The following is a 57671-nucleotide window of genomic DNA, read 5'->3' as shown; positions in this document are numbered from 1 at the left end:
TCTAGACAGAAAACAAACCCTGGCGATCTGTCTTTGCATTTTGCTAATCGTAAAGATTAACTGAACAGTTAATTTATAGTTTGACATTCACCCACGATGTTTGTGCTGCACCTGTGCATCAATCATTTGCTATATTGTTCCGGTCAAACAATATGAAACAGTTCATAAATCCCATAGCTGAAATGTCGGCAAAAGGGCAACTGACCGGCCTGCTGCTGATCGTTGCCACTTTACTTTCATTATTCATCAGTAATTCTCCCTACCGGGAAAGTTATCTGCATTTCTGGCACCTTGAAGTGGGCAGTTCCTTTTTTCAACTATCGGTTTCTCATTGGATCAACGATGGACTGATGGTGATTTTTTTCTTTATGGTCGGGTTGGAAATCCGCCGCGAAATTGTGCATGGCGAACTCTCAGATATCCGGCAATCGTTGTTGCCGGTTTTGGCCGCTGTTGGCGGCATGATCATGCCTGCATTATTCTTTGTACTCTTCAATCAGCACACGGATTTTCTGCAGGGCTGGGCAGTTCCAACTGCAACAGATATTGCCTTTTCTCTTGGTATCTTGTCACTCATGGGTAACAAAGTACCGTTTGCCCTCAAAGTTTTTCTGACCGCGTTGGCCATCATCGACGATTTAGGAGCTGTGCTGGTGATCGCCATTTTTTACACCAGTGAAATCAATCTCGGACAATTACTATATGCTGCGTTGATCATTGCTTTTTTATACACGCTTCAAAAATTCAGGGTGCGTCCTGTTATCTTTTATCTCCTACCGGGAATTATAGTGTGGTGGTTCATTCTGCATTCCGGCGTTCATGCCACAGTTGCCGGTGTGCTGCTTGCTTTTTGTGTACCCATGAATGCCGTAGAATCAATGGAACATGCATTGCAGAAGCCGGTGAACTATCTCATACTGCCATTTTTTGCCCTGGCGAATACCGCCATTGTTTTTCCTGACGGAGGAGCTGCTTTGTTACTCCATCCGCTGAGCCTGGGAATTATTGCCGGATTACTGCTCGGAAAACCTCTGGGAATTATGCTGTTCTCCTGGATCGCCATTAAAGCCGGATGGGCGCAATTACCGCTTCAGGTTACCTGGAGAAAACTGCTGGCAGCAGGATTTGCAGCAGGTATTGGCTTTACCATGTCGATCTTTATTGCAACACTCGCATTTTCTGATGCTGCTGTTTTAGACACTGCGAAACTCGCGATACTCGTTGGGTCGCTATTGTCGGGATTGGCGGGGGTGATGCTGCTGGCGAGCGAAAGGTCAATTGGGAATTAGTCATTGAGTCATTAGTCATTGAAATAAATTGGACTCAAAGAAATCAATTTGATCAGTATGTACCTGGGAGTTCAACAACCTAAACAATATCAACCCTTAAACATTTCAAACACTTAAAAGACAATTCCTAATTCTCAATTCCCTCCAACAAAAACTTCCCCTCACCCAGCTTCTTCACCTTCGCCATAGGCATGCTTGCAGAATGAAAGAAAAGACAGGTGTAATTATTTTCAGCAGCACGGTTTCCGTATTCAATGCGCTTTTCAGCAGACACCTTTCCATCGAAATCATACTTGGCGCTGAATTTCATTTGCAATTGTTTTGGTTGCGGCAATACATCACCACCATAAAAGCACGAGCCGGTTTCAGTTTTTATAGTAAACACCTGGTGATATGGCGTATGTCCGCCGCTGATTTCATACGCAATGTCGTCACTGATTTTTCCATCACCATCCAATAAAATAAGTTTTGATGAATGGCTCAGAAACTCAAGTTTGGCAAGTACAAAAGAAGGAGACTCTTTTTTCGTGAATGCATATTCAAGTTCTCTTTTCTGGCAATAATAAGTGGCATTTGGAAACATCAGATCATACACCGGCTCCTTTCCGTAACAGATGCCGCTTGCGTGATCTTTGTGTAAGTGACTCAGCAAAACAACAGCTACATCATCTGCATTGAAACCTGCACGCTGAATGTTTTCATGAATCATAAAATCCCCTTCCGCAGAAGGCAAACCCAGGCCGGGATCAATTACAATCAGTTCATTTTTTGTCCTTACCAGGAAAGGAACAATGTCAACGATTAAAGAAGCAGGCCGATCGTGAAGGTGATCTGTTAATGGATCAAAAGGGATGAATAGTTTGCTTTCATCTACTGAATAGGTGCCTTCGGAGAGCGGGAAATACATTGTTTAATTGCTAAATTGTTTAATTGTTGCTGTACTTTAATCAAGCCTAAACAGTTAAAAAACAATTAAACAATGTAACAGTTTAACCATTTAAAGAACTCACCAACTCTTTTTCCCAATCACAAAATTGCGTGCAATGTTAAACCCAATCCGGAATTCGCCATCGAGCCAGTTGGAACGGGTGAATGGCAAATACATATTTTCAAGAATACCCATAGAGTTCGAGAAATTAATGGTAAAAACGTGACCACCGGTTTCTATTTCAACACCTATACTTAAAGGATCATAAAATTCTTTGTTGCCGTTCGCATCTTTAGCATTGGTGCGATAGGATGAGAAGTTGTGATAGTAATCCGCAATCAGGGCAAAACGTTTGGTCAGTTTAACACGCGCACCTATTCCTAAAGAAAACATATCATTTTTATCTTCATAGGAAACATAGTTGCGGTGCAGCCACGTAGGTAATACTTCCAGTGAAAATCCGGGTGTGAATTTTCTTGCAATAACCGCCTGTGATACATACGACATTCTCTGTGCTGTATTTTGAAAAGAAGCATCTGATGTGCTGTCACTGGTGGCCGGTCGTCCGGTAATGCCGCCAATTCCGTATAAGGTTACACTCACCGGCATCTTATTGTCGGTAGTTTGGCGCAGCAACCTGTACTTGATATTCACATCATAAAATTGGGCGTAAGCATCAACGCCTTTGGATCTTCCGATGCCCACCTGAAGACGGTCCGTAATACCATAATCAAAGGAGAAACGAATATCTGCTGCATTGTCAAAACCATAGAAGGTGCTTATGCCGCCGGCTTCCCCTGCAATGTCGCCAAAACGATGCGCAATGTTAAAATGCAGGTTGTTCTTTTTTGCCGTTTCATTGGTTTGCGCATTTACAATACGAAATGCTTTAAAAGTAGCGCTGACAAATTCTTTGGCGGCGGGTGCTGAATTTTCATCAACGATAGCTGACAAATCGGGATCCTGTTGGGCAAATAACAGAGATGAATAGAAAAAAGTAATCAGGATGAAAATGACAGTGGAGATTTTTTTCATAAGCAACTAACTTAATGGAAGATTAAAATTTTTTCGATACAAGAGCAGGAAAATCAACCGGTGAAAATTGAAATGAGTTAAAGAAAATCCGGTGTGCGGTTCAGGCGAATACTATTTTTCAGATTTAACAGGTAACAATGATGCCTGCACTTTCACCTTCACAGTTTCGGAAATATTCTTAACTACTACTGTTGGAATAGTAATGTTGTGATCGGACAATTTAACATCAAATTCAGCCGACACATCAATGGTACCTGATTTTACGGTAATGCTTCCGGGAATAGTTCGTTTCTGGTCAACTCCGTGCAGATTAAAATTTCCGGTTACTGTAACAGCATATGTTCCATCTTTGGTAAGGTCAACCGATTCGTTGATGATGCCATTGAAAGTTGCATTCGGATATTTTTCACTCTCTATATAATTTTCATTAAAGTGCTCCTGCATCAGTGCTTTCTTAAATTCAAACGTTGACATCTTTGCTTTGAAGTAAACCGATTTGGCCTTCACATTTACAGCACCTACTACCTGTTTGCTGGTAGCATCAATGTTTTCAACAGGCGTTTCAGAGAAAAACGAAACGGTGCTGGTGGAAGAAAGAAAAACATCCTGTGCCCGGGCTGTAAACAGGCAACAAAGTGCAATTGCGAGAAGCAAATTTTTTTTCATTGTAAACTTATTCTGTGATTTACTGAAGCGGAAATATTTTTAAAAGTATGCTGAATTTCAATTACCATACCACTTCGCTAATTCTCCACCGCTCCATCTTCAACCCACGCCTGGATTTTTACAAAATCACAATCGGATAATTTTTGTGGCCCCGTTGTCAAAATAGAAGGCATCGGACTTGCCGGATCATTGACTACCCTCTCGATAAGCTTTCCATCATCCGCTTTTTCTTTAATTCCTGCATAAGAGGTAAAATCAAGTCCGGGTGTACCGCCATCTGCCTCCGATTGGTGGCAGATTCCAAAATGTTCCTGACTGGTTCCGGTGCAGTAGGTTTCCATTATTCTCTTCACGTCACCGGTATAAGTGATGGTGTCACCGATTTTTATGCAGCCAATGGTATCAAGTGCTTTCGGCCCCAGGCTTGCTTTGTCTTTCGCGCAACTGCCCATTAAAACAAGACAGGTAATTATGGAAAAGGCAAAGGTGTAGCTGATAATAAATTTCATGCTTCACAAAGGATTTAGTCGATGATGATTTTTTCAGTGTGCAAGATAGCTCCAGACTTCAATTGAAGGAGATACAATCCTGCAGACAAGTTTTCGAGGTTGAAGGAATGTGTATGCATTCCGGGGCCTTCAACAATATTTAAGAGCCTTTGCTTCATCTGGCCGTTAATGCTGTAAAGTAGCATCGTTGTGTTCGCGGATCCCGGCGTTTCATAGTGAATACTTACATTTTTAGAAGTAAGGAATTGAACAACAGGAGCACCGGTGCCGGTCAATTCTTCAATGCCGATATTGTTGTCGGCAAGAATTTGCAAAGAACTGGTATAAATGTGATCGCCTGTGCTCTCATCATTATTATTGGCTGCATTACCACCGGCATAAAATGTTACAGGACCAACATCAGTAATAGGAGCTGTCCAGCTTATGTTCCAGACCTTCGTTGAACTCGCATTGTGATGCGAAGTGTACAACCTTCCATTGGTGCTTATCGGAAAAGAAAGATCAGAGCCGCCACTTATTTCTGCAAAGGTACCGGCCTGGGCATTGGTGCCATTCAGGGAAGTAAGCTCGAATCCGAAACGCGTTTGCGTCTCGTCGTTCACTACTACCGTTAGCGTATAAGTATTACCCGGAACATACACCATTTCAGGATCACTGAAGGCAATGCTAACGGATCCTATGCCGGAGTTGGGCGTATTATTATGACAGTCGCTGGTGCCGCATGTTAATTCACCGGGCGCACCTGTTCTTGCTGAAGGTGGTTGTATAATGTTTGTTTTCACCTCAGAAAACCTGAATATCAGGCCTGCTGTAATTGTAAAAGTTATGAGAGCTATGGTAGATTTTCGCATGTAGTAAGAGTTTTTTTAGGAGGTCAAAAATAATTGATAATCCAGCCTCCTCCAAATCGACAGATTAACGAATGCTATTTTCTTTTGGTTATCAACCTGCTGATGCTGTCCGGCCTTAACACTTTTGTGTGCAGGACTATGCTAAAAAATACCATGCAAATGTCCGGTCCTGATTTCTTACCAGGAAAACTGTATGTCAGCCTTACTTCTTTTTATCATAGCTGTCGAGAATCTGCTGCGTATGTTTTTTTGAAAACACTTTTCTGAAAATCCTTTCAATGTTTCCTTTTTCGTCAATAATATAAGTGTGCCTGAAAACACCCATGTAATGATGACCGAACATTTGCTTTTCGCCCCACGTGCCGTAGGCTTCAATGATTTTCTTATCAGGATCAGCTAATAACGGAAAAGGCAGCGTGAATTTGGCTTCAAATTTTTTATGTGATTTCACATCATCCGGACTGATACCTACGATTGCAAATCCTCTTTTCTTTAGTAATGAATAGTTATCACGAAGGTTGCAGGCTTGTTCGGTACAGGTTGGCGTGTCATCTTCAGGGTAGAAGTAAACCACTACCTTTTTCCCTTTAAAATCAGCAAGCGAAACAACGTTGCCGTTTTGATCTTTTGCTTTAAATGCCGGAGCTTTATCACCAGGTGCTAACATGTATTTATTTTTTAAATTTTAAAAGATAAACCGATTCATTTTTCACATCATCAGCAACGGTAATTTTCAAAGAATGTTCGCCTGGCGCTAATTGTTTGTCAAGCGTGCATTGCAACCGTTTGTTTTTCGGATCATATTCCATCAGTATCCATTTTCCGTCAAGCAGCCCTTTGTAAGCTACAATTCCCGACAGGTTATCGCTGATGGTAAATTTAATGTTGTTGGTAGTGAGTAGCGAGTTTTGTTTCACATTCACCGGTGTAATTTTCGGAGCGGTGGTGTCAAGCATCACATAAAAATAACCGAATTCGCGCGCGCGCGCCACCAGCCATTTTCCATCCCAATGAGAAGTTTTTGTACCGCTCACTCCTTTGCCTTCGTCATAAGCAATCACCGCTTTCGGTTGCAATGTTGTTGAAATGTTGCGTGGGAGAATCCTGATTTCATAACTATCGTGAACAGGTATATTCGCATTCTGAACAACATGTGTTGCAGAATATCTTTTTGCAGCACTTGGAATCTCAACATAGCTGAAGGTTAAATCTTCGTAAAGAATGTTGGCAGGAAGATTCAGTTGGATACTATCGGAAGTAAATGTATTAGGTTGATTGTAATGAAAGACGCGTCCTTCTTCAGTGGTTGCAGGAACAGCTTTTGTTACGTGGTTACCTTTCACATGAAAGGAAAGTGTGGTTGTGTTTTGATAAGCATCAGCAGCCATCACTTCCACCAAATGAAACAAGCTATCGGTAAATGAAATTTTTCCATCATTCACCAGGTCGTGATAAATGGTATTGTGATCGCCCGGCAACCTGAACAAACGTTGAATGGTTTTATCTGATGTCTTTATCGCCTTGTAATCTGTGAATGCATTTACATAGCGGCCGTTTGCAAAATCGAACTTGTCAAATTTTACATTGTAAATCTGCTTGCCGTCCAGCTTCACTGTAAATTCAAATACACCGTAATCATTCGATGCGCGATTCATGTAATCAGCGGCTTCTACTGCTACGCCAACCATTGCATTGTTTACTACAACAGAATCTTTTGCAAGCGTGTAACCTGATTTTATTTTTTTAACAGCATACTTAACAGGAATGCCCGTAGTTTTTTCGATACCATATATATAAGCCGCAGTAATTTTTGGTGCAATGGTATCTTCCAGTTTGTAAAATGCTGCCGGATTCAGCGGATACGTTTCTCCCGATGCATCGCGTATTTCAAAATGCAGGTGCGGTCCGCCCGATGCGCCGGAATTGCCCGAATATGCAATCAGGTCGCTTTTCCTGACAGGAAATTTTGAAGCTTCCGGAAACAATTCCACCTCAAACGATTGCTTCGCATATTGTTGCTGTTTTACATAAGCGGCAATAGCATCATTGAAATGGTCAAGGTGCGCATACACTGTCATGTAACCATTCGGATGCGTGATGTACAACACATTACCGAAACCACCTGCTGAAACCTTGATGCGGGAAATCACGCCATCTGCAGCAGCATAAACTTTATAGCCAATCTCTGCATTGGTGCGGATATCGAAACCGGTATGAAAATGATTGGAACGGATCTCTCCGAAATTTGCGGCGAGTGTGATGGGAATATCTAATGGATTGCGGAAATAATCGGGTGACTGTGCAACAATACTGTTATTAAACATTGCCAAAGCAATGCAAACAATACAAAAGGAAGTAAGCGTTTTTTTAAATCTGTTCATGGTTGTCAACCCCAAAATTGTCACTTACAAAATAATGTCGCCCTGAAATTTTTTGCCGTTGAATTTATTCAACGGCAAACCTTAATCAAAGACATTTTAAAATTGACGCATTGAATCAATCCGCTAACCTCGTTTCCGGGTTTTTATTTTGCTTACGCGAAATCAACACCAGTCCTAAGAATGTGAGCAGCCCATTCAACACCAGCACTTCAAAACCCAATTGATATCCATTGAACCATTGAGTTGAATGAAGATTTACATAGTAACAAATGATGGGCGAAACGATGCACACCAAAGGCGACCATGTATCACGAATGGCTTTTTGCGTAAACATTCCGAAAGCATAAAGACCCAGCAATGGACCGTAGGTGTAACCGGCAATCGTAAGAATGGTGCTGATAACGGAGCTGTTGTTATGCGCTTTGAAATAGAGAATGCACAATAAAAAAATTACTGCGAAGGAGAGATGCACAGCATAGCGCACATTGGTTTTCTTTTTATCATCCCACTCCTTTCTTTCGCGCAAACCTAAAATGTCGATACAGAAGGCGCTGGTTAATGCCGTGAGCGCACCATCAGCACTTGGATACAAAGCTGAAATTAAACCGACAAGAAAAATTAATCCTGCCAATTCACCTAGATGACTGAGTGCAATAGCCGGAAAGAGCTGATCTGTTTGTGGAGGAATCGCAAGGCCGGTTTTTTCTGCAAATACAAACAGCACAGCTCCCAACGTCAGAAAGAGCAGGTTGACCAACACGAGAATAAAGCTGAAGGTGAACATGTTTTTCTGTGCCTCTTTCAACGAACGGCAACTGAGATTTTTCTGCATCATCTCCTGGTCGAGACCCGTCATGGCAATGGTGATGAACATACCGCTGAGAAATTGCTTGCCGAAAAAAGTTTTGTCTTTCCAGTCCCAGAAAAATACCTGCGTCATCTTCTTTTCGCGGATCGCTGCCAGCATCTCTGTTGGTGAATAGTGAAGATTTTGCATGATGAGCACCACAGACAATATCAGCGCCAGTAACATGCAGGTGGTTTGAATCATGTCCGTCCACACAATCGTTTTCACGCCACCTTTAAAAGTATAGACCAGTATCAGAAAAATAATGACAGCGCCGGTAACTGCAAACGGAATGTGCATCGCATCGAGCACAAAAACCTGCAACACATTCACGACCAGAAAAACACGGATGGAAGCACCGAGCGTTCGCGAGAGAATAAAAAATGAAGAACCTGTTTTATACGTTACGTTGCCGAATCGTTGCTGCAGGTAACTGTAAATGGAAGTAAGATTAAGCCGGTAATACAAAGGAAGCAACACCAAAGCAATCACAAAATAACCGAACAGGTAACCCAGCACAATCTGCATGTAGGCAAACTGTTTAACGCCAACTTCGCCGGGCACGCTCATAAAAGTTACGCCACTTAGCGACGTCCCGATCATCCCATACGCCACGATGTACCAGGTGGATTTTTTATTGCCGATAAAAAATGAATGGGCATCCGCACCGCGCGAAGTGTACCAGGCGATCACCATCAGCAACAGAAAATAAACAAATGCAACTCCCAGAATTAACCCCGCAGACATAACTTTAAATTTTTGTGCGGCAATTTAGGAAGGATGAGAGGAAATGAGAAAGAAACTTAGGAACAGTATTGGAAGGCCGTTGTTTAGCATTTGTTTTTTGTGATAACAGAGTCATTTCTTCCGGACAAGCCAGCACCAAAATAAATATTGAACACCGGTTAACGATTTTTGAATGACGAAGTGTGATTGCCTCTCCTATTGAAAATAACCTGGGATAGGAATTACTCTTCTCTTACGATTAACGTTACTCCATCAAACATTTCCGTCAAACACGTTTTTATTTTGTCGCCAATCGAATATTCAGTTTTAAATGTTAAAATTTCAACCCTGTTGAAAGTAATGTCATCAAGTGCTTTGGTTTTAATGTCTTCAAATTTTAATTCCGGTATGCTGACAATTTCTAAAATCTCCTCTGTCAGCATTTTCGCGCTTGCTGGCCGCCAGGCATTGGTGGATGCACCTTTCAGCGGAAGATAAACGAGGTAATGAAAGTTCTCATCAGCATACCCGGGTATAATTTCGTCAAGAAATATCCTCAATACTTCATCCAGCTTTGAAGGGTCGCAGTAGCATTCAAATACACTGTCAATAACTTTGATAGTCAACCAATCAAATCTTCCGTTTGCAATATTTCTTTCAAACTGCAAATTCTCCAGTGATGTTTCAGCTAAGTCTATTTTAATAACCCAGCCGGGATTGTCAAGGGTGCTGATAGTAAAACCATAGCGATGTTCCCAGTCATTGTTGCAGTTGGTCTGATACCATTTTTGAATTCTTGTCAAAAAGATGTCTTTCACAATTTTCTTTTGTAATGACTGATAACATTTTGATTATGGAACGTAAAACCCTGCTATAATTATTAAGCGTCCGCGTATTTTCACCACATACATTTATTTTTCCAAACCATACAATCTCAGCCATTTCTTCTTATTACCAAAGAGATCAATTAGTATAGTAAAAAATAAGAGAAATCCCGAAATCACCATCCCAATATTTCCACTCCTTGTTTTTAATCCAATGTCTTCAATGTAATTTACTTGTGGAAAAAGCGTATTGAATGAGATTTGCAGTTGGTTTATGTTTTTTGGAAGTTTTGTTTCAACTATTTCATTACTAACATCCCTCCAATTATAATGTGTCTTTCCGTTGTATTTAAATTCGTAAGTTATCCTGGTTATGTTTCGTTCACGCTTATTAATTGCTGTTTTTTCAGAAGTTACCTGTTTGAACTCAAATATATTTATCCATGCATTCAGCAACATTAATTCTGTGATGGAATATAGGAGCATTCCGCCATAAACGAGGTAACTTATTATAAAGATCATCCGTAGGAATTTCATTTTGTGCTATGAATAAAGGTTGACGCCTAATGTCATTAAAATCCATGAGCATTTTTCCAGGCAATTTAATTCGGGTAGCCACTTATTCCAAACTATGATAATGCTTGCAGTATTTATTATCTAAATATCCTCTGTCTCAGGATTGCGTGATTTCAAGTTGCAACAAGCCGCGATAAAAGGAAACCGTTTCTGCATAACGGTTGGTAGCATAGTAATACCGGAATTCGTGTAACGCATGTATGTTGCTCATTCGCTTTCAATTTGCCTCCGTATATTTTTTGAAGTTGTCCAAAATTGCCTGCCAGCCGCCACGTTGCAATTCAAGCGTATTCTCCTCTTCAGGCACAAATGTTTCCGTTACTTCAGTTGCATTGCCTTTAGCAGTGAATGTAATGTGTACTTCCCGGCCATCAATGATTTTGTAAGCAATCCGCTCCTTCACTTTCACTTCATTATACGTTCCTTCAAAGTCAAAACCCATGCTGCCATCTTTCGCTTCCATGCGAAAATTAAATTTGCCGCCAACGCGTAAATCGTTTACCGCGATGGGCGAATACCAGTCATCGGAAGCATTGTTCCATTGCATTATGTGTTTGGGTGTTGTCCAATAGTCCCAGGTTTTTTCAATGGGCGCATTCACGGTAGTTTGTACTGTGATAGTTGTTTTATCTTTTGTTTCCATGTATTAATGTTTTTGAAAAACAGGTTAAGGATTATTGAGCGATTAATTCATCAAAGTTAATATAAACTGCAGCAGACTCTTAAGGTTGTACGAAGCAAAACACGATGCTATTTACTGTGCTGATAAAGTCCGAAGATGTTTCCTGCAGGATCACTGAACCATGCCGTCTTTTCATTTCCTTCAACATCAACCTTCATTATTTTTCCGCCATTGCCAGCAATCAAATCAATGGTGGCAGCCCCCCCCCCCCCCCCCCCCCCCCCCCCCCCCCCCCCCCCCGGGGTTTTCCGTGGTTGTCATTCCTGATCAGCCAGCCGAAGCATTTTTGACAAAAGTCTGCTGAGGTATTTATATCAATAGCAGGAATTTCGAGGTAACAAATTTTTCCATTGCCGTAAGTGTGATGATCCATGATTATCGATTTTATTTTTGAAAACTCAATTTTAAGAAACCAAATCAAATTACCCATTAACATTTACTAAGGTAATTGTTCAAATAACAACTGCGAACATTGCCTGCACCATCAAATGATAAAGTGAAACACTAATTTATTTTGCCAAATATCCGTGTACCTTAGTTTAATTCCGCTTAAAATTTCAAATCAATCTCATCATGGCAAAAAGAACAGTAGTGTTTGTTCACGGATTATGGATGCATAACAGTTCATGGCAGCCCTGGATGGATTTCTTCCGGGAAAATGGCTATGTAACCATTAATCCTCCGTGGCCCGGTGATTCAGCAACTGTAGAAGCATCGCGGGCACATCCCGAAGATATAGCCAACCGTGGTGTGAAGGAGATCACCGATAATTATGCAAAAGTTATTGCAACACTTCCTGAACCACCGATAGTAATCGGACATTCTTTCGGCGGACTCATCACACAAATACTTTTAAGCAGTGGCATTGCCGCTGCAGGAGTGGCTATTGATCCGGCGCCGATAAAAGGTGTATGGCAATTACCATTCTCAGCGCTCAGAGCATCCTTACCTGTTTTGTGGAATCCATTTCATCTGAAGAAAGCCATCTCATTAACATTCGATCAGTTCAGGTATGGTTTCGCTAACGCAATACCAATTGTTGAAGCAAAAGAACTGTATGATCGCTGGACGATTCCTGCTCCTGCCAGGCCACTCTTCCAGGCAGCTATCGCTACTTTTGCCGGATCAGAAACAAGAGCAGATACCGCAAACAAAACACGCGGACCGTTGCTTATCACAGGCGGTTCGAAAGATAATATCGCTCCACCGATATTGGGTAAAGCATCGCTGGAGAAATACAATAAATCTGTTGTAACTGACTTCCTATTATTTGAAGGCCGCGGTCACTCATTGATTGTAGATCATGGATGGAAAGAAGTAGCAGCATATTCACTCTCGTGGTTGAATAAGAACGGCCTTTAATAATAATCCCGCTTCAAAATTATTCAGACTTGTGCGCCTCCATATCTATTTCAATCAGTTGTCCATCAACGGCGAGACCTTTTACCTCCAGCCATGTTCCGCTGGGAAACTGTTTTTTATAAATAGCATTGCGGAAACCTGACACTTTGATAAATTCAGCCATATCGGTGGTATAAATATTTTCAGCTACCACATCGTCGTAAGTGTAACCGTAATGCTGTAATATTTTTTCCAGGTCGCTGTAGCAGTTTTTCATCTGCTGTTCCATGTTACCGGGAGCAACGATCACTCCCGAATCATTCATGCTGACTGCTCCGGAGATTTTAAGGTCATCACCGATTTTAACTGCATGTGAATACCCATATTCTTTTTCAAGCTGAGGTCGCAGGTTAAAATATTCGGCGGTATCTGGCCGCATTTTCATTACCTGATGCGCTGACATCTCTGTTGCATGTTCATTGTGATTACAACTGCTTACTATAAAAGTTGCAATGATGATCCCTGGTAATAAAAGTGACATTTTTCTCATTTTATGATGTTTGCTTTTGTTATTAATTATGAATGGTCAAATACAAAATTCATCCTGAGGATTAAGAGCACATTCTTTCTGAAGTCAAAGTCCGGGTTCCGTTGTAATGAAATCTTTTACACCATCAACACCCGTCAACTCGTCCAGCATTTTATCTGCTCAAACAGAGGGTGAATTTGCATTTTCTATTATTTTCATGAATACTTTCCTGGTAAGTTATCGATGTTTTTTAAATGGAACACTCATGCAACGATTGTAAACAAATTTTGAATCGTCTTCACCGGGAAGAAATAGGCTTACTTTAATAATCCGGTCATGCGACAAAGAGCAACAATAAATGCTGATTTACTATAGTCAGGTAAATGGAAACCGGTTTCAATCACTGTGTTGTTCGTTCCAGGTTTTTCTATTTTACTTGCAGACAAAAGCAAATGAATGGAGGAGCAAATGAATGGTTTGGGATAGCGAAATAATTTTGTCTATTTTTAATTAAAATAAAAATTCATCCTGATGGCAAAGAAAAAAAGCAGCTCCAAAAAATCTGCACCGGAAAAATCGACTATGATAAAAATAGCCGGAAAAGTTGGCGAACTGGCGGGTAAGCTAGTCAATGAAAAGAATCACTTAATGGAAGTGGCCGGAGGTGCAATTGATAAAGTGAAAACGGCAGTGCACGATATCACTGCGCGCAAAGTACCCGAGGTCAATAAAAATGCAGCTAAGAAAACTGCGAAAAAAGCCGTAAAAAAAACCAGTAAGCCAGCAGCAAAAAAAGCAAGCAAAGCTGCTGTGGTAAAAAAAGCTCCGCCTGTAAAGAAAGGAGGTAAGAAGATTGAGAAAAAAGGTGCAACGAAAAGTAATGCGGCGGGAAAAAGGTAGCTGTGTTATTTTATGGAGAGTTTCCAGAGCGTTCGCATGACCGATCATTTTATTTCATATTCGTATGCTCTGACTTAACTCTCCATACTAAATAAAAAAGAATAAATCCTGCACAGGCATAAACAAAAATATCACCGGTTATTCCATAAAGAGTAGTCACACCAGCATGGTGAAGCACTTCACGTCTTTGTTGTTAGTTTATCGGGAACTGTGTTGAAAATTTTTTCTGTTAAGACCAATGCTTCCGAATTCCATATAGACATAAGTGATCTGCCATCCGGATTTTATTTGTTGAAAGTAAGTGACGGTATTGGTCTGCATGTTTGCGAGCTTGTAAAAGACTAACTCACGGAAGGAGTAAATGGCACTTATTCCTTAATTCACGGATGAAATTTTTCTCCTTTTTTTAACTTCTCAAGAATCACCTTCATTTTCCTCTCTCTTGTTTCAGGTTTTTTGGCGGTTTGCAGTCGCCATACAATAGCGTAGGTATTTGTTTTGTTAAGTGTTTTGAAAAAGGCTTCCGCTTTTTTATGCTTAGCCAATCTTTCCAGGAAGTCAGCGGGCACCACCATATTACCTGGCGAATCATACGCCTGTTCCCACCTTCCATCTGCTTTAGCTGCCTCCACTTGTTTCATACCTGCTGCTTTCATTTTCCCTGCTGCTTCAAGGCGTGCTATATGCTCACGGTTTCTTTTAGACCAGATGCTTTTAGGCCTTCGGGGTGTGAATTTCTGAAGCCATGATGCTGCATCGTACGGCTTTTTTTGCCCGTCAATCCATCCATAACACAATGCAACATCTAGTGCCTCCGGATAGGTGATTGTTAAAACACCAGCATTTTTTTTGAAAAGCCGTATCCAGATTCCTGTTGATGTTGCATGATGCTTGGCCAACCAGGAAGTCCACTCCTTTATAGTGGTGAATGATAGAATGGGTGAATCTGGTTTTACCGTCACAGCTATTAATTTAACTCAGTACTATTTCCCAACCAATGCTTTCAAAGCCGCTTCCAACTCACGATACCGAAACTCAAACCCACTCCCCACCATTTTATCCGCCGAACATCTCGTGCTCATCGCAAGTGATTTAACAAACTCCCCCAACACCATTTCCAACGCAAACATCGGTAGGGGAATATTCAACTTTTTTCGGTGCATCACTTTTGCAATGGTATTCATCAATGCATAAAAACGTTCCGGTGTTGGTGCTACTGCATTGTAAGCGCCGCGCATTGTTTCATTGTTGATGGCATGCAGGTACATCCTGCAAAGATCATCGATATGTATCCAGGGATAATATTGCTGGCCGTTTCCGAAAATGGGCGCGATGCCGAACCTAATGGGTTGTACCAAAGGAGGCAATGCGCCACCATCTTTGCTAAGTACGATGCCGGTGCGCAGGATCACTATTCTTTTGTTCAATGCACTTATTTTGTTTACAGCAGCTTCCCATTGCAAGCAGGTGGTGGCTAAAAAATCATTAGCAGGTGGTGCATCTTCCTGCAACCATTCATCACCACGGTCTCCATAATAACCGATGGCAGATGCGGAAATGATGGCCTGAACTTTATTCGGTGTGCGTTCAAGCGCGGCATAAATTAATGCAGCACTTTGTGTGCGGCTTCGCAGGATCTCCGCTTTGTATTTTTTCGTCCAGCGGTGTTCAGCTACGTTGGCACCTGCGAGATGAATGATGTAGTCTGCATTCGCGATTGCTGCATCATCTATTTCGCCGGCATCCGGATTCCATTCATACGTTGTGACGTTACTGCTTCCTTTTTTCCTGCTAAGATGTATGACACCGTAACCTTCCTGCCGCAACAATTGTGTTAAATGGTTTCCAATTAATCCGGAGCCGCCGGTGATGAGTATGGTCTTCATGTATCAAAGGTGGTGATGAATGGATCAGTATACAATTGAAATGGAAAGAAGTTGTGGGGACGAGAATTACAAGTCGCGCAACAACTACCCTCCGGCTTCGCCGCAACCATTCACTATTTAACCATCCAACCCTTCACCGGCTTCGCCGCAACAATTTAACAATTTAACAATTTTGCCCTGTAACATACCCGATTAATGTCTAAATTCATTTTTGCAAATCACAGTCTCATGAAAAAAAATTACCGTTATTTTTTATTGCTGATGACGTTTTTGATACAAGGTTGTTCAAGCGGAAACCAGGGTAAAAATGAAGCGCTGGCTATAAAGAGGACGGATGGTTATGCCATTTTACCGGATGCGGAAGTGATGATGGATGACTGGTCGAAGCAGAATGTGCTTGTGATTCATGCGCTTTCTGATCCGGGATATATACATCCTGCCAATTTTACTTTTCAGAATGCAAAAGTAATTCTGAGTCTAACGCATCCCACATTGCTGACTGTTGATTTGGTTGCAACAAAGCTCGCACCTTGTCTTGCAAAGTCGTTGCCTGAAGTGAGCGAAGATGAATTACAGTATACCTATACATTACTCGATGAAGCAGTTTGGGATGATGGCAGCGCGGTAACAAGCGATGATGTAGTATTTACTTTTAAAGCCAGTAAATGTCCATTAACAGATAATCCGCAGCGTAAGTCCGTCACTGATAACCTCAAAACCATTTTGCAGGATGCAACCAATCCGAAAAAGTTTACGATGGTGATGAAAAGAAAATATCTGCAGGCTATCAGCATGGTGACTGACTTTCCGGTTTTAAGCCGCCATTTTTTTGATCCTGAAAATAATTTGGGTCAGATGACGATAGAGCAGATGGATGATCCCGGTTTTAATGCAGACCAGGTTCCCGCAGTAAAAAAATGGGCTGCCAATTTCAACGATGGAAAGTATGGCAACGACCTGCATTATTTTTATGGCTGCGGTGCTTACAGCGTGAAGAGCTGGGAAAGCGGAAACACCATAACACTGGAAAAAAAATCCAACCACTGGACAGATCATCTTAAGAACGAGAACATCTACCTGCATGCTTTTCCTCAGGAAATTATTTTTAAAACCGTAAAAGATGAAAATGCAGGCATGCTGGAGTTTAAGTCGCAATCGATGGATGCTTCCACTGCGCTCACCAGCAGAACATTGCTCGAACTTCAGCGTGATAGTCTTTTCAACCGCAATTACAACTCTGTGTTTCTCAACAGTTACAACTTCACGTATATCGGCATGAACATGCGGCCTGATGGTGTGAAGCATAAAAAAATACTCGACGATGTGCGTGTGCGTCGCGCCATTGCATTACTGGTTCCTGTCGACCGGTTAATAGAAGTGATTGCCATGGGTAGAGCGCGTCGCTGGACCAGCATGGTTTCTCCTTTGAAACCGGAATACAATGCGACGCTAAAACCTATACCTTATGATGTGGCGGCAGCATCCAAACTATTGGAAGAAGCAGGATGGACAGATTCTGACGGAGACAACATCCGCGATAAGGTTATAGACGGCGAGCGCATTCCATTGCAACTGGAACTGCTCAATTTCGTGCAGGGCAATATGGTAAAGGAGATGACGAATATTATTGCGGAAGGTGCCTATCCGGCAGGTGTCAAAATTATTCCACGTCCGGTTGAAACAGGTGTGCTCCGGCAAATGATTACAGATCATGATTTTGACCTGGAGCTTTCGAGTTGGGCATTTTCTTCGATGCCGGAAGACTTCAGTCAGTTGTGGTCAACCAATGCATGGGCGACAAAAGGAAGCAACTACACCGGTTTCGGAAATGCGGCCAGCGATGCACTGATAGATTCTATCTCCAATACATTAAATGAAGCACAGCGGATTCCGATGGTGCAAAGGCTGCAGCAATTGGTGTATGATGCGCAACCTTATGTTTTCCTCTATAGCCCAGACCGGAAAGTGGTGATTCATAAAAGGTTTGGCAATGTAATTACTACTTCGGAACTGCCTTCCTTCATTCCTAATAATTTAATGCTGTTGTCAGGTGGTGTTGCGCCTGTTGTGGCAGATGCCCAATAAACTAATTGAATAGCAATCAACAGTTAAAACGCTGTACGGTTATGAATCGATTAATATTTCTATTGCAGATATATAAAGCAACAGAAAAAAGAACTGGTAGTTTTCGCCGTCTCAATTTGATAGGCACCCTATTGGTTTAAAACATGCATTTACCAACTGAATGGTGCGTTGCAACGCATTTGTATACACTTTTGAGAGCAGGTGTGAATAACGAATAGATAAAAAATTTATACAGCGGGCTTTTATTCTTCATCTTTAGCCATCGCTGAAAAACACCTCTTTCAGAATCAAGTCGAAATCCATGAAAAGAACCTTACTGCTACTACTTTTTGGTTGTCTTTACCTTCCCGTTCAAGCGCAGGAATACCTTGGAATCATGAACAGCAATTATGCCGGCACCATCGGCGTTCAACTCAATCCAAGTTCCTTTGTGGATTCAAAACTTAAGTTCGATATCAACTTGCTCAGTGGTGGTGCGTCATTCGACAATACTTATTTATACATCCCAAAAGATGACCTGACATTTTTTGGTTTCGGGAACATCGTTGACATTTTGAAGAACAAGGAGTTTCTTACACGGTGGGATCCGAATGATCCGAATGACCCGCAAAGTTTAACAGCCTCTACAGAAGGCATGGGTCCCTCTTTCATGATCAATTTTGCAGGACGACACAGCCTCGGTTTCACCACAGGAGCAAAAATGTTTATGACAATGGATAACATTGCCGCACACGTAGCTGAAAATGCTTACCAGGAATTGCGGGATGAATCGTTGTACAATAATTACTGGACTACAGATAATATGCAAATGAATGTTCTTGCCTGGGCAGAATATGGTTTGAACTATGGGATCATCGTTTATGAGAAAGGAAAACATGAATTGAAAGGTGGCATTACCCTTAAGATTGTGGACGGCTTTGGCGGTGGCTATTTGAAAAACGGAGATGTTACTTACAATGTTACCGGACCAGATACGATTCTGTTCGGTCCTACATCTTTTGATTATGGCCGTACCGATTTTAATTCTTATGATCCTATACATAGTTACAAAGATCTTAAACATGGTGGTGGCTTTGGATGGGATATTGGCTTTACGTATGAATGGCTGCGCGATTCTTCTCAGTGGACGTATGAAATGGACCAGCAGAAATGGGCTGATCCGGATAAGAATAAGTATAAGCTCCGCATCGGCGCATCATTGATTGATATGGGAACCATAAAATTCAACAAGACTTCCAATACATACCACCTCGAAACAGGCAGTGCTGCATATCCTGAATGGAAAGGTGAACATTATAATAATAACATTGACTTTGACAAAAGTCTGAGCTATGTTTTTTATGGTGACTCTACGGCCTCGTTTGTTGATGATAATTTTAAAATGACATTGCCGGCGGCCTTTAGTCTGCAGGTTGACTGGAATATTTACCACAATTTTTTTGTGAATGCTACTATTATCACAGGATTTGGACATAGCAGCGATCAGGGTATTGTTCGACCGGATATTTATTCGCTTACGCCGCGTTATGAGCATAAATGGTTTGAGGTGGCTGTGCCGCTTTCCGTAGAAAATTATGGACATACAAAAGCAAGAATTGGCTTTGCCTTGCGTGCAGGACCCGTATTTGTGGGTACTGATGAAATAGGTTCTTTGCTCGCTTTGAATGATATGGAAGGTGCTGATATCTACGGTGGCATTAAGGTGAATATTCCGAGTCATAAAATGAAAGATGTTGACAAGGATTTGGTATCTGATGCGAAGGATCATTGTCCTGAGGTGCCGGGTTCCGTTACTTTAATGGGTTGTCCTGACCGCGATAGAGATGGCGTGGAAGATTCCAGGGATAATTGTCCGGATGTAAAAGGTGTAATTGCCCTGAACGGTTGTCCTGATAAAGATGGCGATGGCATTACTGATGCTAAAGATAAATGCCCTGATCAGGCAGGTCTCCCGCAATTTGATGGCTGCCCGGATGGTGATGCTGATGGCATTCCTGATTTTGAAGATGAGTGCCCGTATGTGGCTGGCACGTTACAGTTTCACGGTTGTCCGGATACAGATGGAGATGGCATAACCGACAAATTGGATTCCTGTATAAATGAAGCTGGTCCGCTTTCTACCAATGGTTGTCCTGACCGCGATGGTGACATGGTGCCTGACTTCAGGGATAACTGCCCGGATGTTGCTGGCAGGGTAGAAAATAAAGGCTGTCCTGGCTTGCGCGAAGATGAACTGTCGAAGGTTAAGCTCAGTTCAAAATCCATCACGTTTGAAACAGGAAGTGATAAGATCAAAGGTTCTTCTACAGAAGTGCTTGATTTGATTGCTGAGATCATGGGACAATACAGTTATACAAAATGGAACATCGAAGGATATACGGACAATACGGGAAGTGTGGCCACCAATCTTGCCTTATCGAAAAAACGTGCTGCTGCTGTAAAGGCTTATTTTGTTTCTAAAGGAATCAGTGCTGAGCGGCTTTCTTCGGAAGGTTATGGTATAGACAAACCGGTTACAACGAATAAAACTGCTGCCGGCCGGGCAAAGAACAGGAGGGTTGAGATCAAGCTGGTGAATTAAACACCGGAGTTTTTGAAAGGAGATGGACGGCCAGTGCCGTCCATTTTTTTTGGGAATTTCACTAGATTTATAAATACGGAGGTCACAATTCGCATCATTATAGAAACGATCCGGTGAATGTTGTGTTCATTGACCTGTGTCAGCATGTATGGCATATTTTTGGTTAATGAGTTCGTCTTTCAAATTTTAATTGCTGCAGCAAAATGTTCCTTCAACAATGAGAGTGATTTTTAGCCGGAGAAATTTCACCATTTTGTTCCGGGCCTCATGGATATTATTATTAGTTATGTTTTCTGCCTCTGTTATAGCGCAGCCATTATCAGTTACTAATCTTTCCGGATTTTATCGCAATGGACAGGTGTTTTTAACCTGGCAGAATATTGAAGATTCGCTCGTATATTATAAAGTATATCGTTCCAACCTTCCCATCACCAACACCGATCAGCTTGCAGCGTGCGAATATCTGGGTTGGACGAATTCAGAATCTTCTAAGGATCACAACCTCTCAAAGCATGATGGAATAGTGCACTTTTTAGTGATTGACTCAGGATCCGCTCCGCTCACCAAGTCAACCGGATTATTTGTGGCAACTACTCTTTTGGATGGCAATTATTATTATGCCGTTACAACAGTAAACAATGGCATTGAGCAGAAAGACATTACCGTTGGCGTCAATGCATTACAAAATCCGGTTTCAGAAAAGGTGGCGGAACCGCAACCTGTCTTTCAGCAGCAACGTTTGATCAGTGAAAAAGAGGTTGAAATCTATGCCACGTTCGCAAGCAGCAAGTATGCGATCGGTCAACCATTGATGAATGAAGCAGGATTTATCACCAACGATTTTATTCTATACAGAAATGGCGCTACCGGAGGTCAGCATCCTATCAGAATTCGTTTTCATGGAGGTGGGGCAGATTTTTTCTACAACGTACTCAATGTTAAAGAAGATGAAATCAATCTGAATCCTGAAGATTTTCTTCCGGGCGGAGATAATTCAAGCTGGTGGGGAGCCAATGAAAACTATAACATTTTTAATTCTGATAGTAATCTGGTGCCTCCTGTTTCCGGTATCAATTACAATTTCTGTCATCAGCGAATCACACAACTGATTAACTGGGTTATTAAAAACCTTCCCGTTGATAGTAACCGTATTTATCTCGAAGGAACTTCACTCGGCTCCATCGGTGCTTTTTATTATACCATGCTTTATCCTGAACGAATCGCAGCCATAAAATTGAGCGGCAGCGTTTTTGATCTTTCTTTTCAGAATGATTACAACCCTGTCTGCTCGCTCAATCCCGGAATGAGCAATCGTGTGAACGGGGACAATAAATTTGGAATGGTAAGCACCAACCTGTCAAGCAACTTAGGAATCCCGTTCTATAATTTGGTGGATGGAAACTGGCTCCTTCAGAATTTCAATGAAAAAGATTATCCCGTTATCTACAGTGTGAATGGCAAGAATGATTCGATAGTCGGTTGGACCGAAAAAACTTATTACTATAATTCAGTAAATGCAAATCACACCGGTGGTTATTATTTCTGGGATGGACGTGGACACGGTGGTGGCCCTGAATTGGTATGGAGCGATGAGAATTTTAATATATTAAAATACAGAAGGAATGTTTTATTTCCGGCATTCGCCTATTGCAGCACCAATGAAGATCCGGGCGATGGTCATTCCACGGATGGTGAAGCGTATGGCACCGTCAACGGGTTTCTTGATTGGAAGGACAACATCATTGATGATTCTTCCTTCCTGCGGATCACACTATTTATGAAAGATCTGATTAAGCAGGACAAAACAATTTATCCGGCGCCGGATAATTGTACCGCGGATGTCACTTTGAGAAGAAGACAGGTGTTCCAACCTTCACCTGGCGACACGCTATGGTGGAATGTCCTCCATAACAATTCAGTTATTCAATCCGGAATGCAGGTGTACCAGGGAGGCATCATCACTATTCCGCAGGTGTTCATTTATAAAGACAGCATTCAATTAACCGTAGCCACCGATTCCGTCAACTTATCAGGAAATGTGCAGGATGCGGCTTTGTTCACGTATCCCAATCCTGTAACTGCAACTGCGATTATTCAATGGAAGGTGACAACACCCGGAAAGTGCAGTCTCAAAATTTATGATGTAGCCGGAAGATGGATCAGGACACTTGCTGAGGCAGATATGGCTGCAGGCATTTATCAGTCATCCTGGAATGCCGACAATGGCCAGCACGCTGCTGTGAATACTGGCATTTATCTCCTGCGGCTCGAAACACCTGATCATTCGGAAACGAAGAAGATAATGGTGTTCCGTTAAACACTGTTCTGAAGTAATCCATTGACTCCATCATTATTATCTTAACGTAATGATATGATTTAAAAAAATTCATTCCGGCTTTCGAAAAATTTATTTCCTAAATATATTTTTGCCGGAAAGTGATAAACAAATTAAGGATTCCGGATTTTTTTTCAATCCTTACTGAAAGTCAACCGGCAATCCCAACTGTTCCCGCATCACACGATCCACATTGTTGTGATGTACCCAATAATCGCTCATCATAGTTTTGTTGAGTGTTGCAGTGGTGGTCAGCAATTTTCCGTCAAAGCCTGCAAAGGTTTCATCCCAACCTGTAATTTTATAAGGAAATGCTTTTTCAAAATGAATATTCAACGTATGCTTTTGTTCAGCGTAATCAATGGTATAAATATTTTCATCCCCATTTTCTTTCACGGATAAATTGGCTACCTGAACACTTAATGGAATATGTGTCATCCGCGTATACAAACTTCCCGGCAATAAATGCTGCTCACCAACCGGTAATTTTTCAGGCGCCATTCTGATAAGGTTCCACAATTCATCTTCAGGAAAACAATCCTCGAAATTTTCTGTATGGTCGCCTTCATCTTCAAAATATGAATTCGAAACAACATGGTATTTATTGTTCTGCCTGTTCATTTGCATATAAGTAATACCGCACCATTCCTGCACATTGGCAGCCACTTTTACTGCTTCCGGATAATTATAGAGATCAACCGGTGAGAAAACAGAAAGCATCATCGAGTACGGATAAATTCCGGTGTTAAATTTCTTCACCAGGTTTAACTTCATCACTGGAAGTCGATCAGCTCCTGCAGCTTCAGGACGATCCAGCTTCACCTGTTTTGATTGAGAGAAATCTTCAGTCACAAAAATGGTGACTGCATTTCCTTCATGTATTTCACCATAACGCGCCTGCTTTAATTGATAGGAACACAATTCAGCTTTGCCTGCATACCAGTAATTCTTAAAAGCTTCCGATAGTATAAACGGATCTTTAACTTCTTGAACAGTCACAACTTTTTCGTTCGCGTTTTCTTTTGCGCCTGCAAACTCATTGCAACTTTGCAGTAATGTGGCAACATTTAAAACAGCTATACTAATCAGCCAAACCAGGATCCTTTTCATAATCAAGAAATTATTTTGAAATGCATTGTGCAATTTTATTTCACAAAGATACAATGCAAAGGCCGGACAACTTTGAAAAGCAGTCCGGCCTCTTTCAAATAATTACCTGTTATCCGTTGTACAACTCTTCGTAGTATTCATCAACCATGCGGTTGGATTCAAACATCGGAAAAACACCATGCATGCTTTGCTTCATCATTTTTATCCACGCCGAAGGTTTTTTATAATACATGGGAATGATCCGGTGTTCAAGAATTTCATAAAGCTGATTCATGTCCTGCACATCCTGAATGTGGACAGGCGCATTTTGATCTGCCCAGGGAATAATAAAAGAATTTTCTTTTGTCGCATACTCCGGTATCCATCCGTCATCCGTCGAAAAATTAATCGCACCGTTCATCGCAGCCGTCATTCCAGAAGTACCCGATGCCTCACGCGGCACGCGCGGTGTGTTAAGCCATATATCCGCCCCTGCTTTTAATTCACGCGACAGGCGGAGCTCGTAACCAACAAGCACCGCCATGTTTTTATATTTCTTTGAAAGGTGCACCAGACTGTTGAAAGTGGAAATAGCTCCGTAGTCTGTCGGATAAGGTTTTCCTGCCCAGATAATCTGAATCGGTTGATCGGTACGTGTCATCAGTTTTTCAAAACGGTCAATGTCCTGCGCAATCAGATCGGGACGTTTATATCCCGCAAATCGTCTTGCCCATACAATAGTCAACACATCCTCATCAAATATTTTCCCGGTTTGATCTGCAATTGTTTCAAACAGTTTAACCTTTAGCGCCTTCTTTCGCTGAACAAGATATTTGTAACGGTGTTTGCTCATATACTCATACATAATGCTGTCGACCCAGTAACGACCATTCTGTGAATTGGTGATGGCAATAATGGGGCAAATGTCATCGTATTTCGACCACATTTCTATGGAAACCTTCCCGTGCAACTGCGATACTCCGTTGGCAAGTCGCGCAAACCGCAGCGCGCATAGCGAATGATCAAAAACGTCTCCAGTGGTCTTCGTCAGCTTCCTTGCATCCTCCAACGATAATCCACAGAAGAATCCAAGTTTTTGCAGCAGGTATATATCATGTTTTTCATTGCCTGCTTCTTCAGGTGTGTGTGTGGTAAACACCAATCTTTTTTTTACTTCCGTCAGACTCTTGTATTTCTGATACAAATAAAACGCTGAAGAAAAGCCATGTGCTTCGTTAAGATGTATCACTTCCGCATTAAAGCTGAGGTAGTCCAATAATTTTGAGCCACCAATTCCAAGCAAAATAAACTGCGCAATTTTAGCGGCGCTGTCAGGATCATATAAATGATGGCTGATGGATTGTGCGAGGTAATCATTCTCAGGCAAGTCAGTACTGAGAAAAAACATAGGTACAGTTTGGAAATAATGTGGTGCCAGGTATTTCGCCGTTACCCAAACCGGATGACTGTTTATTTCTATCGTGAAGCGAATGCCGGTATCTTCTAAAAAGGAATAATTTTTTTCGAGGAAAAGTACATCCATGGACTGATCCTGTTTGCGGATCTGATCATAATATCCATGCTTCCAGAGTATGCCAATGCCGATAAGGTTTTGTTGTAACTCGTAAGCACTCTTCATATGTGAGCCGGCCAGAAAGCCCAATCCGCCGGAATACGTTTTCAGCGATTGATCAACGGCAAACTCCATACTGAAGTAGGCAACACGTTTTGAATACTTGGGATTGTACGCGTAAGGATGCTTGTATTTTGTTTCAAAAAGATTCATGATTAGAATTTTGATTAAAAAAAATTGCTCCTGTTTTGTAAAGCGGGCGCTAAAATATCAGAAGAATTTGGTTTATCATCGAAGTCTGTAAGAATGAAGGATTATACACGTTGAAGAATTATGATTGAAATCAGGTTTCATAAATTATATCGACTCGAATAAATTCTGTGATACTCTTTAAATTACAATTTGCAAAAGCAGTTGATCAAGCAGATTTAAACAGGTGAGCGAATTCATGACAGTAAACTGACACCCAAAACTACGTTTCATAACATACCGTAAGGTATCTTTAAAAAAAATTCTACCTTATGAAAAACATGCTACGCACTTTGGTATTTATTTCTTTGATCCGAATCTCTTTTGCACAAGTCACTTTTCATTTCCCGCACACGGAAGCCACATGGGGACAATTTAATGGTGTTTATTATGACAGCCCTTTTGGAAGCGATTATTACATCGGTTCAAGCAACCAATATGTTGCCGGGGGCGATTCTCTGCTGAATGGTTATACCTACATTAAAATGTACAGTGCCGATGCGGCCGGCAACATTTTTAATATGCCGCCAAGATTAATTCGTGAAGAAGGAGACAAAGTTTATTACTTCTTCGCAAATATTGACAATGATACGCTCTTATATGATTTCTCACTGCAACCCGGCAACGTTGCACAAGTGTATTCAGATTATCCTAATTATTCGCTAATGGTGGATAGTATTGGACAAATCATGATAGCCAATGAGCTCAGAAAATGCATTTACTTTAGTGAGCCAAGCGGATACGCTGTTTTTGATCAGACTAATTACTTCAGCGATAACCATGATCCTGTGGTATGGATGGAGGGAATTGGCAGCAATGATGGATTGTTTTCACCGGGCGGAGGTTGGAATATTGTGGATGGAATTGGTTTTCTAACCTGCTTTAAAGAACATGACTCATTGAAATACGGCATTGAGTGTAACCTGATTTATAATGGTGATAAAATGCCGGAAGCCAACAGCTACTTTGAAATTTTTCCCAATCCAACATCAGGAAAAATTTCCATAAACAATAACAATGTTAAAGCCAGGGAAACAGAATTGATTCTCTATTCATCAACAGGAAAAAGAATCTGGAGTCAATTAATGACAGCTTCCGGCAGCATGCCTGAATCAGTTGACCTGGCCACTTTTCCAAACGGACTCTATTTAATGCAGGTAAGATCTTCTGAAATAAACCTTATGGAGAAAGTGCAACTGATAAAATAAGCGTCATACTGAAAAAGGGAGTTGAAATCACTTCCGCTTGTTTACTGAACAGCGGGTTGATGAATGATGATGAACGAAATCAATTCATCCAAACTGATTCCCGCACGTTCGCTCGCATCTGCAATGTCATCACGCGAAACATTTGCAGCAAAGCTTTTTTCTTTCAAGCGCTTCTTGACGCCTTTCAATTCCATGGCTTCATATCCATTTGGCCGCATGAGTGAATACGCATGAATCAATCCTGATAATTCATCAAATGCATAGAGCATCTTATCCATTTTTGTCACAGGCTCTACTCCAAAATACTTCGGACCATGGGATGCTATGGCGTGAATAATCTCAGGGTCTACATTCCTGGTTTCCAACTCGGCTATAATTCGCTTGCAATGTTCATTGGGCCATTGATCCCAATCCGCATCATGCAGCAATCCGGCTGTCTCCCAGGCCCATTGCTCCTTTTCATTCAAACATTCGCGCTCAACAGCCCACGCTTTCATCAATGCTGCCACCTGTTTCATGTGCAGTTTCAGGCGGTCATTTTTTACCCATGCATCTAAAATTTCATTTGCATCAGCGCGCGTAATATTCAATCCGGTGTTGGCAGGATTTCCGAATTGAGATCGTCCAAGTGAAAGAGTTGTCATGGTAAAATATTTGTCGGGTTGAAGTTAATGAGCTTCCAACAAAAATCATTATCATGAAACAAGTCCCTGATTTAATGTTTAGGCGTTAGTATCGTGCACTTCAACCGATCTGTTATTTTTGCACGTGCGAAAAATTTCAGCAGATCTTTTAATATCAGTTTCCACACCGGCCCTGATCAAAGGAGTAGTAGTGTTGGATGATGATGGAACCATCGTTTTAATTGGTGAACGAAAAGATTTCGATCCCGCTGATCTGGAAATATATGATGGAATCATTTGCCCGGGTTTCATCAATGCGCATTGTCATCTGGAACTTTCTTACATGAAAGGAAAGATCGCGGAGAAAAAAGGAATCGCTCAATTCATTATCGACCTTATTGATTACCGGAATGGCTTTTTGCTTTCGGGGGAAGACCTGATTGTAACCGATGAGATTGATACCGCCATCCGGAACGCAACTGCAGAAATGCAGGAAAATGGCATTATCGGAATCGGTGACATTTCGAATGAACGTTACACTTTCAGCACCAAGGCAAACAATCCGTTACGCTTTCATACTTTTATTGAGTGCCTCGGATTTTTTCCTGATAAGGCAGAAAAATATTTTCAGCATTCAAAGGACGTCTTTGAAAAAGCACGCGCATTAAAACTTGCTGCATCCATCACGCCACATGCGCCTTATAGCGTGCCTCCCGGATTGTTTCAAAAAATTTTTTCTTACCAGGAAAATAATCCTGCCATCTACAGTTATCATAACCAGGAATCAGCAGCAGAGTCAACCTTTTTTAAAAACGGAGCAGGTGATCTTCTGAAAGTGTTTCAGCATTTTAATATTCCTTCCTCCATCCATTTTCCTACCGGGAAGAACAGTCTGCAATCTGTGATCAACTATTTTCCCGATAGTAAAAAAACACTTTTTGTCCATAACACTTTTTCTAATGCAGATGATATTCTTCTCATCACTGAACGACTGCCGGAAGCGTACTTTTGTTTTTGTCCGAATGCAAACCTTTTTATTGAAAACCACTTACCGGAATTTTCATTATTTGCAAATTATCACGACCGCATTTGTATCGGAACAGACAGTTATGCTTCCAATCATCAACTCTCCGTGCTGGAAGAAATAAAAACGATACAGCGGTATCATCCATCTTTAGCTACGATTGATTTGATAAAATGGAGTACACTCAATGGTGCAAAGTTTTTCGGATGGGACCGTGAATTAGGGAGCATTGAAGCCGGAAAAAAACCAGGGCTTAACCTTATCATCAACACCACACCTTCCTTTCAGTTTAAAGAAAATACAACGATTCAAAAATTAATATAGCAATTGCACAACCTTTTTGGAGAATGCATGTTAAATCACCGTAAATTTTTCTACCGGATTAAATGGCTCTTCTGATTAACGACTAAAGAAAACCGGTGTAATTCCTAAGGGTATACTATTTTTTTTCCCGGTTCTACTTTAGTTCCACGACGCTGAATAGTATTTCAACGCCTGAGGACTTTTTATATCTCCAACTCTACAATATCACCCTTCCTCGTTCGTCGACTAAATCATGTCTTTTGTCAAACAATCGTTTAAATCAATCGAAAAAGTAAAGGAAACTTTGGAAATTAAAATTGTTTCCATAGTTTTGTCGCCGATTTATGAGTAACCACAGTAAAGAAAACAGCAGCAACACCCGCGAACGCATTCTGGAAGCAGCACAGGAATTATTTTACAGTTATGGGATCCGCAGCATCACCATGGATGACATCGCCAGGCATTTGTCTATTTCAAAAAAGACGATTTACCAGTATTTTGAAGACAAGCATCAGATAGTGCATATGCTCTGCAAGTTGGATTGTGCCAGCAATGTTGAACGAATGCTTTCCATAGCAAACAACTCACTGGATGCCATTGATGAAATCCTTCAATCGATGGAGTTCCTGAGCGACATATTATCGAAGATGAACCCAAACCTTATCTACGATCTGCAAAAATATCATCCTGAAAGCTGGAAAGATTTCAACACATTTCGTGAACAGCATTTACTTGGAACAGTGGAAACCAATTTGAAAAAAGGTATTAAACAAGGTCTTTACCGTTCAGATATCAATGTCAGAATTATTGCAAAGCTAAGAGTGGAAGAAATTCAAATGGGACTTACGCCTGCTCTCTTTTCACCTTCAAAGTTTAACATACATGAAGTGCAGATAGCCTTGCTCCAACACTTCCTCTATGGCATCTTAACCATGCAGGGCATCAGGTTGCTTGGCAAATACAACACAGGAAAAAAATTAAAAAAACAAAAGGTAGTAGCATGAAAAATTTATTTATTCCGGCAGTTTTCGTAGTGGGATTCTTCCTGAACACAAGCGCCCAATCAGTATCCGGTGATACTTTACGAATGACGCTTCGCCAATGTATTGATTATGCAAAAACGGAGCAGGTTACTGCTAAGAATGCATTATTGGATGAAGAAATTTCCAGGCGCCAGTCGCAGGAATATACGGGTATTGCACTTCCGCAGATAAGTGGAAAATTTGAGTTTGCAGATTATCTCAAACTTCCTACCTCTCTTATTCCCGCGGAGTTTTTTGGTGGCGAACCCGGCACCTACCAGGCCATTCAGTTTGGAACGCAGTACAATGGTACTGCCAGTTTAAGTGCCTCTCAGCTTTTATTTGACGGAAGGTATTTTCTGGGATTGAAAGCCACTAAAGCACTTGCTGAACTTAGTTCCAAGAGCGTGGACAGAACTGCTATTGAAATTACAGAGAGTGTAATGAAAGCTTACCTGACAGCCTTAATCACTAAAGAACGATTCGATCAACTTAAAATAAACGTAGCGAGCCTTCAGCAAACACTCGATAATACAAAAGCCTTGTATAAAAGCGGATTTGTGGAGAAAGTAGACGTTGACCGTATCACTGTAGGTTTCAATAACCTGCTTGCGGAAAAAGATAAAATTGCCAAGTACAGTCTGGTCAGCAACGACCTCTTGAAATTTCAAATGGGAATGGACGTGAATCAAACATTGATTCTTACCGATTCGTTGTATGAAGCTGACTTTGAAACGATACTTCAGAATGCTGCTGCTCCTGATATTAATAATCGTATCGAATACCAGATGCTGGAGACTTCCCGCTCACTTGCTGAGATGAATGTTAAGCAATACAAGGTGGGTTACCTGCCTACTTTATATGCAATTGGCAATTACAGCTACCAGGCACAGGTGAATGAATTCGACCTGATACCTTCCAGCAAATGGTATAATACAGCATTCATCGGTTTCTCGTTTAACCTTCCGATTTTCGATGGATTACAGAAAGCAAGGCAGATCCAGCAGGGCAAATTGAGCATGATGAAAAAAGAAAATGACATCGTCAACTTCCAAAATGTAATGAAGCTCGAAGTCAACACCTCAAAATCAAATCTCGAAAATGCCATTGACGCTTTGAATGTTCAGCGAAGCAACCAGGAACTGGCGGGTGAAATCGTAACTATTTCCCGCAAAAAATTTGAATTGGGTGTAGGAAGCAGTTTGGAAGTTACAGATGCTGAAACATCTTTTAAAGATGCTCAGGCCAGCTACCTAAGTGCTTTGTATGATGCCTGGACGGCAAGAATTGAAATGGAAAAAGCTTTGGGCACGCTTGTAAATAATTACGGAAAATAAATCCAGCAGTAAAAAATTATAAATAAAACAACATTCATTTTTAAACTGATTTCAATCATGATGAAAAACCTGTTATTAATACTTGCAATTGCTTTTACAATTGCATCCTGCAATTCTTCCGGTGCCGGAGATAAAAAAGCAAAACTGGAAAGCCTGAAGAGCGAGCAAAAAGATCTGGAGAAACAAATCAAGGATCTGGAAACAGAAATAGGAAAAGAAGCAGGATCAAAACCGGTTGAAAAGCCAGTCCTGGTCTCAGTGACCGAAGCCGCTGCACAACCCTTTGAGCATTACATTGAATTGCAAGGCAAAGTAGATGCTGAAGACAATGTAATTGTTACTCCGCAATTACCCGGAACAATTCAGAGTGTTTTCGTGGTAACAGGACAAAATGTAAAGAAAGGACAGGTGCTTGCAGCCCTTGACCCTGCCACTATCAATGCGCAAATTGATGCATTGAAGAAAAGCCTCGAGTTGGCAACGCTGCTATATGATAAACAAAAATCACTCTGGGAGCAGAATATCGGCACTGAGGTACAATACCTTACTGCTAAGAATCAAAAAGAATCTTTGGAGAAACAAATGAGCGCTTTGAATGAGCAATACCAATTAACCAAACTGGTGTCACCCATTAATGGTGTAGTGGACAACGTGGACATTAAAGCAGGGCAGGTGGCAGCACCGGGTTATGCAGGCATCAGGGTAGTGAATTTCAGCAATCTGAAAGTGATAGGTGAAGTTTCAGAATCTTATTCCTCGATGATTCATCAGGGCGACAAGGTGAAGATTTTATTCCCTGATCTGAACCTCGAACTGGATTCTAAAATCAGCTATGCCGCCAAAGTGATCAACTCCCAGTCGCGCACCTTTACTGTTGAATCTAAACTCCCGGCAAAAGAAGCTTACAAACCGAATATGGTGGCCCTCCTTAAAATTCTTGATTATGAAAACAAGACAGCATTCTCTGTTCCTGTGAACCTGATACAAAATTCTGAGGAAGGTAGTTATGTGTATGTGGCGGCGGAAGAAAACGGAAGGCAAATAGCCAAACGCAAAACGGTTACAGTAGGCCGCATCTACAATGGACAAGCCGAAATTACCGGAGGAATCAGCGCAGGTGAAAAGGTTATTACAGTAGGTTACCAGGATATCATCGCAGGACAGGCGATAAAGTTTTGATCAGGTGATTGCTGAAAGGCAATAACGACTGTTTTTAAGTACTACAACACAACAGATAAAAAATGAAAGACACTTTTAAAGAATTTAAGCCAAGCAGTTGGGCCATTGATAACCGCACCACGATTTTTATATTGGTTGCGATGCTTACCATTATGGGAATCAGGGCCTATAATTCATTGCCAAAGGAATTGTTTCCTGATGTTACAATGCCTACGATTTATGTGGCAACCATCTATCCTGGTTCTGCTCCTACTGATATTGAAAACCTCATTACAAAACCCCTGGAAAAAGAAATCGGCGCTATAAATGGTGTAAATAAGATCACCAGTAGTTCGGTGCAGGATTTTTCTTCCATTCAGGTTGAATTTGTTTCAGGAACGGTACTCGCCGATGCCAATCAGAAAGTGAAAGATGCGGTGGATAAAGCAAAAAATAATCTTCCGAACGATCTCGATCCAACCTGGGGACCTGACGTAGCCAAAGTGGAATTTTCACAGATTCCCATTATGCAGGTAAACGTGAGTGGCGATTATGACCTTGCCAGTCTGAAAAGATATTCAGAGTTGCTTCAGGATAAAATCGAAGCTTTCCCGGAGATCAACCGTGTAGATATTATCGGTGCACCGGAAAGAGAAATTCAGATCAATGTAGATATGTATAAGATGCAGGCAGCACAACTGTCCATGTTCGATATCTACTCGGCTATCAATAGTGAAAACCAGATTGTTTCAGGAGGCACCATCAAGTTGGGCGATGTGCGCAGAAGCATCAGTGTGAGTGGTGAATTCAGCAGTGTAAATCAAATCGCGAATCTTACGGTCAACAACAAAAGCAATGATCCCATCTACCTGAGAGATGTAGCTGAAATCAAAGACAGTTTTAAAGAACAGGAAAGCTTCGCACGACTTGATCACAAAAAAGTAATCACCCTGAACGTGATTAAGAAAAGTGGTGCTAACCTGATTGAAGCTTCTGATCATATCCATGAGCTTGTTAATGATATCCAGGGAAAAGACATTCCTAAAGATGTTAATTTAACCATTACCGGAGATACTTCTACCACTACCCGCTCACAGGTGGCCGACCTGATTAATACCATCATTATCGGTTTTATACTGGTCACGTTGGTGTTGATGTTTTTTATGGGTGCAACCGACGCGATGTTTGTTGGACTGTCCGTTCCGCTTTCCATGTTTATCGCTTTTCTCGTACTGAGTGCTTTAGGTATGACCATGAATGTAATCGTACTGTTTGGCTTTTTGTTAGGTCTGGGAATAGTGGTAGACGATGCGATTGTAGTAATTGAAAATACACACCGCATTTTTAACAATGGCAAAGTGCCCATCAAGCTGGCAGCTAAAAATGCTGCAGGCGAAGTATTTGCTCCTGTGTTTTCAGGAACCATGACAACCCTGGCTCCTTTCTTTCCTTTGTTATTCTGGCCTGGTGTAATCGGATCCTTTATGCATTCTCTTCCGGTTACGCTCATACTCACACTCACTGCTTCTTTGCTGGTCGCTTATCTGATCAACCCTGTCTTCGCTTCTGCTTTTATGAGGCCTCATAATGAAAATGAACTTCCAAACAGAAGAAAGCAAATTCTCTGGTCAGGCATTGTGGCAGCAGTCGGATTGCTTCTTGATATCAGTGGCTACCTGCTGCTGGGAAATATATTAATTGCACTTGTTCTGGTTTACTGGCTGTACCAGTTGGTGCTGGTGCATTGGGTGCGTAGTTTTCAGAAGAAAGGATGGCCCGCCTTTCAGGCACGTTATGCAAATTTTCTTCGCTGGACACTAAAACACCCTGTGATTTTGTTTTCTTCCATTTTTGCAACACTTATTCTGGCAATTGGATTACTCATGGTAACCAAGCCGGGATTAGAACAATTTCCGACAGGTGACCCCAATTTCCTTTATGCCTATGTGGTAATGCCTGCAGGCACTGATCAGGCAACTACAGATTCTGTAGCTAAGATTGTTGAAAAGAGAATCTATAAAGTTATTGGAGAAAAAAATCCGATTGTAAAATCGGTGATCTCCAATGTGGCTGTCGGAGCAAGTGAAGATCCATTTGATCAAAGCGTAAGTACCAATAAAGCAAAAGTGTCGGTGGCATTTATTGAACCTGCTGACCGCAGAAACAGGAAGTCGGAAGTGTATGCTGAAAAATTCCGTGAAGCACTGAAAGGTATTCCCGGTGCGCAAATTTCCGTAGGCGCGGAACAAAACGGACCACCACAAGGCAAACCCATCAACATCGAAATATCAGGAGATAATTTTGACCAGTTGCTGACTACCACCAACAGTATCAAAAGATACCTTGATTCATTAAATATCCCGGGAATTGAAGAACTGAAAACAGATCTTCAGGCTAATAAACCGGAGATTACCATTGACCTTGACCGTGAGCGAATGAACAGGGAAGGAATTTCTACCCAAACAGTGGGCTTCGAAATGCGGAACGCAATCTATGGTTGGGAAGCAAGTAAATATAAAGAAGGCAATGATGATTTTCCGATTGTGATCAGGTATGATGAAGCACAGCGCAAGAATATTGATCAGCTCAAGGATTTGAAAATCACTTTCATGGATCAAACAAATGGCCAGGTTCGTCAGGTACCCTTGAGCGCGTTTGCAACAATCAAATATTCAAACACCTATTCAGGCATTAAGAGAATTGATCAGAAACGAGTGGTAACGTTAGGTTCAAATCTATTATCCGGATACGAAAGTCAGCAACCCGTAATTATGGGGCAGGTAACTGATGCACTTGAAAACTATCAGTTGCCGGAAGATGTCACAATCGGATATACCGGTGCAAGTCAGGATATGGAAGAAACGATCAACTTTATGGGTATTGCCTGGATTGTTTCGCTCTTCCTGATCATTATTATTCTTGTTGCACAATTCAATTCCGCTTCTAAACCACTTATCATTTTTGCAGAAGTGTTTTTCAGCATCATCGGTGTGTTATTGGGATATGGCATCACAGGCATGAACTTTTCAGCGGTAATGACCGGAGTTGGGGTCGTCGCCTTGCTGGGAATTGTGGTCAGAAACGGGATTCTGCTTGTGGAATTTACTGACCTGCTGATTTCGGAAGGAGTTGAAGTGAAAGCTGCCGTGGTAGAAGCAGCGAAAATCAGAATGACGCCTGTGGTACTCACTGCTACCGCAACAATTCTCGGAATGATTCCGCTTGCGATTGGATTGAACATCAACTTTTATGGACTATTTACGTCATTGAATCCTGATATCTGGCTGGGTGGCGAAAATGTAGTCTTCTGGGGCCCGCTGGCATGGACGATTGTCTTTGGATTGAGTTACGCGACCTTTATTACTTTGCTGGTTGTGCCGGTCATGTACTTGCTAAATGACCGCCTCAAGACATGGGTGTTTAAAAAACTTAATATAGTAAGACCTCAGCCTAATAAGGGAAATGCATCGGCGCCGGTGCATGCAATGATGGATAAGCATCCATTATAACATTAATAAAACAGGAACCGAACCCGGATTTTTCTACTGAAAAATCCGGGTTTGTTATTATTTAAAACTGCTTAGCATCCAAACAAATAGCCTGTTTAGCAACCCATTGCAGTACTGCCGGTCATCTATGGCGAATTCGTCAAATTAAGGAGCTAAATTCTGAATGAGAACATTCCTGAGCCATAGGATTTGCTGCTTACACAAATGCAGCATAAGTACCTGTTCTTTTTTGTATTTTCCTGTTCCGGAATGGAGCATGTATATTTGCTTCTGTTGCTGATTTTTCAGCAAATACTTTTTAAGACACCTTAATAATTTCAATACTGATTTCCAACGATTGATTTGCATAACGAAATCTCCGGCAGAAATACTTCGATTGATATTTAAAAGCGTTTGTCCTCTTTAACCTATTTTAATTTTCTGATCTTGAAAACATCATATTCAATAGTACTGCTTTTACTCTTTCCCATTTCGCTTTTTGCTCAATGGATTCCTCAAAGCACAGGCATCACCAATAATCTTCGCGGCATATTTGTTCTTAACGAATCCACCGGGTTTGCTGTTGGCGAAGCTTTTCCTCCCAACTTTGCACCCATTCTGAAAACAACAGACGGTGGTGCGCATTGGATACAAAAATCTTCCAACACCGCTAATGCCCTTCGCGATATTGCTTTCAACACCAACTCCAAAGGGTTTGCCTGTGGAATGTATGGCACCTTGCTAAAAACAACTGATGGTGGTGAATCCTGGGGAACAGTGCCTATTGGTACTACTGCAAGTTTGCGGGCTATTGATTTTCCTTCTAAAGAAATCGGATACGTAGCCGGTGAAGCCGGAGTATTTCTGAAAACAGTAGATGTTGGCGTATTCTGGGATTCTTTAAATACCGGTTTTACACAGGATTTGCTCGATATCGAATTTTTGAATAATGACACCGGCTTCTCGACAGGCAGTACAGGTTTTTCAAATGGTATTATTCTCAGAACACTCGACGGTGGCGCTTCGTGGCAATCCGTGTATACATCAACACAGGCGATACCGGCTTTGGCGGTAAGTGAAGACAATGTGATTTTTGCAGGTGGCGGAACTTCTCCAAATGGAGGACATGAGTTTATTGTTCGCTCTTCGGATGGTGGCGATACATGGGAAGAAGTTTTTACCGGGCCACCCGGATTTTCAATTCGCCGCGGAACATTCAGTTCAACTATTGCAGGTTGGTTTGTTGATGATGCCGGATCAGTGATCAGGACTAAAGATGGTGGTAACACATGGTCGGTAAACGATGTGAGTACAACCGGATTAAATGGAATTTTTTTTACTGCTCAGGACACCGGTTATGTTGTGGGTGCACTTGGCAGTATATTTAAGTACATTCCTTGTTCTGATACAATAACTCCATTGGGCAATATAACCGGCGAATCAAATCTTTGCTTTGGAACCACTACAACTTATTCAGTTGCTCCGGTTACTGGTGCCAATTCCTATGAATGGCAGGTTCCTTCAGATGCCACTGTAGTTTTTTCTCAGGGAGATACTTTAGTTGCTGTAACCTTTGGCGCAGAATCAGGGAATGTTACCGTAATTGCGGGTGCTGATTGTGATACATCGATTGCTTCATTTCCGGTTATCATCATTCCACCTTTGCAGGCTGACAGTTCCATATCCGGTGCGGCAAATTATTGCTATGGCGATACAGGTATTTATTTTATTCCACACATTCAGAATGCAGTAACGTATACGTGGTCTGTTCCTTCCGATGCCACTATCTTATCACAGAATGATACCATGATTATGGTAGCACTCGGCACCAGTTCAGGCATAATAAAAGTGACTGTTGCGGGTAACTGCGACACACTGATACTATCGCTTCCAATAACAGCACATACATCATTGCCTCCGGTGAGCGGAATAACCGGTATCACTTCAGTTTGCCTGACAGGAGTTGCTTCTTATCAGATTTCAGCTGTTCCCGATGCTTTTTCCTACGACTGGACACTTCCCGAAGGAGCCTCCATAATATATTCACAAGCCGACACTTTGATTGTAATTCAATTTGATTCCACTTCAGGAAATATTGGTGTTACGGCGAATGGATATTGTGATTCAGTTAGCACGCATCTTTTTGTAGAAGTGTTGGGCGAATTTTTACCTATCGATACTATTTATGGTTCCGTTACAGCCTGCGAAGGTGACCCTGTAAGCTATTTCATTCCTCCGGTTTCAGGCGCAACCGATTATGTATGGTCAGTGCCTGATGATGCAAGTATTTTATCAGGCCAGGGCGATACAATGGTAGTTGTTGCATTTGGATCCTCATCAGGTTTTGTAGCAATCACTGCAGGTACTATAGATTGTGATGCCGCAGTTGCATCTCTTTTTGTAAATGTTACGGCATCACTCAATCAACCCGGGGATATTATTGGCGTAAACGCACTTTGCAGCGGAGATACAGGGGAGTACATTATTTCTTCAGTAGCCGGAGCAGTTTCCTACTCGTGGACAATTCCGGCAGGAGCTACACTCATTTCAAATTTGGGTGATACGCTGATTCTGGTAATCTTTGGCGACATATCCGGTGATGTGGTTTTTTCTGCGGCTTCCACATGTGATACTGTCTCATCGTCTTTGTATGTGATGATACATCCCGGCGTTCCACCTATTCAGGGAATTATAGGCGATACTATAGTTTGCAGTGGTGATACTGCCACGTATAGCATTGGGGCAGTGGAAGGCGTTGACTATTCCTGGACGGTACCATTTGATGCCAATATTATTTCGTCGCAGGGCGATACAGTTATCACAGTTTTGTTCGGAAATTCGTCCGATGGTATTACCGTGGTGGCCGGCAGTGCTTGTGCATTACAGGATACCACTTTAATTGTAAATGTGATTACGATTAGTCCAATAGAAGCGATTACCGGCGATGTGAATGTGTGCAGCGGCGATACAGCTACTTATAGCATTGGTGCTGAAGCAGGTGTTCAATATTCCTGGACGGTACCTGCTGGTGCCACTGTTATTGCTTCTCAGGGTGATACTACCATAACGGTACTGTTTGGAAATAATGCGGGCGAAATTTCGGTGACCGCTGAGAGTCCTTGCGGTATACAGGACACTTCCTTGTTCGTGAATGTAATGCCTTTTGCTCCCATCCAGAATATAGTTGGTGACACATTGGTTTGCAGTGGTGATACTGCTGTTTATAGTATTGGTGCTGTGGAGGGTGTTAATTATTTATGGACAATCCCGGGTGATGCCTCCATCCTTTCTTCACAAGGCGATACTACTATTACAGTATTGTTTGGAAATGAATCGGGGGCAATTACTGTAGTGATGGAAAGTGATTGTAATGCACACGATACAACTTTAACGGTGGTTGTTGTCGCTTATCCTCCGGTACCGGTTATAACTTTTGTTAACAATGATCTTATTTCAAGCGCGCCTGCGGGTAATCAATGGTATTACAATGGTGCATCGATTGCAGGTGCTACGGCGCAAATTTACACACCTTCCCTAAATGGAACCTATAGTGTAATCGTCACTTATCCCCCGGGCTGTGCTACTGCATCAGAAAATTTTGAAGTCACCTCTATCGGCCTTCTTATCATCCCATCTTTTATTGAAATAATCGTTTCCCCGAATCCATTTGAAACGTATACTACTTTACAACTTGCCAATAATTATCAATTACATAACGGGAAGTTGCTGATTCAGGATATTCAGGGGAAAGTAGTTGTAACGCAAGATCACCTAAATGGAAATACCATTCCAATTTTCCGCGATGCATTACCGGGCGGTATTTATTACTTCAGGTTAACTGATGCAATGCATAATCTGATGGCGACAGGCAAACTGATCATTCAGTAATGATTTATTTTTTTGCAAGAATACACTCAATAAGTTTTCGCAGTTGATCATTTACCGACTATTGATAAATCATTTCAAAAAATTTCAATGCTTATTTCCGAAGCCCAGCAACAGGTAGATCAATGGATTAAAACTACCGGTGTCCGCTATTTCAACGAACTCACCAACATGGCCATGCTCACCGAAGAAGTGGGTGAAGTGGCGCGAATTATTTCGCGCAAATACGGTGAACAGTCTTTCAAACCTTCCGACAAGGAGAAAAACCTTGCTGATGAACTTGCAGATGTGCTATTTGTACTGATCTGTATCGCGAATCAAACAGGTGTGGATCTTACAGAAGCACTTAACAAAAACCTGGAGAAAAAATCAATTCGTGATGCCACGCGTCACAAGGAAAATGAAAAATTACAATGAATCTTTCTCCTTCTCTGCCATCTTGTCCAATATCCGGTAAACGGAATATAATTTGACTGCCCGGCAACATCTTGTTGCGTTTCATTCAAATTTCCATGCATTTGCTGTTCCTCCATGCCAATAAATCATTAGCTACGGAGACACAGAAAATGCACGGAGAATATTTCGTCATTAAAAATTTGTCGTGTATTCATTTGCTTTTGATTCCGCACCGTCGGATTTTTTAAATTAACTTTGTCCTCCTTTTTTATCGCTTGCTGATTCTTTAGTCATTCCTGCGCAAAAAACGCTGTTTCCGCTTCATTTCGTCGTAGAAACCATTTTTTTCCAGGTAATACAACTGATACTCAGGCATGTTGGGGATTACATTAAATGAAATACCATGTTTGGTTTCCTTACTAAATTACTCGGAGGCAATAAGTCGGATAAAGATGTCCGTGCCATTGAACCGATTGTTGAGCAGATTAAAACAGAGTTTGCCAAGCTCGAATCACTTTCGCATGATGAGTTGCGAGCTAAAACAACAGATTTCAAAGATCGTATTACTGCCCATATCGCAGAGATAGACGGTGAAATCAACACACTCAAAACGGAAGCGGAAAGTGAGGAAGTTTCTTTCGATCAAAAGGAAGAGTTCTATAAAAAAATTGATGGACTCGAAAAAGACCGCGACCAAAAGCTGGAAGACATCCTCAATGAAATTCTTCCCGAAGCATTTGCAGTGATGAAAGAAACTGCCCGCCGTTTTACCGAAAACACCACCATCACTGTTACGGCCACTGATCTCGATCGGGAATTTGCCGCGAAAAAAGATTTTGTAACCATTGCTGATGATAAAGCAATTTACAGCAACACGTGGCTTGTTCGTGGCTTGCCGGTTACCTGGAAAATGGTTCACTACGACGTGCAGTTGATTGGCGGTATCGTACTGCACCAGGGAAAAATTTCTGAAATGGCAACCGGTGAAGGAAAAACACTTGTTTCCACTTTGCCTTCTTATCTCAATGCGCTCACCGGTTTGGGTGTTCACCTTGTTACAGTGAATGATTATCTCTCCCGCCGTGACTGTGAATGGAATGGACCTTTGTTCCAGTTTCTTGGAATTACCGTCGATTGCATCGATAACTATCCGCCGCACTCACAGGAACGCCGCGCTGCTTATAACTGCGATATCACCTATGGTACGAATAATGAATTCGGCTTCGATTACTTACGTGATAACATGTCGCGCTCAAGAGAAGAGCTCGTACAACGTAAGTTGCATTATGCAATGGTGGATGAAGTGGATTCTGTATTGATTGATGATGCACGTACACCCCTGATCATTTCAGGACCCATTCCAAAAGGCGAAGACCAGCAGTTTCAGCAAATGAAACCGCGTATCTTAAAATTGGTGGATTCGCAGAAACGTGCGGTGAACCAATTTCTGAATGATGCTAAAAAATTAATTGAAGCAGGTAAGACCGGCGCGACAGAAGGTGGTCTTGCTTTATTGAGAGCGCACCGTGGCTTGCCGAAATATGGCAACCTTATCAAGTTTATGAGTGAAGAAGGCAACAAGGCCATCATGCTGAAATCGGAGAGCTATCACCTCACCGATAATCAGAAAGAAATGCCAAAAGCAGATGCCGAATTGTATTTCACGATAGATGAAAAAAATAACCAGGTAGATCTTACCGAAAAAGGTATCGAGTTGCTCACCGAAGCAGGTGAAGACAAAAGTTTCTTTGTGATTCCTGACGTAGGCGCGCTGATTGCCGATATTGAAAAAACAAGTGCATCGCAGGAAGAAAAATTATTGAAGAAAGATCAGTTGATGCAGGACTTCGCCATCAAGAGCGAACGCATTCATACTCTGCAACAATTGTTGAAAGCCTATACTCTTTTCGAGAAAGATAATGAGTACGTGGTGATGGATGGTAAGGTGAAGATTGTAGATGAACAAACAGGCCGTATTCTCGATGGTCGACGTTATTCTGACGGTTTACACCAGGCTATTGAAGCAAAAGAAAATGTAAAGGTTGAAGCAGCCACACAAACATTTGCCACTGTTACCCTGCAGAATTATTTCCGCATGTATCACAAGCTGTGCGGCATGACGGGTACTGCTGAAACAGAAGCCGGTGAATTCTGGTCGATCTATAAACTTGATGTGGTGGTGATTCCTACCAATGTAGAGATGATCCGAAAAGATGAGCAGGACCTTGTTTATAAAACCAAGCGTGAAAAGTACAATGCTGCCATAGATGAGATCATCAAGCTCAGCAAGGCAGGAAGACCGGTGCTGGTGGGAACTACCAATGTGGAAGTGTCAGAATTGCTTTCACGCATGCTGAAGTTCAAGAACATTAAACACAATGTATTGAATGCAAAGCAACACCAGCGTGAAGCGGAAATTGTTGCCGAAGCAGGTTTGCCGGGTGCAGTAACGATTGCCACCAACATGGCCGGCCGCGGTACAGATATTAAACTCGGTCCCGGCGTAAAAGAATCAGGCGGATTAGCTATTGTAGGTACTGAACGTCACGAAGCACGTCGTGTAGACCGGCAGTTACGTGGTCGTGCAGGACGACAAGGTGATCCGGGCACCACACAATTTTTTGTTTCACTGGAAGATGATTTGATGCGTTTGTTCGGCAGCGATCGTATTGCCGGCTTCATGGATCGATTTGGATATAAGGAAGGTGAAGTGATTCAGCATTCGATGATTACCAAATCCATTGAACGCGCGCAGAAGAAAGTGGAAGAAAACAACTTCGGTATCCGCAAACATTTGCTCGAGTATGATGATGTGATGAATGCGCAACGTGAAGTAATTTACAAGAAACGCCGGCATGCATTGTTTGGAGAACGCCTTTCCTATGATCTGAACAACATGGTGTTTGATCTTTGCGAAGAACTCACCGTACAACACCAGGATGCAAATGATTACGAAGCATTCAAATTTGATGTGATCCGTTTTCTTTCTACCGATACGCAGATTACTGCGGAAGAATTCAAGGGCCAGAAAGCTGCTGATTTATCTCACCGTTTGTATGAAGAAGTAACTGAAGTGTACAAACGCAAGATGCAGCATCTTTCCGACAGCATCAGCCCTGTGATTAAAGATGTGTTTATTAATCGCGGTGAAACTATTGAGAACATTGTGGTTCCGTTTACCGATGGTATCCGCGGCATGCAGATAGTTACCAACCTGAAGAAGGCCTATGAATCCGGAAGCCGTGAAGTGATCAAATCATTTGAGCGGGCCATCACACTTTCATTTATTGATGATGCCTGGAAAGAAAACCTGCGCCAGTTGGATGACCTGAAACAATCGGTTCAAAATGCGCGGTATGAACAGAAAGATCCTTTGCTGATTTATAAGTTTGAAGCATTCGAGCTTTTCAAAAAGATGATGGGAGAAATTAACCGCGAAGTGGTCTCTTTCCTCTTCAAAGCCGGCTTACCGAATCAACCTGTTCAACAGGTGAACCAGGCAAGGGTGCAGGAAAAAACAGATTACAGCAGGATGCGCGAAGGACGCGGAGCAGCCATGAGCAATATGCCTTCACCATCTGATAACAATGGAAGTGAAAACGGCAATGGAGTGGACGGACAAAACGAACCTCCGAAAAAATTAGAACCCATTCGCGTGGGAGCAAAAACAGGAAGAAACGATCCTTGCCCTTGTGGCAGTGGAAAAAAATATAAGAATTGTCATGGAAAAGAAGCGTGAAGGAATTGATATCGCAGCTAAAATAGACCACACTTTATTAAAGCCCGAAACCACACTGGAGCAGATCAAACAGCTCTGCGCTGAAGCAATTGAAAATCAATTTGCGACAGTGTGCGTACCACCTTACTATGTGCGCAATGCATTTGCCATTCTTGAAAATGAGAAGGTGAAAATTGCTACGGTGATTGGTTTTCCGTTTGGTTATTCCAGCGCTTATATAAAAGTGGAAGAAGCGAAACGTGCCATGGAAGATGGAGCGCATGAATTGGATGTGGTGATGAATCTTGGCGCATTTTATTCCGGCAACGATAAAGATGTATTGAAAGAATTACAAAGCATCACACAGTTGGCACACCTGCGTGGCAAAATGGTGAAGCTGATTATTGAAGCAGGATTATTATCCGAAAGTGATCTTAAGCGTGCCTGTGCGCTGGCAGTAAAAGCAGAAGTGGATTATGTAAAAACATCCACTGGCTTTGTCGGGCAAGGAGCTACCGTGGAGATGATTGAAACCATGCGTAAACTGCTTCCGAAAAAAATAAAGATTAAAGCCTCAGGCGGTATCAAAACAAAAGCACAACTGCTCCAGCTTATAGAAGCCGGCGCTGATCGTATTGGTACTTCTTCTGCGATGCAGATGATGGAGAAGGTGGAGGTATGAATTAAGAATTAAGAAGTTTGAAGTGGGGCGCTGAATAAATTTACAGATTACAAAACTCTTTTTGATGCTGTCAATTCATTGGCAGTTATTCTGTTAGCAGAAGGTCCATTCAAAGCAATCACCTCTCCCATAGTCATTCTAAAGGAACAAAGACCGCCCAACTCAATCACCTCTTGTAACCTTGTTCACGTTACCAACCCGCCAACTATTTCTTACCATTTAAAATCCCAGGCTATTCGGGAATAATGCATTGTTGTAAGGAGGTTCCTCCTGAATGACCCGCATTTTTTCATTCAGAAGGAACCTTGTTCACGTTACCAACCCGTCAACTATTTCTTACCATTTAAAATCCCGGGGCTATTCGGGAATAATGCATTGTTGTAGGGAGGTTCCTCCTGAATGACCCGCATTTTTTTTCTTTCTCACTTCGATGAAGAAGTAAAACGCTCCTCCAAAAACAACACTTTTTCTATAACCGAAAATTTGTTTCTTTACTGACCACAACACAGCGCAAACGAATCAGATGAATTATTTTTTACTTCACTACACAATGCTTCTTCCAAAACCAACTCTCATCTACCGTGAACGAAAAAGTAATTTCATTAATCAATTTTTCATGAAAAGCTTCGTAGTCGCACTTTTAATTTTTCTGCCAACACTGATGCATGCGCAAACAGGCAACATCATACTTGTCGAAGATTCCGGCGTTCAAAAAGTTCTGAAGCTCTATCAAACTTTTGCAACAGAAAAGCGCGCGGTGAATGGGTTCCGGGTACAGTTAGCTTCCAACAGCAACCGCACAATGGTGATGGATATGAAAAGTTCCTTCTCACAGGAATATCCTGATGTAAATTCTTATCTGACTTATCAGCAGCCGCAATTCAAATTACGTGTGGGTGATTTTGAAAAACGTGTTGAAGCCAATCAGTTCATGGAAGAAATTAAAAGCAGTTTTCCAAGTGCATTTGTTGTTCCTGATAAGATTCTGCTGAAAGGCATTCCCTGGTGAAAAATTTACGACATCCGGCGGATAGGTTGCTTTAATTCTGAGTCAAGCTGTATCCGATAGAAATCAAATGCCCATCCAACTCATCGGATAACACATCACTCAAAACGCTGCAAACTAACCGATGAGTTACCCTGCTCACAACCCCAGCAACTTCTGATTCAGAGTTTTCACAACAGCTTCTGTCATAGACGAGACATGCAGCTTGTCATAAATTTTTTTGGAATGGGTACGAACAGTCTCATACGTGATGCCCATTTGTGCCGCAATCATTTTATACGCCAATCCATTTACAAGGTGTGCCAGCACTTCTTTTTCGCGCGGGCTCAGGTGATAATCTTCTTTCTCCGGCAGTGTTTCATTTTGTTGAAAGTGGTGCATCACTTTTCTCGCGATTGAAGGCGTCATCGGTGCGCCACCTTCATAAACTTCCTGTATGGCTTCCAGCAAACGCGCCGGCGGTGTATTCTTTAATAAATATCCAACTGCTCCGGCACACAGAGATTCAAAAACTTTGTCCTCATGGTCGAACACTGTAAGCATGATGATGGGCAATGAAGGAAACCGCGAATGAATGCGTTGGACAGCTTGTATGCCTGTAACTTCCGGCATATCAATATCCATCAGCACCACATCAGGCGTTTCTTCTTCCAGCATTTCAATACAGCTTGTGGCATCAGAATAACTACCTGTCAATATAAATTTAGGATTGCTGCTGATGAGCAGTGAAATAGCTTCACGAATAGAATTACTGTCGTCGAAAATTACTACACTGATACCTTTCATGTTACAAAAGTGCGTGCTTAAATTGTGAATATCAATCCCGCAATCGGGGGATAGCAGTTGAGAATCAGGAATTATTATTGATCGCTTGAGTTGTTGTAATCATTAACTAATAATGAGTTGCTTTGAGTGATGCCTCTTTTCTTTTAACAATCATGTTTTGTTGAGTATTAAAATAATAGTGGTGCCGGTTTCAGATGTTGATAGAATATGGACTTCTGCATTAATTTCTTTTGCACGTGAACGGATGTTTGGTAATCCGTTTCCATTATAGCTTTTTATTCCGGCAACGTCAAAACCTTTCCCGTTGTCGGCGATCTCCATTCTTATTTTTTTTCCGGTATCGCGTATTGAAATCTCTACCTGTGAGCATTCAGCATACTTCACAATATTGTAAAGCGCTTCTTTAAAAATCATGAAAATATTTTTTCGCTGCTCCATGTTCAGCTTAATCTTTTTCAATGTTTCATCAGCAAAAAATTTTAACCGTATATCTTGCATAGAAAGCACGTCCGATGCCAATGCTTCCATGCGCGAGGTAAGTTGTTGTACGGAATCATTCTCAGGATTCACCGACCAAACAATATCACTCATGGTTTCAATCATTGCACGCGAATTCTCGCCGATTTTGTCGATTACTTTTTGTGAAGCAACCACATCGTTATTGTCGAGCTGTTGTTTTGCCGCTTCGCTGAAAAAAGAAATACTTCCAAGCGTAGAACCAATGTCATCATGCAGGTCGCGCGCAATCTTGTTGCGGATATTTTGAAGCTGAAGCAATTGATTCAACCGGTAGCGGAATATTCCATACACAGATGAAGCAACCATCGTCAACATCAACAGGTAAAACCACCAGGTGCGCCACCAGGGCGGAAGTATGATAATCTGCAAACTTGTTCCCGTTTCATTCCACACACCATCATTATTGGATGCTTTTACTTCCAGTGTATAATCGCCCGGAGGAATATTGGTATAGCTCACTTGATTAACATAGCGGTCCTGACTCCAGTCTTTGTCAAAACCCGTTAGTCGGTACCTGAACTGGTTAGCATTTGCATTCGTATAATTGAGCGCCGCCATTTCAAATGAAAGGAAATTCTGGTTGTATTGGAGGCAAATAGTTTTCTGCAACAAAAGAGAATCCGCAGGTTGATTCAGCAATTGAAGATGGGTGATAAAAACCGGTGGAACTGATTGATTCCGCTGTACCGCTTCGGGTTTGAACCGAATATAAAATCCATTGCCTCCTGCATATAAATATCCATTGTTGTCGCAATAAAAATAACCAGACACACCTTCTTCAGGAAGGCCATATACAACATCATACCTGAAAAAAGTTTTTGAATGCACATCAAAGAAGTCAATGCCGCCCGCTGCTATGATCCAGAGATTTCCGTTTTTATCTTTTGCAATTCCTTCAAGGTTCTGGTGTTGTGATTCAAAGTGGATGAATGTTTTTTCACGATCTTCCGGGTTGAATAAATATAACCCGCTGCCTTTGGTAGTGATCCAGAAAGTGCCGTCATTATTTTCCACCATGTCGAACACATCGTTGCTTCTGAGCGCATAGTCTTTATTCGCTGCAATAAATGTGGTACCGGTAAACATGCCGAAAGAATCTATAACACGCCGGGCTACACTATGCTCCTTCCGCCAAAAGCTGTCTTCTTCAGAAAAATAAGTGCTGCTGATATCCGTAATGATTCCCAAAGAAGCACCTGTCATCCACACACGGCCTTTGCTGTCAACCATTATCTTCCGGATAAGATTTTGAACTTCATCCTGTTTTGAAAGCAAACCGATACCTCCATTAAGTGTATTGCGGTCGAAAAGACAAACGCCGTGGCCATAGGCGGAAACCCATAGCACAGTATCATTCATGAATACAGCTTCAGCCATCGCGTTCACGCTGGAAGAACCGATATCGAAAAAATCGAAATAGACGAAATTGCGGGAGAAAGAATGAACCGTTTTCAACGATAATTTTCCAGGGTCAAAAACAAACATCGTTCGCTGTGTTCCGAGGTAAATGGCTCCCCTGCTATCGCGAAATATTTTATTGATGTTTAATGGTTGATTTTTATAAAGGAAGGATTTAAGAAAAAAGTCAGTGCTGCTTTTTTTCCTGATAAGCAAACCTGCCTTTGTTCCGATGTAAAGTGTCTGATTATCGTCCACCAGAAAATCCATCACTTTCAGGTTTAATCCTGGCGGCATCACTCTGCTTTCGAGGTTTATTATTTCAAACGGGTTGAGTAAAGGATCATATATTTGAACACCAGCATCAGTTCCAAGCCACATACGGTTGTTGCGATCGCGGTAAATTGAATAAATACGGCTGCCTTTTAATCCATGCGGATCATTTTTTTGTGGCGGATAATGCAATGATTTTTTTGTGGCAGGATCAAACAAATACAATCCGCCGGTAGTGGTGCCCAGCCAAAGCATGCCGTGTTCATCCTGGTCTATGGCGTGTACTTCATTTCCCGAATACGTGAATGGTTTTCCGGTTTCAAATAAGTATTGTTCCAGCCTGTTGGTGGCGGCATTGAAATGATACAATCCATTGTCCCAGCTTCCACACCAGATTTCATTTTTATCGTTGCAGAAAATTTTGGTGATGGCATAAGCAGGAAAAGGAAAATCCAAACTGAAATTCACTACCTGTTTGAAGCTGTTGTCCTGCGCTTTGTAATTGAGTGAACCGCCAATAGAACCGAAATAGACTCTTCCATTACCATCGGTGGTAATGTCATTAATAGTCGCGGTTGCTTTTTGGTTTTCGAATCCAATAAATTTGAAAGAGTCCGTTTCCTGATGGAAACAAAAAACACCTGTTTTCTCAACGCCAGCCCATATGTTTTGCTTTGAATCCACTGCAACAGCAAGCACGTTGGGGATAAAATTCAAAACAGAATCGCTGCGTGAATAATCAATTGATTTGAAATGATTGTTTCTGAAATCATAACTGCAAAGTCCGCCATCGCCGGTAGCAATCCAAAGCACGCCACTGCTGTCTTCTGCAAGATCGTTGATTACATTGCCGCAGATAGTAGTCTTGTTAAACGGATCATTTTTATAGATCACAAAATTTCTTCCGTCAAACCTGCACAATCCATCCTGCGTTCCGAACCACATAAATCCACGACGATCCTGAAATATTGAGGTAATGGTATTGGAAGAAAGGCCGTCGGAGGTAGTGTACCTGTTGAATCGCAAGGCAGGCATTTGTGCCACACAAAACTGCACGCCGGACTGAAGTACGATAATCAGAAAGAAACAATATGAAGAACAGCGGTACAGTGAATGAAAGTTTTACCCGTTCAAAAGGTAGAACAGAACGCTGATAATATCAAATGAACCAACAACTATCCATTCCCTTCCCGGAAAATATTGGCAACTTTGCATTCCTTAAATTATGGCATGATCACCCTTGAACTGATAAAACAACTTTCAAAAGATCTGAAGCAGGAAGTGATTGCTATCAGGCGCCATCTTCATGCGCATCCTGAATTGTCGTTCCAGGAAAAAGAAACTTCTGCCTATATTTCTTCCAAGCTCACTGCATGGAATATTGAGCATGTAAAAGGCATTGCCGGAACCGGTATTGTTGCATTGATCAAAGGCAAAAATCCTGGTAAGAAAGTGATTGCATTGCGCGCTGATATGGATGCATTGCCGATTACTGAAAAAAATGATGTCGATTACCGGTCTCAAAATATTGGCGTGATGCATGCCTGCGGACATGATGTACATTCTTCTTCCTTGCTGGGAACTGCAAAAATACTTGCTGATCTGAGAGATGAATTTGAAGGAACCATCAAGCTTATTTTTCAGCCCGGAGAAGAAAAATTACCCGGAGGTGCGTCACTCATGATCAAAGACGGTGTGCTGGAACAACCTATTCCTGAAGTCATTCTCGCGCAGCATGTTTTTACCCAATTACCGGTTGGAAAAGCCGGATTTTTTGCGGGAAAATACATGGCTTCCAGCGATGAAATCTATATTTCGGTGAAGGGAAAAGGCGGCCATGCTGCGGTGCCATCCGGTGTGATCAATCCTTTGTATCCGGCGGCAAGGCTGTTGATTTTGCTGGAAGATCTTTCCAAAGAATTTGCGAATGAAGTTATTCCAACGGTGCTGGCCTTTGGCAAAATCACCGGCCCCGGAGCAACTAATGTGATTCCTGATGAAGTGAAAATCGAAGGAACATTCAGGACGATGGATGAAGAGTGGAGATTTGAATCGCACAATCGCATAAGGAATACGATCGCTCTTTATTCTAAAAATTCAGGAATTGAAATTGAACTGGAAATCAGGATTGGCTACCCTTGTCTCATCAACAATGAAGAAGTAACTAAAACTTCCATCATTGCAGCAACCGAATATCTTGGAGAAGATAACGTGATGGCACTCGGCATCTGGATGGCCTCGGAGGATTTTGCATTTTATTCCCAAAAAGTTCCCGCGTGTTTTTATAGAATCGGGACGGGCAATCCAGCGAAAAATATCGTTTCGCCCGTTCATACTGCCACCTTTACTATTGATGAAGATGCCCTTGAAATTTCTGCGGGATTGATGGCCTGGATGGCGTTGCAGTTGCTGATGCAATAATACAACAGACTATAAAAATTTCCGGCTGCCTGATTACTTAGTTCAGGCAGCCGAAATTTGAATCCGTATCCTTTTAATCTACATTTCCAATGGCCAAAAGACTGGTATCAAAACCAGTAGTATAGCCATCAGTATAAATGTGAGCACTCCGCCCACCTTCATAAAATCTCCAAATTTATATTTCCCGGGGCCATAAACAAGTATGCAGGAAGGCTCAAAAGGGGTAATAAGGGAAATGGAGGCCGCCAGCATAACCGTTATAGCGAATGTGCGCGGATTGGCACCCAAGGCATTTGCTGTTTCCAGCGCTACCGGCAATACCACCAATGCCGCAGCAGCATTCGACATGGGTTGCGTCAACAAAACGGTGAGTACCATAAAGCCGCCTAAAATTCCCATAGTACCAAGTGAGTTGAAAATACCCACAATACCTTCTGCAAGAAATTTATCAGTGCCTGTTTTTGTCATGGCTGTTCCGAAGGCGCTCATGCCGGCAATGAGTATCAGCAGCCGCCAGTCAATATTTTCATAGGCTTTCTGCAGGTTGATTCCTTTGAAGAACACTGTTAAAATAGCAGCGATCAAAAATGCAATAGACAACGGCATCAATTCAAATGAACCTACCAGTATGGCGGCAAGAAAGAACCCGAGTGTAAGCATTCCCCGCCTGCGTTTTTTCAGATTGGGTTTATGTTCAACCAGTGTAATCAGGTTGTGATCACCGGAAAAGCCATTCATCCTGTGTCTTGAGCCTTGCACGAGGAGTAAGTCCCCGATTTCAAGTTTAATATCATCAATCTGTTCAAAAAGGTTTTCGCCTGAACGGTGAATGGCGATAGGTACGATTCCATACTTCTGTCGCAGATCTGTTTCTTTTATATGTGCTCCAACAAATTCAGAACGTGGAGGTATCAACACTTCCAGCAATCTCAGGTCTTCTCCGCTTTTGTAAAAATCTTTCGTATCCGGAAGAAGCTCCAGACCGATTGTATTTTTTATCCTGATCAGGTTATCCGCTTTACCTTCCACCAATAATACATCCCCTTTTTCAAGAGTCGCAAAATTTCCCGGATGAAATTTCTCTTTGCCCCTCACAATTCCCAGCACAGAAAATCCTGATTGGGCAAGTGACGATTTGCTGGCTGGTTGACCTATAAGCGGTGAGCCTGGCATAATTACCAATTCGCTCAGATAGTCTCTTAACTGATAATCTTCCTGAAGGTCATGAATCTCCCGGTTTGGCAATAACCGCTTTCCGATGGTCATCATATAAAGGATGGTGACTACCAGCAATATCGCACCAACCGCCGAGAATTCAAACATGCTGATCGGTTCCATGTTTATGTTTTTCAGATAGCCGCTCACCGCCACATTGGTGGAAGTTCCGATGAGGGTGCAGGTGCCGCCAATGATGGAAGCAAAAGCCACGGGCATCAGAAATTTAGAAGGACTGAAACCGGCCTTTCGCGAAATACTGACTACGGGATTAATCATCAGGGCTGTGGCCGTGGTATTGTTCATAAAGGCGGATATAACTCCGGTAAGCGAAATCAGGTAAAGCAATATCCGGTTGGGATTTGATTTTGCCATTTTCAACATGTAGTTGGCAACACTGTCCAGCACCCCGTTTTCCTGAATAGCGGTGGTGATGACGAAGATGGACGCCAATATCAGCATGAAATCGCTGCTGAATCCGGCAAAAGCTTCCTTGGTGGTAAGTATCCCGCTTAAAACGAGCACCACCAGCAGCATGCAGGTAACTATGTCGACAGAGATTTTCTCCAATGAAAAGAGAATAACGGCAATCAGAAGCAGAGAGAGTACCAGTGTTATTTCCATAAGTGTTAAAGGGCTTGGTTAACAAAACAAAGCGCTAATCTATATATTCTATTATATTAGTAGTACTACAGAACTAGTAGAATTATAAAATTCCTTTCAAAAAAAGTCAGGTTTTTCCAATTTTGATAAGAAAACATGACACTTAAACTATTGATAATCAATATAGTATCCACAATCCGACAGGCGGCGATGCTTTCTGAAAAATAAATCTTTAAATTCTACCTACTTAATAGAACTTTAGCGAATATTGCCCCGCGGTTTAAGGATTACAGAGAAAGGCAGACCATGCAATAGAAGGAATGACCGCCAAAATCAAATAAATTTTAAAAAACAATTTTCATCTCCTTCAAATGACAGGCTTCGATCATACGAAACTTATAAGTTTTCGTACCGTATTCAAACCCGTTTTACTATCTTTGCGCCTTCATTTTTTTTAACCCTCATTAAATCAACCCATAAACCATGGCAGAAGTAAAGTACATTATTCCCCACGGCCACACCATTACCAAAGAAAACCGTCAGGCTCTCAAGGGTCACAAATCCTGCATCCTATGGTACACAGGCCTTTCAGGTTCAGGAAAATCGACCATTGCCAATAAGGTAGAAGAAAAGATGTTCGATATGGGTTTGCATACCTATATACTTGATGGCGATAATGTGCGTATGGGCCTGAACAAAGGACTTACATTCAGCGACGATGATCGCAAAGAAAATATCCGCCGGATTGGAGAAGTGTCTAAATTATTTGTTGACGCAGGTGTAATTGTAGGTACGGCTTTCATATCTCCTTTCCGCAGCGATCGTGAAATGGCGCGCAGCATTATGAAAGAAGGTGAATTCATTGAAGTTTTTGTGAATACACCGCTTGATGTTTGCGAAGAACGTGATCCTAAAGGACTTTATAAAAAGGCGCGTGCCGGCGAAATCAAATTTTTTACAGGAATTGATTCCCCCTATGAAGCGCCTGAAAAACCAGAGATTGAAATCCTTTCTGCAGGCCGGACAGTAGATGATTGTGCTGACGAGGTAATAGCATGGTTGAAGGAAAAGAATTACATAACAGTTGAATAACCCACTCATTTTAACAATTAAAATCCAATACAGTAATGAATCAACCACATGGTGGAGTGCTCGTAAACCGAATTGCAACCGGCGCCCGCAAAACAGAATTAGAAAATAAGGCAAAATCACTTTTTCAATTGGTAATTGAAGACCGTTATGCAGCGGATATTGAAATGATTGCCAATGGCGCATTCAGCCCGCTCACAGGTTTTATGAACAAAGCAGATGCAGAAGGTACTATTGAAAAGATGACATTGAGCAATGGATTGCTTTGGGGTATACCCATTTTATTGCCTTCAGGTGATCAGCACGACAACATCAACATCGGTGCAGAGATTGCATTGATAGAAAAAAGCTCAGGCAATGTGCTGGCTATAATGAAGGTGGAAGAAAAGTTTGAATTGGATTTAATGAATCTTACCCAAAAATGTTTTAAAACCACGGAAGACAAACATCCCGGTGTTAAAGCAGTATTGAGTGGTGGAAACAAATTCATTGCCGGACCACTTGAAATGATCACCCGCCCGACCCGTCACGATCAGATCGATGATAAATATTTCATGGATCCTTCAGAAACACGGGCTGAATTTGAAAGACGCAACTGGAAAACAGTGGTGGCTTTCCAAACAAGAAATCCGATTCACCGCGCACATGAATACCTTATTAAATGTGCACAGGAAATTGTGGATGGCGCTTTGATTCATCCTATCGTTGGTGAAACAAAACCAGATGATATTCCCGCTCCTATCCGCATGCGTTGCTACGAAGCATTGATCAACGGATATTTTAATCCTGACAATACAATGGTAAGTGCATTGCCAACTGCTATGCGTTATGCCGGACCACGTGAAGCAATCAATCATACCATGATCCGCAAGAATTATGGCTGCACACACATGATTGTCGGTCGTGACCATGCAGGTGTAGGAACATACTATGGAACTTACGAAGCACAGGAAATGATGGACAGCGTAGCTGAACGTACTGGCATGACCATTCTGAAGTTCGAGAATACTTTCTTCTGTAAAGAAACGGAAGGTATGGCTTCAAGTAAAACTGCTCCTAAAAATGCAACACAGGTTTCATTGAGTGGAACGAAGGTGCGCGAGATGCTGTCGAACGGGGAACGCCCACCGGCAGAATTCTCCCGCGCTGAAGTGGCGGACATTCTTATTGAGTGGGCTACCGCGAAAGCTGGTGTTACTGCATAAAAAACAAAAATGTACAGCGACATTTATGTCGCTAAAAAATCCCGGCACAAGTCGGGATTTTTTTTTGCCCTTACACTCCTTTTTAATCCTTAATGTTCATTAGCCTTTTATACACAGAAGAATATCTAATATGTTTCAAAGTGCTTAGTTCATTCTTTATTGTGAATACTGAAGGTTGTTTTGCCGCTTTCACATTTCAATATACTCTATTTCATGCCTGTGATCGCTAACTCCGGTGATATTTTCCTTTCTCCTATCTTGCAAAGTGCATTATTTAAAAATTCAATTTATACGACTAATGATCAACGGCTACTTACCCTTGCTATTGATTTTCGTTTGTCGTATTAATATGTCAGCTTCACAAGATCTTTGCTTCCATCACCTCAGCACTGCGGATGGCCTCGCAAACAACCAGGTATGGGCAATGGCCCAAGACTCTTCGGGATTTATTTGGTTTGCCACGAATAATGGCCTTCAGCGTTACGATGGTAAAAACTTTATTACCTATCGTCATGATCCTGCTGATCCTTCTTCTATTGCTTCTAACTTGGTAGGTGGAGTATTGATCGATAGCAACGATAATGTTTGGGTTACTACTTCACCCGTTTCCATTTTAAGACTTGACCGTTACAGAAAAAAGTTCACTACCATAGAATCCGGTGCTGACAGCATCATCAGCATTTTGCTATCTCCAAAGGGCGAAGTATGGGCAACAGGTTCCCGGGGATTATATCGTTATGATTATCGGCTTCAAAAATTTATCTGCGAAGGGGTTCTACCTTCTTCAGAAAAATTCGACATTGCCATTTCAATATTTGATCGGCAGCTTCCCATTGTCTGGTTGGGAATGAGCACAGGAATGTATGCCTATGATCTTACTACAAAAGTCCTTTTCCCATGCAACAAAAAAAACGATCGCTATTATATTCCCATTGGCGGGCATGTGGATTGTATTTATTCTACCCGTTCTGGAAGTCTTTGGATTTCCACCTACAGTATGGGCCTTTTTTGTTTCGACCCTCAAACGCGTAACTTCAAATCATTTGATCAAAAGAAAATAATGGAGCAGATTGGATTGAAGAATGGGGTAAATATTTTCTTCCATGATTTTCATGAAGACATGCTTGGAAATTTCCGAATCGCTACAGAACATGGTGGTTTACTTACTTATGATGGCAAAAAGAGCAAATTTACTTCTAATCGATATTCGCCGAGCAATCCAATGTCGGTGCAGTACAACACATCTATAAATACGATACGGGAGGACCACGAAGGAAATATCTGGCTCACTTCTGATCAGGGGGTTTCTTGCTTCAATCCTGCGCAAACAATGTTTACAAATCATACACACGATGCATTGAATCCTCATTCCTTTCCAAAAACGGCACCGCTGAAATTCCTTAAGTCGACTCAAGGTGAATATTGGATTGCAACCAGTGATGGCGGTGTGGTGAAATGTGATTCATTATTTAATATTCTAAAGGTTTACAAAAGTGGACGTAATTTAATTGATCAGCAGTCTCCCTATGCTGAATACGATCAGTTTTTATCATTGTTGGAAGACTCGCATGGAAGGATATGGATTGGAGGAAGAGCTTCCCATCTTTCTATTTATGACCCTGCTACTGAACGGTTTTCCAACTCACAACCGGAAATATTCAAACACTTCTCTCCAATTGTAATGAAAAAGGACGATCAGGGAAATATACTGATAGGAATGAGAAGAGGATCTTTTTGTATTTGGAGTGAGCGTCTTCAGAATTTTTTCTCCTATGATTCGCTTTTCCAATCTGCTGGAATCGTTCCTCATTTATCGGATGATATGTTAATTGAGAATGCGAATAGCATTTGGATTACTTCCGAAAGTAAAGGGCTTGTTCATTTCATTCCGGAAAAGAAATCAATAAAATATTTTATTCCATACGATCAGATGCAGGGTGATGTGAATGCTGACAGTGCAGTACTTTGTGTGAGCCGTTTTGATAATAACAACCTTTCCGTAGGTACTGCAAACAACGGCGTCTATCTTTTCAATCTTCAATCTGAAAAATTTAGCCGGTTGGTTCCAGTAAACGGCTTGTTTGATGCATTCATAGTTGGTGTGTCTGAACCATTAAGGAATAAACTATGGGTTGCATCTTATAGCGGACTCTGTCAATTTGATCTTTATTCCCATGAAATTATACACTACACGGAAGCCGATGGTATTGCAGATAATTCATACAATTCACCATTTTACCAGGATGGCAACCGCCTATTGATTGGCAATAGTTTTGGATTTCTTTGCATTGATCCAACAAGAGTTTTGCAAACGCCACCACGCCGGTTTGTGAAGATCACCAGATTCCGCGTGCAGAATCAGCAAATTAATATTGATTCCTTAATGGAGCATCGTCTCCCTGTTGAAATTGCTAACAGTAAGAATTATTT

The 57671-nt window shown here is 41.7% G+C and carries 42 protein-coding genes (1 of these 42 cut by a window edge); 22 read left to right on the top strand and 20 right to left on the bottom strand.

Features of this window, described 5'->3' with window-relative positions; genetic code table 11:
* Positions 1-152 precede the first annotated feature (152 nt).
* Positions 153-1289: a Na+/H+ antiporter NhaA gene (nhaA, locus tag IPO83_09685; GenBank protein ID MBK9731547.1), complete on the top strand. Its 1137-nt coding sequence runs from the start codon at positions 153-155 to the stop codon at positions 1287-1289.
* Positions 1290-1416: 127 nt separating this feature from the next.
* On the opposite strand, the gene IPO83_09680 is transcribed toward nhaA, so the two are convergent.
* The 11 genes from IPO83_09680 to IPO83_09630 all read right to left on the bottom strand — a co-directional run bounded on the left by IPO83_09680 (position 1417) and on the right by IPO83_09630 (position 11275).
* A complete protein-coding gene (locus IPO83_09680) occupies positions 1417-2196 on the bottom strand; it encodes an MBL fold metallo-hydrolase (protein MBK9731546.1) in 780 nt (259 codons plus the stop codon).
* 99 nt (positions 2197-2295) lie between these two features.
* Positions 2296-3252 (bottom strand): hypothetical protein, encoded by a 957-nt coding sequence (locus IPO83_09675; protein ID MBK9731545.1) that lies wholly within the window; start codon positions 3250-3252, stop codon positions 2296-2298.
* A gap of 111 nt (positions 3253-3363) precedes the next feature.
* On the bottom strand, positions 3364-3918 hold the full coding sequence (locus IPO83_09670) for a YceI family protein (protein MBK9731544.1): 555 nt from the start codon (positions 3916-3918) through the stop codon (positions 3364-3366).
* A 77-nt stretch (positions 3919-3995) separates the two neighbouring features.
* Positions 3996-4427: a hypothetical protein gene (locus IPO83_09665; GenBank protein MBK9731543.1), complete on the bottom strand. Its 432-nt coding sequence runs from the start codon at positions 4425-4427 to the stop codon at positions 3996-3998.
* Between the two features lie 14 nt (positions 4428-4441).
* A complete protein-coding gene (locus IPO83_09660; protein MBK9731542.1) occupies positions 4442-5278 on the bottom strand; it encodes a T9SS type A sorting domain-containing protein in 837 nt (278 codons plus the stop codon).
* Positions 5279-5480: 202 nt separating this feature from the next.
* Entirely contained in the window at positions 5481-5945 is a 465-nt protein-coding gene (bcp, locus tag IPO83_09655) for a thioredoxin-dependent thiol peroxidase (GenBank protein MBK9731541.1), read from the bottom strand.
* 4 nt (positions 5946-5949) lie between these two features.
* A complete protein-coding gene (locus IPO83_09650) occupies positions 5950-7659 on the bottom strand; it encodes a M23 family metallopeptidase (GenBank protein MBK9731540.1) in 1710 nt (569 codons plus the stop codon).
* A gap of 115 nt (positions 7660-7774) precedes the next feature.
* Positions 7775-9253 carry a sodium:solute symporter gene (locus IPO83_09645; GenBank protein MBK9731539.1) on the bottom strand — a complete coding sequence of 493 codons (1479 nt, stop codon included), beginning with the start codon at positions 9251-9253 and terminating at the stop codon, positions 7775-7777.
* A gap of 221 nt (positions 9254-9474) precedes the next feature.
* Positions 9475-10041 carry an immunity 53 family protein gene (locus tag IPO83_09640; protein ID MBK9731538.1) on the bottom strand — a complete coding sequence of 189 codons (567 nt, stop codon included), beginning with the start codon at positions 10039-10041 and terminating at the stop codon, positions 9475-9477.
* Positions 10042-10143: 102 nt separating this feature from the next.
* Entirely contained in the window at positions 10144-10578 is a 435-nt protein-coding gene (locus IPO83_09635) for a hypothetical protein (GenBank protein ID MBK9731537.1), read from the bottom strand.
* A gap of 271 nt (positions 10579-10849) precedes the next feature.
* On the bottom strand, positions 10850-11275 hold the full coding sequence (locus tag IPO83_09630) for an SRPBCC family protein (GenBank protein ID MBK9731536.1): 426 nt from the start codon (positions 11273-11275) through the stop codon (positions 10850-10852).
* Between the two features lie 612 nt (positions 11276-11887).
* On the opposite strand from IPO83_09630, the gene IPO83_09625 reads away from it, so the two are divergent.
* The gene (locus tag IPO83_09625; GenBank protein ID MBK9731535.1) at positions 11888-12676 is read left to right on the top strand and encodes an alpha/beta hydrolase; all 789 of its coding nucleotides are present in this window, start codon (positions 11888-11890) and stop codon (positions 12674-12676) included.
* A 19-nt stretch (positions 12677-12695) separates the two neighbouring features.
* On the opposite strand, the gene IPO83_09620 is transcribed toward IPO83_09625, so the two are convergent.
* A complete protein-coding gene (locus IPO83_09620) occupies positions 12696-13205 on the bottom strand; it encodes a RidA family protein (GenBank protein ID MBK9731534.1) in 510 nt (169 codons plus the stop codon).
* Positions 13206-13715: 510 nt separating this feature from the next.
* Between IPO83_09620 and IPO83_09615 the strand changes: the two genes are divergently transcribed.
* Entirely contained in the window at positions 13716-14084 is a 369-nt protein-coding gene (locus IPO83_09615) for a hypothetical protein (GenBank protein MBK9731533.1), read from the top strand.
* Between the two features lie 210 nt (positions 14085-14294).
* Positions 14295-14429, top strand: a complete 135-nt coding sequence (locus IPO83_09610; protein MBK9731532.1) for a T9SS type A sorting domain-containing protein — start codon at positions 14295-14297, stop codon at positions 14427-14429.
* Positions 14430-14464: 35 nt separating this feature from the next.
* Here IPO83_09610 and IPO83_09605 read toward each other — a convergent pair whose 3' ends face one another.
* Entirely contained in the window at positions 14465-15046 is a 582-nt protein-coding gene (locus IPO83_09605) for a YdeI/OmpD-associated family protein (GenBank protein ID MBK9731531.1), read from the bottom strand.
* Between the two features lie 21 nt (positions 15047-15067).
* Positions 15068-15970 carry a TIGR01777 family protein gene (locus IPO83_09600; protein MBK9731530.1) on the bottom strand — a complete coding sequence of 301 codons (903 nt, stop codon included), beginning with the start codon at positions 15968-15970 and terminating at the stop codon, positions 15068-15070.
* 228 nt (positions 15971-16198) lie between these two features.
* Between IPO83_09600 and IPO83_09595 the strand changes: the two genes are divergently transcribed.
* The 3 genes from IPO83_09595 to IPO83_09585 all read left to right on the top strand — a co-directional run bounded on the left by IPO83_09595 (position 16199) and on the right by IPO83_09585 (position 22953).
* Entirely contained in the window at positions 16199-18055 is a 1857-nt protein-coding gene (locus tag IPO83_09595; GenBank protein ID MBK9731529.1) for a hypothetical protein, read from the top strand.
* A gap of 301 nt (positions 18056-18356) precedes the next feature.
* Positions 18357-20636: an OmpA family protein gene (locus IPO83_09590; protein ID MBK9731528.1), complete on the top strand. Its 2280-nt coding sequence runs from the start codon at positions 18357-18359 to the stop codon at positions 20634-20636.
* Positions 20637-20853: 217 nt separating this feature from the next.
* Positions 20854-22953 (top strand): T9SS type A sorting domain-containing protein, encoded by a 2100-nt coding sequence (locus IPO83_09585; protein ID MBK9731527.1) that lies wholly within the window; start codon positions 20854-20856, stop codon positions 22951-22953.
* Between the two features lie 159 nt (positions 22954-23112).
* On the opposite strand, the gene IPO83_09580 is transcribed toward IPO83_09585, so the two are convergent.
* Positions 23113-24081, bottom strand: coding sequence for a hypothetical protein (locus tag IPO83_09580; protein MBK9731526.1), 969 nt, complete (start codon positions 24079-24081; stop codon positions 23113-23115).
* Between the two features lie 109 nt (positions 24082-24190).
* Positions 24191-25846 (bottom strand): alpha-glucan family phosphorylase, encoded by a 1656-nt coding sequence (gene glgP / locus IPO83_09575; protein MBK9731525.1) that lies wholly within the window; start codon positions 25844-25846, stop codon positions 24191-24193.
* Positions 25847-26154: 308 nt separating this feature from the next.
* On the opposite strand from glgP, the gene IPO83_09570 reads away from it, so the two are divergent.
* Positions 26155-27090 (top strand): T9SS type A sorting domain-containing protein, encoded by a 936-nt coding sequence (locus IPO83_09570; protein MBK9731524.1) that lies wholly within the window; start codon positions 26155-26157, stop codon positions 27088-27090.
* 41 nt (positions 27091-27131) lie between these two features.
* On the opposite strand, the gene IPO83_09565 is transcribed toward IPO83_09570, so the two are convergent.
* Positions 27132-27734 carry a hydrolase gene (locus tag IPO83_09565; protein MBK9731523.1) on the bottom strand — a complete coding sequence of 201 codons (603 nt, stop codon included), beginning with the start codon at positions 27732-27734 and terminating at the stop codon, positions 27132-27134.
* Positions 27735-27858: 124 nt separating this feature from the next.
* Between IPO83_09565 and IPO83_09560 the strand changes: the two genes are divergently transcribed.
* From IPO83_09560 to IPO83_09515, 10 genes are all read left to right on the top strand, one after another.
* Entirely contained in the window at positions 27859-29061 is a 1203-nt protein-coding gene (locus IPO83_09560) for an amidohydrolase family protein (GenBank protein ID MBK9731522.1), read from the top strand.
* Between the two features lie 323 nt (positions 29062-29384).
* Positions 29385-30044 carry a TetR/AcrR family transcriptional regulator gene (locus IPO83_09555; GenBank protein MBK9731521.1) on the top strand — a complete coding sequence of 220 codons (660 nt, stop codon included), beginning with the start codon at positions 29385-29387 and terminating at the stop codon, positions 30042-30044.
* On the top strand, positions 30041-31399 hold the full coding sequence (locus tag IPO83_09550) for a TolC family protein (GenBank protein MBK9731520.1): 1359 nt from the start codon (positions 30041-30043) through the stop codon (positions 31397-31399). Before IPO83_09555 ends, IPO83_09550 begins: the two co-directional genes overlap by 4 nt.
* Before the next feature lie 60 nt (positions 31400-31459).
* Positions 31460-32578 (top strand): efflux RND transporter periplasmic adaptor subunit, encoded by a 1119-nt coding sequence (locus IPO83_09545; GenBank protein MBK9731519.1) that lies wholly within the window; start codon positions 31460-31462, stop codon positions 32576-32578.
* 62 nt (positions 32579-32640) lie between these two features.
* On the top strand, positions 32641-36066 hold the full coding sequence (locus IPO83_09540) for an efflux RND transporter permease subunit (GenBank protein ID MBK9731518.1): 3426 nt from the start codon (positions 32641-32643) through the stop codon (positions 36064-36066).
* A 426-nt stretch (positions 36067-36492) separates the two neighbouring features.
* Positions 36493-39933, top strand: coding sequence for a T9SS type A sorting domain-containing protein (locus tag IPO83_09535; GenBank protein MBK9731517.1), 3441 nt, complete (start codon positions 36493-36495; stop codon positions 39931-39933).
* Positions 39934-40020: 87 nt separating this feature from the next.
* Positions 40021-40347 (top strand): nucleotide pyrophosphohydrolase, encoded by a 327-nt coding sequence (locus IPO83_09530; protein MBK9731516.1) that lies wholly within the window; start codon positions 40021-40023, stop codon positions 40345-40347.
* Positions 40348-40729: 382 nt separating this feature from the next.
* A complete protein-coding gene (secA, locus tag IPO83_09525; protein MBK9731515.1) occupies positions 40730-44065 on the top strand; it encodes a preprotein translocase subunit SecA in 3336 nt (1111 codons plus the stop codon).
* A gap of 4 nt (positions 44066-44069) precedes the next feature.
* Positions 44070-44726 carry a deoxyribose-phosphate aldolase gene (deoC, locus tag IPO83_09520; protein ID MBK9731514.1) on the top strand — a complete coding sequence of 219 codons (657 nt, stop codon included), beginning with the start codon at positions 44070-44072 and terminating at the stop codon, positions 44724-44726.
* A gap of 616 nt (positions 44727-45342) precedes the next feature.
* Positions 45343-45735 (top strand): SPOR domain-containing protein, encoded by a 393-nt coding sequence (locus IPO83_09515; protein ID MBK9731513.1) that lies wholly within the window; start codon positions 45343-45345, stop codon positions 45733-45735.
* Between the two features lie 135 nt (positions 45736-45870).
* Here the strand turns inward: IPO83_09515 and IPO83_09510 are convergent, their stop codons facing one another.
* Both IPO83_09510 and IPO83_09505 read right to left on the bottom strand, forming a co-directional pair.
* Positions 45871-46518, bottom strand: a complete 648-nt coding sequence (locus IPO83_09510) for a response regulator transcription factor (protein ID MBK9731512.1) — start codon at positions 46516-46518, stop codon at positions 45871-45873.
* A gap of 150 nt (positions 46519-46668) precedes the next feature.
* A complete protein-coding gene (locus tag IPO83_09505; protein ID MBK9731511.1) occupies positions 46669-49734 on the bottom strand; it encodes an ATP-binding protein in 3066 nt (1021 codons plus the stop codon).
* A 204-nt stretch (positions 49735-49938) separates the two neighbouring features.
* Between IPO83_09505 and IPO83_09500 the strand changes: the two genes are divergently transcribed.
* Positions 49939-51129 carry an amidohydrolase gene (locus IPO83_09500; protein ID MBK9731510.1) on the top strand — a complete coding sequence of 397 codons (1191 nt, stop codon included), beginning with the start codon at positions 49939-49941 and terminating at the stop codon, positions 51127-51129.
* 78 nt (positions 51130-51207) lie between these two features.
* On the opposite strand, the gene IPO83_09495 is transcribed toward IPO83_09500, so the two are convergent.
* Positions 51208-52968, bottom strand: coding sequence for an SLC13 family permease (locus IPO83_09495; GenBank protein MBK9731509.1), 1761 nt, complete (start codon positions 52966-52968; stop codon positions 51208-51210).
* 462 nt (positions 52969-53430) lie between these two features.
* On the opposite strand from IPO83_09495, the gene cysC reads away from it, so the two are divergent.
* The 3 genes from cysC to IPO83_09480 all read left to right on the top strand — a co-directional run.
* Positions 53431-54039, top strand: a complete 609-nt coding sequence (gene cysC, locus IPO83_09490; protein ID MBK9731508.1) for an adenylyl-sulfate kinase — start codon at positions 53431-53433, stop codon at positions 54037-54039.
* 35 nt (positions 54040-54074) lie between these two features.
* Positions 54075-55241, top strand: a complete 1167-nt coding sequence (gene sat / locus IPO83_09485) for a sulfate adenylyltransferase (protein MBK9731507.1) — start codon at positions 54075-54077, stop codon at positions 55239-55241.
* Between the two features lie 349 nt (positions 55242-55590).
* Positions 55591-57671, top strand: the 5' portion of a protein-coding gene (locus IPO83_09480; protein MBK9731506.1) for a hypothetical protein. The gene runs 949 nt beyond the window's last position; only the first 2081 of its 3030 coding nucleotides appear in the window; the start codon lies at positions 55591-55593; its stop codon lies beyond the right edge, outside the window.

The sequence above is a fragment of the Chitinophagaceae bacterium genome (assembly GCA_016717285.1).
In the GTDB taxonomy this organism is placed as follows: Bacteria; Bacteroidota; Bacteroidia; order Chitinophagales; family UBA10324; genus JACCZZ01.
The sequence above is the reverse complement of the archived record's forward strand: the minus strand, read 5'-3'. Positions and strand labels throughout refer to the sequence as shown.

Coding starts and splice junctions, on each gene's coding strand:
- nhaA (MBK9731547.1), top strand. CDS start 153: ATGAAACAGTTCATAAATCCCATAGCTGAAATGTCGGCAAAAGGGCAA.
- IPO83_09680 (MBK9731546.1), bottom strand. CDS start 2,196: ATGTATTTCCCGCTCTCCGAAGGCACCTATTCAGTAGATGAAAGCAAA.
- IPO83_09675 (MBK9731545.1), bottom strand. CDS start 3,252: ATGAAAAAAATCTCCACTGTCATTTTCATCCTGATTACTTTTTTCTAT.
- IPO83_09670 (MBK9731544.1), bottom strand. CDS start 3,918: ATGAAAAAAAATTTGCTTCTCGCAATTGCACTTTGTTGCCTGTTTACA.
- IPO83_09665 (MBK9731543.1), bottom strand. CDS start 4,427: ATGAAATTTATTATCAGCTACACCTTTGCCTTTTCCATAATTACCTGT.
- IPO83_09660 (MBK9731542.1), bottom strand. CDS start 5,278: ATGCGAAAATCTACCATAGCTCTCATAACTTTTACAATTACAGCAGGC.
- bcp (MBK9731541.1), bottom strand. CDS start 5,945: ATGTTAGCACCTGGTGATAAAGCTCCGGCATTTAAAGCAAAAGATCAA.
- IPO83_09650 (MBK9731540.1), bottom strand. CDS start 7,659: ATGAACAGATTTAAAAAAACGCTTACTTCCTTTTGTATTGTTTGCATT.
- IPO83_09645 (MBK9731539.1), bottom strand. CDS start 9,253: ATGTCTGCGGGGTTAATTCTGGGAGTTGCATTTGTTTATTTTCTGTTG.
- IPO83_09635 (MBK9731537.1), bottom strand. CDS start 10,578: ATGATCTTTATAATAAGTTACCTCGTTTATGGCGGAATGCTCCTATAT.
- IPO83_09630 (MBK9731536.1), bottom strand. CDS start 11,275: ATGGAAACAAAAGATAAAACAACTATCACAGTACAAACTACCGTGAAT.
- IPO83_09625 (MBK9731535.1), top strand. CDS start 11,888: ATGGCAAAAAGAACAGTAGTGTTTGTTCACGGATTATGGATGCATAAC.
- IPO83_09620 (MBK9731534.1), bottom strand. CDS start 13,205: ATGAGAAAAATGTCACTTTTATTACCAGGGATCATCATTGCAACTTTT.
- IPO83_09615 (MBK9731533.1), top strand. CDS start 13,716: ATGGCAAAGAAAAAAAGCAGCTCCAAAAAATCTGCACCGGAAAAATCG.
- IPO83_09600 (MBK9731530.1), bottom strand. CDS start 15,970: ATGAAGACCATACTCATCACCGGCGGCTCCGGATTAATTGGAAACCAT.
- IPO83_09595 (MBK9731529.1), top strand. CDS start 16,199: ATGAAAAAAAATTACCGTTATTTTTTATTGCTGATGACGTTTTTGATA.
- IPO83_09590 (MBK9731528.1), top strand. CDS start 18,357: ATGAAAAGAACCTTACTGCTACTACTTTTTGGTTGTCTTTACCTTCCC.
- IPO83_09585 (MBK9731527.1), top strand. CDS start 20,854: ATGAGAGTGATTTTTAGCCGGAGAAATTTCACCATTTTGTTCCGGGCC.
- IPO83_09580 (MBK9731526.1), bottom strand. CDS start 24,081: ATGAAAAGGATCCTGGTTTGGCTGATTAGTATAGCTGTTTTAAATGTT.
- glgP (MBK9731525.1), bottom strand. CDS start 25,846: ATGAATCTTTTTGAAACAAAATACAAGCATCCTTACGCGTACAATCCC.
- IPO83_09570 (MBK9731524.1), top strand. CDS start 26,155: ATGAAAAACATGCTACGCACTTTGGTATTTATTTCTTTGATCCGAATC.
- IPO83_09565 (MBK9731523.1), bottom strand. CDS start 27,734: ATGACAACTCTTTCACTTGGACGATCTCAATTCGGAAATCCTGCCAAC.
- IPO83_09555 (MBK9731521.1), top strand. CDS start 29,385: ATGAGTAACCACAGTAAAGAAAACAGCAGCAACACCCGCGAACGCATT.
- IPO83_09550 (MBK9731520.1), top strand. CDS start 30,041: ATGAAAAATTTATTTATTCCGGCAGTTTTCGTAGTGGGATTCTTCCTG.
- IPO83_09545 (MBK9731519.1), top strand. CDS start 31,460: ATGAAAAACCTGTTATTAATACTTGCAATTGCTTTTACAATTGCATCC.
- IPO83_09540 (MBK9731518.1), top strand. CDS start 32,641: ATGAAAGACACTTTTAAAGAATTTAAGCCAAGCAGTTGGGCCATTGAT.
- IPO83_09530 (MBK9731516.1), top strand. CDS start 40,021: ATGCTTATTTCCGAAGCCCAGCAACAGGTAGATCAATGGATTAAAACT.
- secA (MBK9731515.1), top strand. CDS start 40,730: ATGTTTGGTTTCCTTACTAAATTACTCGGAGGCAATAAGTCGGATAAA.
- IPO83_09515 (MBK9731513.1), top strand. CDS start 45,343: ATGAAAAGCTTCGTAGTCGCACTTTTAATTTTTCTGCCAACACTGATG.
- IPO83_09510 (MBK9731512.1), bottom strand. CDS start 46,518: ATGAAAGGTATCAGTGTAGTAATTTTCGACGACAGTAATTCTATTCGT.
- IPO83_09500 (MBK9731510.1), top strand. CDS start 49,939: ATGATCACCCTTGAACTGATAAAACAACTTTCAAAAGATCTGAAGCAG.
- IPO83_09495 (MBK9731509.1), bottom strand. CDS start 52,968: ATGGAAATAACACTGGTACTCTCTCTGCTTCTGATTGCCGTTATTCTC.
- cysC (MBK9731508.1), top strand. CDS start 53,431: ATGGCAGAAGTAAAGTACATTATTCCCCACGGCCACACCATTACCAAA.
- sat (MBK9731507.1), top strand. CDS start 54,075: ATGAATCAACCACATGGTGGAGTGCTCGTAAACCGAATTGCAACCGGC.